Here is a 57671-nt window from a genome sequence, read left to right as displayed (position 1 = left end):
TCGCTCGTAGAAACTGGCGTGGTAAACAGAGGAACATTCCTGAAAAAACGAATCAGATCAAAATAGAAATAAGCCCTCAGGAATTTAGCTTCCGCCGCGTAACGATTCTTCAGCGATTCGTCCATGGGCACACTGGGTAATTTCTGAAGCAGCGTATTCGCTCTGAATATTCCGGAAAATCCTTTTCGCCATAACTCATCCTGTGGGCCGACGGCCGGAGTCAGGGTGTAGTTGGAAATTACCTGATAATCCGTTACGTCACTGGGACCACCGCCACCCGCGTAATGGTCGTCAGAGGCGGCGTTCAGGGTTCCCACTTTAGTTACGTAGCCTCCACCCTGCCAGCCAACCACGTCGTAGATAGCCACCAGTCCATTGAACGCTTCCTGTTGATTGCGGTAATAGTTCGTTTCCAAATCCGTTCCCTTGGGTTTCACTTCCAGGAAATCGGAGGAACAGGCATTGAAGAGGAGCATTCCACCCATGAGCAGAGCTCCCCATTGTAAGGTATTTTTTTTCATTGTAAGCTTCTTTTATCAGTTTAGAATCCCAGGTTCAGGCCTAGCATAAAGGAACGAGCTTGGGGATAGATGCCTCGGTCAATGCTGGTGACGCCGCCGCCAATCTCAGGATCGTACCCTGAATAGTTCGTAAGCGTAAGTAAATTCTGACTCATGACATAAATTCGAGCCCGTTGCATACCGATTTTGGTCGTTACCGTTTTAGGAATGGTATACCCTAACTGTAAGGTTTTGATGCGGAAGTAACCACCGTCTTCCAGATAGAAATTGGAAGGATTCAGGAAGTTTTTGTTGGGGTCGCCCTCCACAATTCGGGGATAATCGTTGGTGGACCCTTCACCCGTCCAGCGGCCCAGAACCGAGGTCTGGTAGTTGGCAGGCTGAATATCCAGACGACGCAAGCCCTGGAAGATTTTATTACCTGTCGCTCCCTGACCAAACAATACGAAGTCGAAGTTTTTATACCCCAGGTTCAGCGTAAATCCGTAGCCTACCGTCGGCGTGGGGTTACCCAGGAAAGTTCGGTCGTCTTCGTTAATCTGACCGTCACCATTGAGATCCGCCCAGCGGAAATCTCCGGGTTTTGCATTCGGCTGAATGACCTTTCCATCCGCATTGGTATAACTCTCTACTTCCCCCTGATTCTGGAAAATGCCCATCGTCTGAAATCCATAGAATGCGTTAATAGGCTGCCCAACGGCTGTGCGGGTAATGGGGTAACTACTAGCCTGGAAGCTTTGCCCGCCCGACAGGTATTCAATGCCACGGCCCAGGTTGGTTACCTTATTTTTGATGTAGGAAACGTTGCCATTCAGAGAGAAATTAAAGTCTCCGAATTTTTTCTTATACCCCAGTTCCAGTTCAATCCCCTGATTCTGAATATCAGCTACGTTTGCAGCGGGATTAGAAATGGCCCCAACGTAACCCGGAATGCGAGGATTTTGTAGAACGTCGGTAGTTACCTTTTTGAACCATTCCAGGGTCATGCTAACGTTGTTAAACAGCGTTGCATCAAAGCCAATGTTGGTTTGGGTGGTCTGTTCCCAGCGAAGATCAGGGTTAGCCGGTGCGTTGGGACTGTAGCCAATCAGATAGGTTCCTGAGTTACCAAAGGCGTAGTTACGACCGCTACCAATGGTAGAAAGGTAAGCGAAATCGCCGATGGCATCATTTCCTACTACCCCGTAACCCCCGCGTAACTTGAAGAAATTAACGACCTTTTGTTCAGGAAAGAATGCTTCCCGCGAAAGTACCCAGCCGAGTGACAGCGAAGGAAAGACCCCGTATTTGTTATTGGCTCCAAAGCGGGACGAACCATCCCGGCGGATCAGGGCCTGAACCAGGTATTTTTCATCATAACTGTAGTTAATCCTGGCAAAAAGAGAACTTACCCGGTGCAACGCTCCTTCGGAACCATCCGAAGACCGCTGATCGGTAGGGCGTTTGTAGTTGAGGGATGCATCATCAAAGTTATCAGCCGGGATGTTATAGAACGTCACGCTGTTCATGAACGTATTGTTATCCTGGTAAGCCCCCTGCCCTACCAGCACGGAAAAGTTATGACGATCAAAATCACGGGTGTATGAAATCGTGTTTTCCAGGTTATAATCCAGACGACGGTTCATCACGCGGGAAAAAGACGTTTGCGACGTAATCGTCGTTGCATTCAGATACGCCAGTGGTGAAAAGCTTTCACTACCCCAGAAAGACAATTTAGCTCCCAGCGTAGAACGCAATTTCAGTCCTTTGATCGGTTCAGCTTCAAGGTAAGCATTGCCAACTATGTTATCCGACCAGCCATAGTTACCCAAACGGGTCTGCATATACGCCAACGGATTGGTGATTTCCTGAGCTACGTAACGCGAGATTCCATAAGGCCGTCCGTTCGCATCCCGGCGAATGCCAGTGTTGGTATAAGGAGCCGCCGCCGCTTCTGTCGGATCGGTAATGACCGTTGGCGTAAGGGGGTCCAGGTTAATGGCGGAGCTTAAAGGCCCACCAAACTCGCTGTTCGTGTTCCCTAAGCCTACGTTTTTCTCACGACCATACCCTAGATTCTGACCGAACGTCAGCCACTTGGCTAACTTGTGTGTAGAGTTCAGACGAATATTCAGACGATTGTACTTCGAGATAGGCGTAGCCACAATGCCTTCCTGATCGATGTAACCCAGCGAAAGATAGAACGTTGATTTTTCACTACCCCCACTGATGCTCAGCTCATGATTTTGACGACGGGCACTGTTATTGAAAATGACGGATTGCCAGTCGGTGCCTTGTCCCAGCGACTCAGGATTAGCAAAAAGAGGCTGACGACCCGCATTCACTAATGATTCGTTGCGAATGGTAGCGTACTGACTGGCATTCAATAAGTTCAGCTTCTTTGCTGGAGAAGAAACCCCATAAAAGCCATTGTAGCTTACCTGAATACTTCCAGCTTTTCCTTTTTTCGTCGTTACGAGAATAACCCCAGCAGCAGCTCGTGCTCCATAAATGGCCTGAGAAGCAGCATCTTTTAATACCTCAATCGATTCAATGTCTGATTGATTCAGGTAGCCAATGCCTCCGTTATCCACCACTACTCCATCAATTACCCAGAGAGGATCATTGTTATTAAGCGTCGTTAATCCCCGAACCCGCACAGAAGAGTTAGAACCGGGCTGACCCGAACTTTGCGTAATAGTCAACCCCGATGCCCGCCCCTGCAAGGCTTCATCCACCCGGGTAATGGGCATGGTAGCCAGATCCGATGCTTTTACACTGGAAATAGCTCCTGTTACAACACTCTTTTTCTGAGCACCGTATCCTACTACTACTACTTCATCCAGATTTCCGGCATCTTCTTCCAGCACTACATCAATCTGGGTACGGTTACCCACAGTAATGGTTTGCCGCTTCATCCCTACCTGCGAAAAAATCAGGACAGCTTCTGAACCCGGCACGGTAACCCGGTAATTACCGGCAGCGTCTGAAGTGGCACCCGTGGTAGTGCCCTGTACTAAAACGGAAACGCCAACCAGTGGAGCTCCCTCCCCTTTAGCAGTTACCTTTCCTGTGACGGTCAGGCCCTGGGCGGCAACTCCCAAGAAACCAGCCATCAGGCTTATTAGGCTTAGCAAGAGTGTAAATTTTCTCATCATTCGATGAACGTGTTTAAGAGAATGAGACAACTAATTATGGGGTCAAAATTAGAGTCGTCTTCCAGGATTCAGGTTATTTTCCCACCCCTACATAAACACTACTTTACGCTGGTTCAGAGCTATTTTACCGCCCTTTATCCCCTACTTCACCACTACAACTCTTTCTTAAAGTATTCATAATCAATCCCTTACAAAACGATAAAGTTATATAACTTTATTAATAATAAATAGAACTAAAAGTACTGGATTTACACCTGGATTTCAGGACTGGAATACTTATCAAATGAAAAAACGGACGAAATGATTGCCCGTTTTTTATCATTTGATAAAGGTGTATTATCCATTCATGCGAGGTTCTTTCGACAGATCTACCAGAAACTCGTACAAGTTAATTTCTGAGTTAAGGTTTAGTTTCTTACGCAGTCGGTACCTACCAATTTCAATGGCCTTCACCGTTACATTCATCAGACGAGCAATTTCTTTGGACGAAAGATTCATCTTCAGGTATGCACAAAGCTTCAGATCATTGGGCGTCAATTCAGGGTATTTCAGTTTAAGCAAATGAAAAAAGTCATCATTCACGGTATTGAAATGTAAGGTAAATTGCCCCCAGTCGGCATCTTTACTTTCTACGTCCCGAATGAGGCGTAGTACCTGCCGGAAGCTCAGGGCACTGTCTTTACTATCCTGTTTTTTAGCCAATGTCGTTACGACGTCTTTGACTTTCCCCAGTACTTCGCCCCGTTGTACGAGTTGCATCGTCATGGCTGCCAACTCTTTATTCTTAAACTCGACGTCGGCTTCCAGTTGCTGGTTTTGCAGTCTTACCAACTCTTTTTCGGTGCGGTCTAATTCCAGTTGATGCAGATAGGTAAGCTGCTTTTGTTCGGTCTGGTGCTTTCGGCGTTGCCAGGCAAACAATTGGTACAGAACTCCCAGCAGAATCAGCGTATAGGCTCCATAACTCCAGTAACTTTCATACCAGGCAGGTTCGATAAAGAACGCATACGTAAACACATCGGACTCCTGCCCCAGATTCGTGCGAGCTTTCACCTGAAAGGTATAATTCCCCCAGGGTAAATGGGTATAAGCTTTTTCCGTTTTTGTACTCCAGGTAGACCATTCCGAATCCACACCCTTGAGTTGATAGCTATATTCGGTGGTATTCTGTTGGGTGTAACTTGGAGAGGTAAATTCAAACACCAGAGAATTCATGCCCGGCTGTAGCGTTATCCCTTCCCCAACCATGGGATACCCGCCGAAAATAAGGCTATCGCGAGCCCCGGTTACCTTTACTCCACTCAACAAAATTGCAGGTTTTTGAATCTGCTTCTGGTACTGACGATAGTTAATGTGTACAAAACCGCGATTGCTTCCCACAAAAATATTGTCTGAATCAATGGGATAAATGGACTCAAAACCTCCTACCAGCTTACCCGTCAGCTCAGGGAAATAAAGAATCTGGGGTTGTGACCCCGTCTGAAAATCAATAAGTCCTAATCGTTTATGATTCACAAACCAGATATTTCCCTCCGGGTCTTCTTTTAAATACTGAATAGCCAGATTACCCAGAAGCTTTTGAAAAAAGGCAGAGGGAACAAACCAGTTCTCCTTAGCATTAAATTCGTAAATGCCTTTTTCAGTAGTAACCACCATTTTTCCCCGAGCCTGATAAACGTAGTTATACAGACTGGAAGGTAACCCGTTTTCCTTAGAGTACACCTGAACGGACGCCATCTGTGAGTCTTGGGGTTTCCATTTGATCTGGAATACCCCCCGACTGGGATGGGAAGACCAGATGGTATGTTGCGTAGAATCGACGTACAGAAACCGCAGAGATTCCCGTAAGCCCGCTATATCCGTAACCGAAGCGGAGGCCGTTAACTGACGTAGACCATCATACGTACCAATCACATAGTGCTGAGCAGAAAAAGACGCCCAGGTCCAGGTACCGGGCAAATTACCTTTTTCTTTTACCTGGCGGTCCTGAATATGAAACAGTCCGTTCTCATGACCCATATACAGTTCTTTACCCAGCAAATCCAGCCGCCATACCTGTCCTTTCCCTTCGGCTATTTCGCTGAAAACGCCCTGGGCCTTGCTTAAATCAGCGGGGGAATCCTCCAGTGGGGCGACGTACAGCCCATTGGAAGTACCCGCATACAAAAGATTTCCTACTTTAGCCATTGAGTAACCCGTCGTGGGTTTGGAACCATTCGGGTAAATGTATTGAATGGGACTATTCAGGGTAATACAAGCGATACCATCGTTCAATGCCAGCCAGAGGTTCTTGTTTTTATCCAGCCAGATTCCCCGAACGTTCGGGTTTGGCAGACCTTCGGCTGAGGTATATTTCTGGATGATTTTTCCCGACCGATCAACGATGTATAACCCAGAGGCGTTGGTCCCCAGAGCATATTGATTGTTCTCAAGAGCCCAGGCACAATAAATCCGATCTGTGATGAAGGTGGCATCAGCAGAGGTTTTTTGGGGACTGAGTGTACCGCCCTGCCATTGATAAATACCTTTTTGTAAGGTAGTGAACCAGAGAGTATGCCGCCCCGCTGGCTGAATGGAAGTCAGGCTGTGTTGTTTCAGCACTGGATCTTCAGAGACAAGCTTCCAGCGATTCCCCTGCCACTGATAAAGACCTTTGTCCGTTTGCTGAGCATAGAGGACACCCGTTGCCTTTCCCATAAAGATCCAGGCACTTTCAGAGGGATACACCGTCAGTTTCCCGGCATGGAAGTGCATGATCTGGGCTAGCGACTGAAAAAAGACGTCCTCTCCTACGATGCTGACATTCCAGACATCCCCAAAACTGCGGTCTTTGGAAGCAAGCAAAGGCAAAAGGGAATGATACGTCAGGATTCCATTGGCATTCGGTTCAAAGTAGCCGATTTCTCCCAGTCCACCCACGTAGATCCGTTGATTGGACGCTATTTCGAGCGAACGGACCGCCGTATGATTAGTCAGCGGATAGGTATTCCAGAAATGACCATTGAAGGTTAACAACCCTTCATTGTTCCCGAAATACATAATACCGCGAGCATCCTGAGCAATGTCCCAGTTTTGCATGCCTGCTTTGTAATCGTTACTGCTGTAATGAATAACCTGCGGAGTAGAAAGACGTTGCTGAGCTAGTGCCGTACCCTTTAGTACGATCATCGACCAGAGGCACAGGTAGAATAGATTGAACCACTTTGGAAAGATCCTGCCTAATACCTGAGTCTTTATATGGTCTATACTGTTTGGTGAAAAAACAGTTTTTTGTTGTTTCATAGCGTGGATAAACTAAAGAAAGGCGATCAATGACCGCCTTTCTAACTATCAAATTTAATACTATTCCTTTATAAATTCCAGTGTTCCGTCCGGATGATTATACCGAAAGTTAAACGCAGGCAGGAAAATCCGTTTCATCTCATGCCCAAACAGATAGGGATGACTCTCTTGCGATACTAATAAGTAGGGACAATTTTATTCAGCATCACGTACACTTAGACCAGCCCAAGCAACCTAACCCATACTCTTTACATCTATTTTTCTATGGAAAAGAGATGGGTTTTATTTTGGGTGGGAATCTTTCTGCAGGGGCTGACTGCTTCCAGCCAGGTATTGATTTCGGGGCGGATTATCGATGCGGAACGCCTCACACCCCTAGCCTGGGTACACGTCACCCATCATTCATCCCGGCTGATTACTCAGTCATTGGAGAATGGTCAGTTTACCCTCTCATTGCCATCCTCTTCTTCCAACGATACCTTGCTTTTTTCCCTGGTAGGTTACCGCGAACGGCGGCTTCCAGTTCAGGAGTTACTACGAACCCGTTCATCCACTATTATTACGTTGGAGGAACAATCCACTATTCTGAAGTCGGTTCATATTCGCCAATCGAAGCTAAAGGAACGCACATTTGGCATTCGCAAGCGGAGCCCTTTGATTCATTTTACCGACGGAATGTTTAAGGCTACAGATTCCGTGGAAATAGGTCAGGTTATTATGCTGGGTCAAGACCAATCGCCTATCACTTCCCTACAGCTTTACGTTACCGAATCCCGAAAAGATTCGGCTTCTTTTCGCATCCGTTTTTATCGGATTAAGCAAAATCAGCCTACGGATCTGCTTTGGGAATCCTCCGTTTTTCGACGGGGACCCATTCAGGAAGGCTGGTTACGCTTTGATCTCCAATCTGCCAATCTCACATTGAATGGGACCTTTTTGGCGGTTCTTGAATTGATTCCCGAGCCAGGCTCAGCGGCATTGAAACCCCTGTCGTACGAAATCAAGCTCGGGGGCCGTTCCAAAAGCTTTTATCGAAAAAAGAACAGTGATATCTGGCATACGCCCCCTCATCACTATTGCCTGTCGGTAACTGCCCTGGTTAATCCTTCCCTACAAGAAACCGAAGTACCCGAAACGATTCCCGTCTTTTCACTTTTCTCCAAAGCCGTCGCCGATACTTTTCATCTGTTTGTTCGCCTGCCCCCCTCCTACCCTCGGTCACCGAAACGATCTTATCCGGTGATTTACTTACTGGATGCCAACGCATACTTCGATCAGGTTAGTGAACTTAGTTCTTCTTCCATACCCGAGTCCATTCTGGTAGGCATTGGTTACAAAGATGCGTACCTCATGGATTCATTACGCATACGTGACTATACGTATCCGGCAGCCCCCGCTTCTGATTCTCTTATGCTCAGCGGTGGTGCAGAGCGTTTTTATACCTTTCTTACGACGGAATTGATTCCAGAAATAGATCGCCGGTATCGCAGCATTCCTACTAACCGAACCCTGATGGGGCATTCCTTTGGTGGGTATTTTACGCTTTATGCATTGCATAAAGAATCATTAGGTACCTTCGTTTTTCGAAATTTCATTGCGGCTAGCCCTTCATTAACTTACGCAGATGGCTACCTTCCCCAAGTCTTTCGGCTTTCCTCCCCCTCTACCAACCATTTCGTTTTCCTCACCCTGGGAGAAACGGAGGGATCATCTGCCACCTTCAAAGACTTTAGTGAAATCCTGCACAAACATTCTACTTTACAGATACAATCCAAAATTTACCCACGGCTGGATCATATGGGCACGGTCTTACCCTCGTTTCAGGAGGGACTTCAGTTAATAGAGAAATAGATCATTTCATTCTTTCTCCCAGATTTCTCTCCAACGGATATACTCGGAAGGCCTCACCCGATACCGGGCATAATTTCCCTCGTGCAACGCTAACAGTTCTGTATCGACTGTCTCAATAAACCTGGCCTGATCTGCTTCAGGAATTTTCCGGGCAGCTTCCTGAATTTTTTTTGCGGCTTCCTGCTGGCTCATTCCTCCCGTGATGATTTCAGAAATAAGCGAACGGACATCTTCGCGGTACTCAAGCCGGAAGGTATCGGGTTCTCCCAAAGACTGCCGCACGGCTGCATAACGTAAAGCCGAACGTTCATACGCCCATAGGAACACATCTTTGAAAAGTTCGATTTGGTTTAGTTCATAAATGCCCAACAAGCCCTGCACGTATAAGTGATTAGGTACGTCTACGAATGCCAAAGGAGCTAGGTTATGCCGATTCAACGGAATGTTAGCAGCGAGACGAGACACGCGTTTATTCACATCATCGAAAGGTTGCAGGTATGGTAACTGTACCATGATAAAGAAGGCCTGCTCGAAAGGGTCTTCAATAGCCTGAGCTTTTGAAAGCATTACCCGGAACAACTCATCGATGAGTTGCGGCATGGCCAGTGGGGTAAACACGGAATTGGTAATTCCTACACCAAATGTTCGCAATCGACCGGAAGCCGCAGGGTCGGGCAACAGGTTATTTGATAACATGGCATGTAGATTAGTGAGGGTGTAATAATTAAAATCGATCTCCTCGGTGGTCTGTACGATAAACTCAATGGCGTCTTTATGATTGAGGATCATCTGAGCTTCGGCAACGGATCTATGATCGGCCAGCTTCCCCTGCGAAATCAGACGCTGGGTATCCAACAAACTATAGGTGTTCCCTTCTAACCGACTGGAGTTCCAGGATAAATCAATGAGAAGCCTTTGCAGGATTTCTTTAGCGTAAGTACCTGCGGGCTGGTTCAGTCGATTGGTTTGTCCTAACTCAGCCAACTTATGTCTTTCCTTTAAGCTAAGGTAATAGTCTACATTAGGACGATAATCGGTTAAAAACGCGGCATTATAACCTACCGGGCGACGAAGATGCTGCGGTAACGAAAGCTTTTGCAGTAAACCCCTCCCCTCTTCTGACAAAGGAATATCAGCAGTTAGGTTTAGCTGAGCGTTAGGAACCTCGGAAGCAATAGAAGCGGCTACCTGATAGGTAATAGCCCTCCCCTTACCAGAAGCAACCACAAGCCCTTCCTCTTTTAGTTTTTCCAGGCGTCGTTGCAAAGTGCGTATTTCAATGTCCAGATCCAGAGCATGCTTCAAGGCTTCCAGAGAAACGCCCTGTTTGAATTGTCCAAGCGTTTGAACAATCTTCTCTAATTCATAGGAAACTCTATTCTGCTTCATTTTTAAATTGCGACACTTTCACGACAAAAATAATCATAAACTGTCGCAATTATGGCTTACGCGACAGTTTCGCGACAAAAGTTTATCCATCGCTTTCTTATGACTCTTTATTAAACTCCGTACTTTAACTATGAATGCATCAGTCTTTCAACATCAGCCTAACAATTAATCTATTCATAATTAAATCATTACCTGTGAATTAAGTTCTTATTTAAGTTCCTTTATTAGTTCTTATCTTAGTTCTAATTCTCATTATTGCCCTCGCTTGGTGCTAAAACGACAATTGCCATAAGGAGCTTACGCACTGGAAACTAGCAGGTTCTAAATATATTCCTAATAAAGAACTATTTTTAGAACCTAATTTACAACTATTCTCTAACTACAGATGGAGAGGCTTATAAGACTTGTTGAAAGAGCAAGAACTATACTAGGAACCTATTTTAGTTCTTGGTATAGAATCATTATAAGTTCTGACGATGGAACTGATTATAGTTGTAAAATACGATAATGAAGGTATTTAAGTTCATTCGCAGGATTGCGTCAGCTAATAGGCACGATTGTCAAACTTCACTACTTTCCTTAGTTGCGTTTTCCAGCAAGCTCCACTACCCTAGTCGCAACTATTACAAGACTTCTGGTTTGTCCCTTATCCTATAAACCCTATGTTTTATTAATGCCTGTTGCTAGTATCACTGACTGTCGGCAAATCCTTCATTCAGGTCGCTGCATAAAATCATCGGAAAATCAATAATTGAATCAAGAGAGTCAACCTTCTCAAAACTCAACAAAGCATGTATAGACGTATAATTCAATATTTTAGAATGAATACAGTTCTTAAATAAGAACTAAATATGATTCTTTTTTAAGAACCCGATTTAGTTTCATTTATAAAACCTAAACAGGATGTGGTATAAGTTCTAACCTGTGGTTTCTAAACTTGTATTAAATGGGTAGGATAGGAACAGTCAAAATTTGAGTCTAAATAAAGGTCCCTTATTGCCCCCGAGAAGCCCCTCATGGTGCGAGATTTCATCCCGTACTTACCTACCTTCAGGCAGGTCCACCTGCCGTTATCTCAAGCTTTTCATTTAGACTAAAGATATGCAAAATCATTTGAGTATTATATTTACACTTTAGGTTCTATATCAGGTTTTAAAATTGGTTCCTATTTTAGAACCTGAATTATCTAAATTTCACTGTGTAAGTGATGAATAGGTATGGTTAGACTCTTACTATCGTACTGATATCACATTTAATAGAGTCATCCGATCTGTCATCCAGAGCGAAGCGAAGGAACTTACTTGCCTTTGCGAACCACTTAGTTATGAGGTATCTCTTCATAACCTTAAAGTCGGCGGAATCCGCTTCCTTCGTTCTAGACGACAGGCTTAGGATGAGGGTGAGTGGAACCTCACATCAGTGGTAGTTAGGTTCTAAAATAAGAACTTAATTTGATTCCTATTTTAGGCCTTTGCTTGTGGAAACTGCACAAATTATTAACTATCAAGTACACACAACAGCTTTTACGAGCCTACTAATACATCCATTAAAACAATCTAGCTAACTACGCTAACCGTATGATCAGCTAAGCTGTATTACTTTAGGCATAACCTATCTCTGTAAAAGTGTGGTTCTTAATCAAGTTGTAAATTAAGAACCGTTTTTACTTCTTAACTTACAACTAGTTTAGTGGATATAACTTGAGTTATCTATACGCGTCATTTTACCAGCACATTTCTTTATAACATGATCTATCAATGAAAGGTCCTGATTAATATCCTAATTCAATTTCCAGGTTAGATCCAGTCCAATGGAAATTGCTTGAGTTAAGGACGGTCAGTATTCTCTATAATTGTTTTTACTCAAGCCATACATTCTAAGATCAGGCCACCACTGATTGATTAAGGTCTAAATTAGGTTCCTAATTTGATTCTTAATTTAGGCCCAGTCTCATAGCTAGCTTATAATGCCTATGTATGATAGATCATTATAAACTAGCTATGATGCTTATTAGAGATAAGCTGTTCTATAAAAGTTAAGGTTCTTAAATTAGAACTTAACCAAGAACCTTTCTGCATTTCATTCACACTTGGATTGACGTAAGTTATCTAAACAACCCAAAGTCAGATGTATCATTGCATCATTGACATTCTCTGCAACTTATAATATAGACAAGATTCCTGAATAGGAACCAAATTTGGTTCTTACACTAGATTCTGATCAATAAAATTAGATCAAGCTATTTGCGTTAATTAGGGTTCTTCATTACGTCGGGCATCATTCAATATAGTTGAAGGGAAGGTGAATAGTTCCAGTATAAGTTCTTAATCAGGAACCTGAATAGATACTTATTTTAGTTCTTTAGTAGTCTGTTCTATAATTCCTGATAAAATTTTCATAGGTTTGTAAAGTCAGGGAAAGGTTCTGTAATAAGAACTAAAACAGGAACTACTTTAGGAATCGATACAACAACCTATAACAGAACCAATGATTATCACAGTAGGAGGTACCAAAGGCGGAAGTGGAAAAACTACCGTAGCCACCAACATTGCTATTTTTCTTGCTGAACAGGGTCGGAAAGTGTTGCTGGTGGATGCGGATGAACAGGAAACCACAGCAGACTTCACGGAATTCAGACATGATACTTTTGAAGGACAAGTAGGCTATACGCTGGTCAAATTGAATGGCGATAAAATCTATACGTCTATCCGGGATTTGAGTGAAGTGTTTACCGATGTTATCATTGATACGGGTGGAAGGGATACCATTTCGCAACGGGCCGCCTTAACCGTATCAGATGTCTACCTCATTCCTTTTGTGCCTCGGAGTTTTGAGATGTGGACCCTGGCTAAAGTAGAGAAACTGGTGAGAGAGGTAAAAATGATCAATCCTAAACTAGTTTCGTTTTCCTTACTTAATCGGGTAGAAGCTCGTAGCCAATACGTAGAATCCTGGACGGATTATTTGAAGGCGTCGGAGGATATTCAGTTTCTGGAAGCTCAATTAGGGGATAGGGTAGTGTACAGCCACGCAGCGATTCGTGGAATGGGTATCAATGAATACAAGCCGAAGGACGCAGTGGCAATCCGGGAGTTTACGGATTTTCTGCAAAAGTTATTAGAACGAGTTCCTGTACCAACCCCGGCATAAAATGGCAAAGACAAAGTTACAGGTGAAAATGCCTACGAAGGAGGCACCTACATTCGACGAAAAAGCACTGGAATTTATTCATAAAGGGGGCAGTATATCATCCGAAGTACAGCCAAACCATGGTATAAGCAAACCGGAAAGTACCCCGGAGGAAGAAGCAGATCCACTCAAAAGTTTTACGCTGCAACTTCATAAAAGCGAACTGGATAACATCCAGAAGATTGTTAAATCCAAAAGTACCCGCCTTGAGAAGTTGTCCATCCGAAAGTATTTGTTGAAGGCTATCTACGCCCAACTGGAAAAGGACTTGAGTGAATTGCAATAAATAAGTGGGACTTGCAGATAGGTCCCACTTATCATTTCCTTTACTTTCCTTTCCTTGCTGCCTACTTCCTTTTTCTATTATCCAAAGTGAAGGAACTTACTTGCCTGTGCAAAAATCACTTGGTCGTGAGGTATATATCTTAATAATCTTAAAGCCCTCCCATTTTACAGAAGTTCTCTCACTTCATTTGAAATGACAGTCTCCCTAGTTTAAAAATCTCTAAGCCATTGGTAATCGCTCAGTTGTCGAGCTTCAGATACGATTACCCTCTTATTAGAGCAGCAACTGAACACCCGCTATTACCACAAATTGCATGAGATTTCAGGGCAGACAGGACTCCAGAAGCTAAATAGTTGATGCCGTTTCAGTTATAGTTTTCAAAAAACCACAAATTGCATGAGGTTTTGCAAAAGAGTGGCTACCATGTACAGGCCTAGATACCTGAATATCAATGAAAACTTATTAATACAGGTAATCGAAAAACCACAAATTGCATGAGATTTCGATATATAACGATAGGGATAGTACTGTTTTTATAAAGACAATCCCATTTATACTATTGATAACCAGAGATTTATGAATGATTCACTACGAAAAAACCACAAATTGCATAAGCTTATGCAAGTGTCTGATTGTTAGATAGTTAATGATGATCTATTACCACAGATTGCATGAGGTTTTTGACAAGTTGGAATGAGTGTGAAAACTGAATCAGCAATCAATTTTCACCAGGAACTTATTCTTTATAAACTTTTAAAGCAGTAATTAATTAAAACACTGATAATCAATTTTTTATAAATGGGACTACCAGAGCAATACCATTAAACTAAAAAATTAGTTCTCGCCTTCCTTCTTTTCTATTTGATATTCCCTTTTTCCTTTCAAAAATAAGCGTGCGGCGGAGCCGACGCAGGCCGAAAAAGAGCTTGGGCCAATCAATTGATAAAATGATATTATATTAATTGATTAATGCCGGACTGTGGATAACGTTTGTAAATTTCTGACAATCAGGATTTTAATATTTCATATTACCACAAAATGCATAAGGTATTACCACAGAATGCATGAGGTATTACCACAAATTGCATGAGATTGCATAGGTCGTATTACCACAGAATGCATGAGGTATTGCCACAAATTGCATGAGGTGTATGGAAAAGGGATAAACAAAAACCACATATATTTTATTATTGTGGTAATAGTTATTACTTTTACCAACTTCTAGAACCTCAGGGCCTGCGTATGAAAAGTTTAATCAATATTAGTAATAGTCTCAACCTTACCAAACAGGAATTCACTACGGTAGAAAAGCATATTTTACTAATTACGCTGTTGCACCTGAAAAATCGGCAGGGTTTTGGAGTGAATATTGAGGAAAAGCTAGTGGTTTCTTTCCCGGCCACTGATATTAAAGAAACGAACCTGGTTCGGATCAAGGAATCGCTGGATAAAATTACATCAAGAAAAATCTTTTTTGATGAGTCTACCAAAAGTAAAGACTACTTCGGATACATCGTTCCGTTTACCTACGCCAACTATGAGGGTAGGGTAGGGGCCAGTTCTACCATTACGGTTGAACTCAATAGTCGCTGTAACAAACTGTTTCTGGAACTCGCCAACGGGTATACTACTACTGATTTACAGACGATTCTTAGCCTCAAAAGCGTTCATGCGATCCGCATGTATGAGCTTTTGATGATGTATCGCAAGAAAAACGAATGGGTTATTGAGCTGGATCGGTTAAAGGGCTTATTAGGGCTTAACCTAACGGCTTATAAAAGCTTCACGGATTTTGAAACCCGGATTTTAAAGTACACCCAAAAAGAGCTTTCGGAACATTGCAATTTGTTTTTTAACTGGGAGATTGCCGCTAAGGAGCGTAAGAAGATAACGTCCCTGAAGTTTAAGATTCAGGATGTTGACGGTATGGATCGGGAGCTGCTGGCGGAAGAAACTAGTAAGACCATTGATTATGTAAGTTCGCTGGGGGATATTGAAGTAGCTGCTAAAGTTCGGGCGGCCTGTTTGAAATATACGTTTACCGAAAAACAGATTCAGTGGATTTTGGAAACGAAGGAACGTATCAGCGAGCTTATCCGAATTGATCTGATTGTAGAAGATAAAATCAGTAAAGGAAAACCACCGCGTAACAGAACTAAATATGTGGCCAAAAGTATGGGTTTTGATAAGTTGAAGTTGTAGTGAAGTAATAGAGGTTATGAATATAGGAGGAATAATCATTATATTTATTGGTATTAAAACGTTATTATTATGTTATAAATCTGAATTAGTTATATCATCTCAGTAAGATTTATCTTTCGTTCTTTATACACTGTACTTATTAATCATTTATAAAATGAAATAAAGTAACCCACCCTTATAAATTACCTAAGAGTAGATAATCATCACATCTTAACGCTAATCATGGTTTCTGAAACCTTCATTGATTAAGAAGATGGATACATGAACGAACACCTCCCAATTGCAGTCGCTCGGCTCTAGCCGAGTGACAATATAGTTTGGTAGGCCTCTGGCCGGTATTTGTAAGTATGTTTCGTTTAGGAAAATTGCTCTCTAACCAGCTAGGGGTTCGCATGCTACCGGCCAGAGGCCTAGAGTTAGGTAGTCACTCGGCTAGAGCCGAGCGACTGCAATTGCGAGGCAACATGACCAGATATGTTCGCAAACCTAATGAGATCCTTCGCTTCGCTCTGGATGACAGAGTTGGGTCATAACGATAGATTATCTTTTCGAAAATAAACACAGGGTCTTTCTAGGCTGAGTTTAGACAGTCTCTTCCAAATCAACACCCTAACAATCACACACAACCTATTGAGAGGATATGATTTAAAATTGATTCTATCAGATCATCCCAACGTCATTTAAAGTCTGACCTTCGTAGACCTTAATACAAATGGAAATTATTTCGCCTCTTCAATTCCAATGAACCACTCGAAGTTCTTTGTGCTGCTTTCTACTGCCCTGCTAGGTGCCGTAGTGAGTGCAAGCACTGCTTTTATTCATCCCTCTACCCCTTTAGTCAAAAGCTCTAACCCGCCGATAGACCGCCCCAGAGAAGCCTGGGTGTTACGATCGGTACTGGATAATCGACCTCGCATGTTGAGCGTTGCTCTGCACGATAAGCTCTGGCTGGCTTACAACACACAAACCGCTTCCCTTTACAAAGCCTGGTTAGGAACCATTGATTTCAGCGGCCCCGTTTATACCTCTGCTCACGGACCCCAACCCGTATCGGTGGGCGTGGCTTATATGCAGGAACCAGACACGAACCCCTGGCGTGTTCTCACCAATGGAACCGAAGTTACTCCGGGTATTACCTACAAAGGTCATTCGATAGTCAATAACCAGGTAACCCTCAAGTATGAGTTGGATTATCAGGGCAAGAAAATTCTTATCGAAGAAAGTCCTGATTTTTTTGAGGCCGCAGGAGATCGAACCGGATTCAAACGAACATTCGTAACCAAACATATTCCCGCTGGTGTACAGGTTACCCTAAACCTGCACCTCAATTCCCTGCAATCATCCAGCGATTATCAAACCGATGGAACATTTACGGTAACGCAGGAAGGTACGGAAGAAATCGGCACGAGTACCTTCAAGTCTATTACGGGTAAACTGCTGTTAAAGGCCAATGATGAAACTCATTTCCAAACCAGTTTTACCGCCAAGCCCGCTACAAAAAATGCCGATGAACAAAAAAGTCAGGCCCAACTGGTCAGTGATTTATTTGCCAAAAGCGATTGCAATACTTGCCATAACCGTGAGGTAAAAACCGTAGGCCCTTCGTACATGGCCATTGCCGAACGCTACGATAATACCGGCAAAAACAAGGAAGCTCTCATCACAAAAGTCATTAAGGGAGGGGCCGGGAATTGGGGATCTATTCCCATGACTCCACACCCGGACCTGAAGCGGGAGGACGCAGCAACGTTGGTTTCTTACATTCTGAATCTGGATGCAGACAAAGAAAGAAAGCGGGAAGAAGAGAAACTTATGCCTAAACCTGCTTATCCGGTAACGTTCAAGCCTCTGAACCCTGCGAAGGTGAGCCTTCAAACGGAACTGCCCGGCATGGCTATTAACGTTTACCAGTTTGGTAGCACCCTTTCTACCCTTCCTGAAATCAATGACGAAATGGCTCCGATTCAGTCCGGCTCTTTGAATGCCTTACACTGGGAGGATCAGGATTTTGGAACGCTCAAGACCAATTTTGTTATTCATGCCAGTGGACTGATGACCATCAAAAAAACAACCAATATCGTTTTTCGTCTTGTCTGCGATGATGGAGGACGCTTGTTTATTGACGACCAATTGGTGGTGGACAACGGCGTTAACCACGGGCTGAAACCCACCGATGGAGAGATTATTCTGAAACCCGGCAAACACGCTTTCCGAGTTGAATATTACCAGGGCGAGTACGGAAAAGGCGTTTCCCTGCAATGGAGACCTCACGGTTCGAAAGCCTTTGTGGTGGTTCCTCCCGCCGTTTTCACATTCAAGGGTAAAGACATCAAGAAAACCCAGCAAGGCATACTTGAAGTTAGCAAGGACGAAGTACCGGGAGATCAGTCTCCACTGACGGCTGTACATCCCAGTTTTACGCTGACGCAGGCCCGGCCCGAAACCTTTAAACCCAGAGTGGGTGGGATGGACTTTCTTCCCGATGGGCGAATGGTGGTAAGCACCTGGGATTCACTCGGCTCGGTTTATCTGATTGACTCCAGAAAAGCAACGAATCCCCAGCAGATTCAGGTGAAACGCATCGCTTATGGCTTAGCCGAACCGCTGGGCATCAAGGTAGTAGACAATGAAATCTACGTCATGCAGAAACAGGAGCTGACAAAACTCGTGGATTCCAACCACGACGACCTCATTGACGACTACCAAACCGTATGCAATGGCTGGAAAGTATCCGCTAATTTTCACGAATTTGCTTTCGGACTGGTTTACAAAGAGGGATATTTCTACGGTACGCTGGCTACGGCTATTAATCCTGGGGGAGCCAGTACGCAGCCTCAGATTCCAGACCGTGGCAAGGTGGTTAAAATAAATCGGAAGGATGGCTCTTTCTCGTTGATTGCATCGGGACTGAGAACGCCCAACGGGATTGGATTGGGCGTGGATAATGAAATATTCATCGCAGACAATCAGGGAGACTGGTTACCCGCCAACAAAATTGTGCATCTGCAACCCGGAGCCTGGTATGGTTCCCGATCCGTAGATTTCGCAGGTACGGCCCATCTGAAAGAAACCTTACCCGTGGTTTGGTTAACGCAGGACGAGATTGGTAACTCGCCTAGTCAGCCCGCCCCGCTGAACGTGGGCCCTTACCAAAATCAGATGGTTCACGGCGATGTTACGCACGGCGGTCTTAAACGGGTCTTTGCCGAAAAGGTAAACGGATCTTACCAGGGAGTTGTATTTCGCTTCACCCAGGGACTCGAAGCTGGCGTAAACCGACTGGCCTGGGGACCGGATGGATCGCTATACATAGGTGGGGTAGGTTCGACGGGTAACTGGGGGCAGACGGGTAAGTTAGGCTATGGTCTACAAAAGCTAACCTTCAACCAGACGCCTACGTTTGAGATGCTTGCGGTACGGGCCCAGGCGAAAGGTGTTGAAATTGAATTTACGGAGCCCTTACCGAAGGGCACGGGTGAAGCCTCAACGGACTACACCATCCGTCAATGGTGGTTTAAACCTACGGCTGATTACGGCGGTCCGAAACTGAATGATGAGCGTTTAACGATTAAAAACATTCAGGTTTCAGCAGATCGGAAAAGGGTATTTCTTGAATTACCGGGTATGCTCAGTAAGCACGTGGTGTATATTCGTTTGAACAGAAAAACCATCGTTAGCAGCACGGGTAAGAACTTGTGGACTACCGAAGCCTGGTATACAATGAATGCCATTCCTGGTCAGCCCGCTCAGTAGGACATCCTACGTTAACTAACTTCACTACTAGCGAAGCCGCTTATCCTTGGTCAGGGTATAAGCGGCTTCGCTTTTTAATCGTAAAAATCTGCGATAAAGTCAGGTTACTTTTTTTTAAGCTCACCCATGTACTGACTCGGTGTAATTCCAAACTGTTTCTGGAAGTCTCTGGAAAAATTAGTCGGTAAGCTATATCCTACCAAAGCTGCGGCTTCATTGACTTTATAATGACCGGTTGTAAGCAATTCGGCGGCCTTTTTAAGTCGGGCCAGATTGATTAACTCGTTCGGGCTTAAATCCGATAGCCCTTTGATTTTTCGATAAAGCGTCGGACGACTCATGTTCATCAACCTTGATAACTGATCAACGTTAAGTTCCATATCCAGAATATGATCGTAAATGACCTGATGCAGTTGCTCCAGAAAAACCTTATCCGCGGGTGTGTGGGCCATGCCTTTAAAAGGCGTTAGCGGAGAACGGGCGAAATATTCTTTGACCCGATTACGGTTGGATAACAAGCTTTCAATCTGGGCTTCCAAATGCATCACTGAAAAAGGTTTTTCCAGATAAGCGTCCGCCCCGACCTCCAGTCCTTGAACTTTCGACTGAATGGAGGTTTTAGCCGTCAACAGAATCACGGGAACGTGGCTATACTCCAAATCTGATTTAATGGCCCGGCATAGCTCAATGCCATCCATCACGGGCATCATGATGTCACTAATGACCAGATGAATCGTTTCCTGCTGTAAAATCTCCAGAGCCTGCTGACCCTCATAGGCCGTCAGAACGTTGTAACGTTCGCTGAATTCCTGCTGAATGTATACACTGATTTCCCGCTGGTCTTCCACCAGTAAAAGCGTCGATTTTAACGGGTCCAGCTGCGGAGCTTTTGGTTCGTCTTCCGTCACAATGCTTTCCGCCATAAAATGCTGAAAGTCCATACTATGTTCCTGATGGATGGGAAGACTCAGGCGAAAGCAATTCACGTCGGGTCGATCCATTTGTAACGTTAATTCGCCCTTATGAAGCTGGGTAAGCGTCCGCGAAAGAGACAGGCCTACCCCCGTTCCCGGTTCATGATCGGTTTCCTGAATACGGTAAAAAGGTTCGAATATCTTGTCCTTTAAGGCGGCGGGAATCCGATACCCATCATTGCTGACCTCAATGCGAAACTGCTCGTCTTCACTGCCGAAGGGCAGTAACTTCATCAGAATCGAGGAATCTGCGTATTTAATGGCATTACTCAGCAAATTGCTCAGAATTTTTCGCAGAGCTTCTTCATCAACATAGGCATGAAGTGTAATGCGGGGTAATTCGAGTCGGAAGGTAAACTTGCGTTCGTCCGCGGCGGGCTTAAACCAAATCCACAGTTCGTTTAACAACGCATTGATGTCAGTATTGGCAAAATGAAGCTGAATATTCTGGGCCTCCGCTTTCCGGAAATCCAGTAATTGATTGGTCAAGTCAATAAGGCGATGGGTATGTTTTTTCATCATTTGCAGGCTTTCGTGTAGAAAAGGGTCTTGTACAGGCCGGGATAACAATTTATCCAGAGGTAATTTGATTAGGGTTAAAGGGGTACGAATTTCGTGGGCTACATTGGTGAAAAATTCAATTTTACTGGTGTAAATAGCCCGCTCGGTTTCTATCTCAAGCGACTTCATCTGCCGTTTATTTTTCTCCGTAATAGCCAGATAATAGTACCTGAAAATGACCAGTATAATGGCGAGTATCAGACTGGCATACAGCAGATAAGCCCAGGGAGTAGCCCAGAAAGGCGGCAGAATGGTCAGGGCTAGTACCGTTTCGCGGGGGTTCCAGATCCCATCATTATTCGATCCTTGTACCCGAAAACGATACGAACCAGCGGGCAGATTGGTATAATAGATTTTGCGGTTATTCGTCAGATGAATCCAGCTCTGATCTACCCCTTCCAGCATGTAACGATACTGATTGATCTGAGGGTTGGTATAACTCAAGGCCGCTACATCCAGACTAACGTTGGAATGACCGTGCGATAAAACAATTTTCGAGGTAGAGGTAATCGACTGTTGCAGGATCGAATCTTTCGCCCCAATGCCTACTTCCTGATTATTTACCTGTAAACCCGTTATGTAAACAGGTGGCGTAAAGCGATTGGTCTTAAAGAAAGAGGCCGGGTTCCAATGAACCAATCCCTTCACCGTACCGAAATAAAGGCTACCGTCGGTGTCTTTAAACGACGAGTTATAGTTAAACTGTTCCGTGGGTAAGCCGTGAGCCGTAAAGTAATGCTGCCATTGATTTCGCTGAGGGTCAAAGCGGGCCAGGCCCCGCCCCGTCGAGATCCACAACCCATCAAAGCGGTCTTCTTCGATGCGGAAGATCTGGTTATCGGGCAGTCCGTTTTCGATGGTGTAATGCGTAAACTGGTGCCGGACAGGATTATAGCAGGTTAGTCCTCCTTCGCAGCAAATCCAAAGCTGATGATGCCTATCTTCATAAATGTTGGTAATGTAATTGGATCGCAGGCCCGACTGCGTGCTGAAATGACCTTGCTTTCCGGTTCGTTCGTTTACGTAATACACACCGTTGCCGTAACTCCCAACCCATAGCGTCCCATCACCCGATTCGTGAATGGTTTGGGTTTGGGCATTGAAAAAGGGAACCGGGATGAAATCATCCTGTGGGGGACGGTATTGAAAGAGCCCATTCCAGGTACCTACAAGAATGGTTCCGTTGCGGCGTTTGTAAAGCGTAACGATAAAGTCGCTGGTAAAGTGGCCGGGTTGGATGGACGAGCGATAACGTCGAATGATTTTCTCGGTTTTCAAATCCATTACGTCCAGGCCGTGTTCTAGGGTTCCAATCCATAACCGGGAACCATCCACCAGCAGACCATGAATGTTAGGATAGCTAAGGCCGGCGGGACCTTTCCCCGGCAGGAAGGACCGAATCTGCCCGGTTTTCAAGTTCATTTTGTTTAGCCCCGCATCTTCGGTACCAATCCACAAATTCCCCTGATTATCTTTCTGAATGGCATGAACTACGTTACCACTAAGGCTATTCTGACCCGGTAAAGGCTGGTACTTGGTAAAACGGGTTAGGTGATCGGAATAGTAATTAACACCCCCAAACGAAGTACCTAGCCAAATGCCTTTTTCACGATCCTGATAGAGACAGGAAATGACATTATCGGTCAGCGAGTAAGGGTTTCCAAACTGTTTTTGCTCCTGCGTTAACTGCCCCGTCTGACTGTGGTAAATAAAAAGACCAGATTCAGTGCCAATCCAATACTCACCGGGGGACTTTTCCATCATGGAATTAATCCGTATTTCTAACGATTCATTCGTACTAAGGGGATGAGTGGTTTGACGATTGGGTTGATAAACAGAGACCCGACTGCCTCGACGCATGATTAGGGTCGTGTCGCCAATGGCAAACATGAAATCAATACGGGAAAGCGTGGCCAGAGGTATATTCCGAAAGCGATTTTCGCGGGCATTGTACCGAAGCAGACGACCTCTTTCCGTAGATACCCAGACGGTTCCCTGCTTGGAAATGTGTAAAGCAGTGGCCTGATCCTCCGCGAAGGGATATGCGTGCAGCTTTGCCCCATCGTAACAGTACAGCTTGTACCCGGCAATAATCCAGATCCGATGCTGTGCATCCATCCCCAGATAGCGAACTTCCTGGGCAGGAATGGCGGTAAAACGCGTAAAGGTTTCTTTCTGAGGATCGTATCGATAAATCCCTTTGAACGTTCCGACCCAGAGTTGTTTCTTTCTATCCTCACAAAGGCTCAGGATGGAGTTACTGCCCAGGCTCTGCGAGTCACTACGGGAATGACGAAAGACTTTCACGGCATGGCCGTCAAAACGGTTGAGTCCGTTGCGACTGCCAAACCACATGAATCCCCGATGATCCTGAAGAATGCAGGTAATGGTATTACTTGACAAACCATCGGCCACCTGATAAGATTTGAAATCAGAAACCATCGACTGACCCGAACCAACCGTGTCCCACAGCAGGAAAATACTTAAAAAAAAGAAACGCCTCATATACGCACGATGCAACGAATAACTAAAGCTACAACTCCGATTTTATTTAATAGAAGCAGTGAGACGATTTGAATCAAAATTGAGACGCATAGATTCAGGGTACTGGAAAGCAAAAGGTTACTTTGCAGAATACTATTTATTGTATAAATGATGCAATACAACTTTACTACTTCTACGCCGGAAGGTCCCTGAATAAGTTATTACCCGTTAAAAGATGGGCTTGCTGCTTGTCCTGCTTAACCTCTACACTTAACATTTCACACTACATGCTCTTGCAATTACCTTGCTTAAGCCTGGGCCGCCGATGGGGCGGCCTATGGCTACTACTGCCCGCACTATTGGTAAGTTTTTCACTCCTGGCCGCCGCCCCTATGGCCGTAACCGTTACGGGCAAAGTGCTCAGTAATACGGGCGGTGCCATGCCCGGCGTATCCATTCAGGAACAAGGAACCAGCAACGGTACCCTTACCGATGCCGAGGGTAACTATAGAATTACCGTAAAAGGGCCTGAAGCCGTACTAACGTATACGTATATAGGTTACACGAAGAAAGAGGTAACCGTCGGCAATCAACTGGTCATTAACGTGACCCTGGAAGAAACGGCCAGCTCTTTACAGGAAGTCGTTGTAGTAGGGTATGGTACGCTGGACAAGAAGGAAGTAACCAGTGCCATTACCCACGTATCGGGTAAAGATTTATTAACCGTTGGCGTAACCAACCCCATTGCTGCCTTGCAGGGAAAAGTTTCCGGACTCACCATTACCAATACGGGCGGTGGCGATCCTAACTCCATGCCCAGTATTCAGCTGCGGGGCGTATCCTCGCGGGATGCAGGTTTAGGGCCACTGGTGGTTGTAAACGGCGTACCCGGTGGTGTTCTGGAAAACATCAACCAAAATGACATTGAGTCCATTGACGTACTCAAAGGCGGAGCGGCTTCGGCTATTTATGGCACTCGCGGTAGTAACGGGGTAATCATCATTACCACTAAAAAAGGCTCGCAGGGTTCCCGCGTGGATTATAACGGTTACGGAGCTTTTGACTTTGCGGCCATGCCCCTGAAAACACTTTCGGCGTCGGAATTCCTGGCTCAAAACCGGGGCACTGACTTTGGAGCTCAAACCGACTGGCTTAAAGCCATTACCCGGCCTTCAGCGTTTTCGCACAAACACAGCTTATCCTTTTCCGGGGGCGATGCCCGCAATAACTACCGGGCTACGGCAGACTACCGCGATGCCCAGGGTCTGGATTTGCGGTCGGGTCGTCAGGAATACGGGGCTCGTCTGATGCTAAACCATACTTCTGCCAATAACTTATATACCCTGAGTCTGAACGTGGCCCCCCGTTACTTTAGAAGTAACAACGCCGATTATGACTCTTTTGACCAGGCCTTAACGCTCAATCCAACCCTACCCATTTTTGATCCCCAGAATCCCACCCGTTACAACCGGATTCAATCCGGTTTCTCCTCGCCTTTTAACCCTGTAGAACGGTTACGGACGGAAGAAAGCGGAACGGAAGGCAAGATTCTGGACTACAACGCCAGTGTGCTCGTCAATCTGTTACCAACCCTGACGACTCAACTGACGTACGGACAATTTACCCGCGATTACTTTGATTTCTTTTTCCGTCCTTCTACGTCTACCTACGCCGCTCAGTATCAGGGTAGCATGAACTCAGCAAGCCGGGCTTACAACAAGTACGATCAGCGAAGTCTGGAGTGGGTGGGTAACTATTCGTTAACGAAAGGAGTCCACGATGTGAAGGTGCTGGGTGGCTATTCCTACCAGTACTTCCAAAACTCTGGACTTTCGGCGGATAACCGACAGATGCCTTCCGATGCCCTCACCTACAACAACATCGGAACGGGCCTGTATCAGCAGGTGGCGGGACGCAATGGCATGGGTACATACAAGAATGATTCCCGTCTGATTGCCTTCTTTGGCCGGATTAACTACGCTCTTCAGGACAAATACCTGTTCTCGGCCAGTTTGCGGCGGGAGGGTTCTTCCAAGTTTGGGTATAATCACAAGTGGGGTAATTTCCCAGCCGCATCCCTAGGCTGGCGACTGAGTCAGGAAACGTTTATGAAATCATTGACGTGGATTGATGATCTGAAACTTCGGGCCGATTACGGTGTAACTGGTAACCAGGATTTCGGTAACTATTTATCCCTGGATACCTACAGTGGGTACGGGTATTACCCGCTTAACGGCAACCAGTACCAGGTATGGGGACCAAGCCAGAATACCAACTATGATTTACGCTGGGAAACGGCAGAGAACCTGAACTTCGGGATTGACTTCTCAATCTTTAAAGAAGTATTCTCGGGAAGTATTAACTATTACACCCGAAAAAATAAAGACTTGCTGGGTTCGTATTCCGTGCCTTTACCACCAAACATTCAGGGTTCTACCTATGCCAACGTAGGAAGCATGCAAAACTCAGGAATTGAGTTACAACTGAACGCCCGGATCGTCTCTACGCCTTCGTTTACCTACAACATCGCTTTCGCGGGAGCGACCAATAGTAACAAATTCGTTTCGTTCTCCAACAATGCCTATCAGGGACAAACCTTCCTTGACGTCGTAGGTTTACCCAGCCCCGGCTCGCCCGGAACGGCTCAGCGTTTACAGGAAGGCCAGCGGATTGGTACGTTTTACATGCTTCACGCAGCTGGTGTAGCGGAAGATGGCCGCTTGCTGGTGTACAACAAGAACAATGAAGTCATCCCGGCTAATCAGGCTAATAATGATGACAAACGCGTCGTTGGCAATGGCTTACCGAAAGCGACCTTAAGCCTTAACAACTCGTTTACGTACAAAAACTGGGATGCTTCGGTCTTTTTTAGAGCCATTTTAGGGTATAAAATTTTCAATACCCAGGCGTTTTATACCGGTACACCCAGTACGCAATCCAATGCAAACGTGTTAACCTCCGCGTACGGCGAGGGTAAGTACGCGAAGTTAACCAACCAGGCCACTACGGTCATTTTATCGGATTATTTCCTGGAAAACGGATCATTCCTCAAGCTCGATAATGTGACGCTGGGTTATTCCCCTAAAGTCAATCTGAAGGCGATCCGCTCCGTGCGTATCTACGCAGCAGCCCGCAACCTGTTGACGATTACTTCCTTCACCGGAGGAGATCCCGATCGTTATCCCGTGAATGGCCTGTATCCAGGTATCAACAGTTCGCGTTCCTATTATCCCACGACTACCCAGGTGCTGGCCGGAATCCAGTTGGGCTTATAACCTCTATTCTCTATGAAAAAGATATTTTCCTGTTTATTACTCACGAGTCTGCTCAGCAGTTGTACGGATCTGGACGAGACGCTGTATGACCGCATTACCTCCGAGAACTTTCTGCAAACGAAAGAAGACGTATACCGTACCTTTCTCCGAACGTTTGAACACGGCTACTGGACGGTTCAGGGCGATCAATTCATCATGCAGGAATTACCAGCCGATCAGTTCATGACTCCCAACCGGGAAGGCGACTGGTACGACGGCGGACAGTACATCCGGGCACACCAGCACACCTGGACTTCGCAGGATGGTTATTGCAGTAACGCCTGGAATAACCTGTACACGGGTATAGCCCTGGCCACCAACTCCCTACAGGATATTGAAGGAATTGATCCGGCGGCCTTTGGTCTGACTACTGCCGAACAAAAGCAGTTTATTGCCGAGCTGAGAACCATGCGGGCCTGGTATTACCTCCGCGTGTACGACTTCTACCGGAATGTTGAAATCATCACCCGAGTAAAAGGCGAAACCCAGGGTACTACACAATCCACGCCCTTGGAAACGTTCCGTTTCATCGAAACCGAACTCAAAGAAGCTTTACCTGATCTGGCGGCCAAGGGCGACGCGGGCACTGAACAATTTCAGGGCCGCTGGACGAAGGCGGGTGCCATGACCCTGCTGGCTCGTCTGTATCTCAATGCCAAAGTGTACATTAACGAAGATCGGTTTGCCGACTGTGCCACCATTTGCCAGGACATTATGGACGGCAAATACGGAAGTTACCGCATTGAAGATCGCTGGGATGCTCCCTTCGACTGGAATAACGATCAATCAGCCGAAACGATTTTCGCCTTTCCGGGTACGTTTGGTCGGTCGCACTGGCAGTATGAAGGCGGCATGTACTGGTGGATGATGCCTTACAATGCTCCTCAGACTTACCTCGGCTTTACTGACTGGGGTGGCAGTAACCCCCGTTTCTCCCTGCAACCCGGCCGTAACGTCGATAACGTAGAATATACCCATACGCTCGGTAAGCCCTTCATCAAATTTCAGAAATACAGCGATGACGTGCGATTGAAGAAATACCGAAATCTGGGGAATAACAGCCGGGAGGGTATGTTCCTGTACGGATACCTGACCTACAATAACAACCGGGATACTTTAGCCAGCACCCGGGGGTATAAACTTTACATTCGGGATCAGGTAGGCTGGTTTAAAAATACGCCTCCCAATCAGGTTCCTGCGGATAAAGAATCCAACATGAATCACGCCGATCAGAACTCAGGGGTTTATATGCTGAAGTATCCCTTTTATCGCACGGAAGACGAGCATAAAATTGAAGCTGATTACGCAGAGATTCGTTTAGCCGAGGTCTATTATACCCTAGCGGAATGTGAATTCAGAAAGGGTAACAAAGCCAAAGCAGCGGAAATCCTTAACCGCGTTCGCAAACGCTATTACCCAGCAGGCTCACCGAGTTTGTATCCCGCCAATGGCAGTACGCTCACCGAGCAGGAGTTACTCGATGAATGGGGCCGGGAGTTCCTGGGTGAAGGCCGCCGCCGTACGGATCTGATTCGCTTTAACCAATTTAATTCTGGAACCTGGTGGGATAAGCAGCCCGATGCCGACACGCACACGAATATTTTCCCCATCGGCTTTAACGTCCTAAACGTTTCGCCTCAGTTGAAGCAGAATCCAGGGTATTGATTTAACTCGTAACTTTTTCCAGGCATCCCGCGTGAAGGTTCATGCGGGATGCCTTTTTTGTTAAGGGCTGTTGGTTTAAAGTCAAAGGGAGTAGGCCTCTAGCCGAGGTTAGTAGGAATATTTTGTTGGGGGAAGGTACTCTCTGATCATCTACTGGTTCGAATCCTACCGGCCAGAGGCCTGGAACTAGGTGGTCACTCGGCAAAGCCGAGCGACTGCGGGTGGATTTCGACCACTGCAATTTATTAACAGCAAACGTCGTAGGTAGCAAAACGGAATCATTCATACGGCTACGCCCCCCTATGACTCCCCCGCAATAAATTTCTTAATAATCTTATGTTCAAGTATTTAACAAGAGTTCATGAAACTTTTGTATACAATATACCATACCCCAAATAGCTGAGATGCTTGAACTCAGTAAACCTATTGTCTTATATTTAGGATTGCCAATTTTCGATACAATCACCTATTTTTTTTATTCTGGCCAACCATATCTTATAATTTATATAAGCCTGAGTGGCGACGAGTAAAACCAAGCCAACAAGCATCCAGTTTTTCTTAATATCGAGCTCAACGGAGGAAACAAAGAAAATTAGGAGACAAATCAATGAGACCGTCCGTGTAAGCAAAGATATCATAGCGTATCCTTTAAGCTTTTTGTGATAGTTAGTCATCGACTGCAAAATACTTTCTCCTGATACAATGTTTTTTGCGGCCAGGTAGCCCATCAAGCTATGAATGATGACCATGAGAAAAGATCCGATCAGTAACCAATTGGCGTATAACGGTTTTTTGTCCCCATCAAACATCGTATAGTAAACAGCAAGAAATACGAGATACGACACCATTTCTATGACAAGCCGCAGTCTGATCGCATTTAACTGGTTATTCCCTTTTTTTATCATGGGCTGCTCTTTCATGCCAGCATTTTCTGGCTTAATACTTTTCCAATCGTTTTTCAGTTCATCGATATTCATTTTGCTGGATTTAATGTTTTTTTTAGCCTGGATCTAATTCTTCCCATCTTGACGGCAATGTGGTTCTCGCTCAATCCCGTTATTTCTGCCATCTCGCGATAGTCAAAGTCTTCGAAATACAAGGCGAGTAATGCCCTGTCTCCTTCATTTAGCGTTTTTAGTATGACAAACAGTTGCTGCTCTCGTTCCCGATTTTCACAATCAATGTTACTGTCTTCTTGGTCCGGTAATCGCTCGGTGAATGATAAAATTATACGCTTCTTTCGATAGCAGGCCATTGCGGTGTTAAGTGCGATTTTATATATCCAAGTACTTTGCTTGGACTTTCCCTCGAATTTTGGAAAAGACAGCCACAACTGTAAAACGATCTCTTGAAAAAGATCCTCTCTGTCCTCGGGGCTGTCCCGGTAAAGGCGTGACACCTTATGAATGGTGGCCTTATGCATGGTGATCATCTCCAAAAACTGTTTTTCCATCCTATCTGGTTTTAACAAAAAGAATTGATTGTCCCTTTAGGCTGGCTTTGAGGCTTTTAATGGTGCCATCTAAATCTTTTTCAAATGCAATCTGCACAGGCACCTTTTTCCCAAAAAAAACAGAGCTATCCGAGGGATACAATTCGAAAAATGGATTTTGACCCATTTTAGCATAGAGCTGCCCTCCTTTAAAAAAAATCGCTAGTTGGTGGCCATTGTCTGCGGTATAGGTTCCTTGGAATTTGCCAAGTTGCGATGCCTCCATTACTATAGGTGTATGTACAACCGGCATATCAAACCTATCTCCGAAAACGATGCTTTCAATGCTGGCCTGCATTTCCCCAACGGGCAACGTGGAAATATTACTCAGGATTACTACTGAAATATTTGCATTGGGATAGTAGCCCGAAATAGCAGAACATCCATAAGTCCCGCCACCAGTAAAATTGAAATCCCTTTCTCGGTTTGAAGATCGCCTAAGAAACCAGCCATAGCCATAAGGTTCGTTACGTCCATTAATCGGTTGTGAATTTTGAATGGTGAACAGCTGATCTGTAACTGTTTTATTGAAATGCCCGGTTCCATTTAGATTATTGTTCCATTTTAATAGATCGCTTGCGGTTGAATACAGGTTACCCGATCCTTTCATTAAAGCAAAGTCCCGATGTGGTGCTGCGATCAGTCGATCTGCCAGTTGATGATATGGAGAAACCATTCCATTGATGAGGGCCGTTGCCGTGTTTTCTCCTGTGTGATCCATATGTAATGGAGCGGTAATCTTCTCCCTTAGGATGGTACCATAGCTTTTATGGTAAATCTTTTCCAGAATACTTGCCAGAATAAAGTATCCAGGACTAGAATAGTGCGTCTTTGTCCCTGGAACAGACCGTAGTTTCAATTTAAATATCTCGTCCGTGGCCTGCCGGTCCGAGAGTGGAAGAAACGAAATTTTCTCCCAGTAATCTGCTATCCCTTCATTATGGGGAAGGCCGGAGGTGTGAGTCAGTAATTGCCTGATCGTTATTTTACCTCAATCCGATTGGCCTAGTTGGGGGTAATATTTACTGAGTTGATCGCCCAGTGCTAACTTGTGCTCTTCGGCAGCCAATACAACCAACATAGCAGTAAACTGCTTAGTAATGGATGCTATCCGAAAAACAGGATCCGAAGAAAGCGGTACGTCAAGTTCCAATGACGCTTTTCCTAGAGACTGTCGATAGATTATACTATCATTCCTAGCAATCATGACTGTACCGTTAAAGCCGATGGATTGCTGCTGCACGCTCAAATAACGGTCGATCAGGTCTGCCTGCTCTTTTTGCATCTGAGCTATGGATCTTATCGGAAAGCCTGATGCACCAATAAAAACGAGTATAAAAATTTGTAGTCTGAACATCTTTTCCTGGTTAATCAGCACCATTAGTAGCGATTTATTGAAAAAGATGACAGGTCTAAAGAACTAGTTGATTGCTGGAGACCAATAGTACTGGACTTATACGATCTAATGAAACTTGCATCATCTGATGCGGGATTTAACTTAAGTTGAAGCTTAGATATCGCCCAATCGGTCATTCAGAGCGAAGCGAAGAACCTTACTTAGATTCCCAACTCATTTCTCATACACCATTAGCAACTAGCTCGGTAGAAAGCTCACCACCTTCTCAGTAAGGTCTATTCCTTTCTTTAGGGAACTAGTCTATCATCGATCCGAACCAGAAGCCAACGGTCTCCTAAATAGTGGAGGTTAATCCAAAAGGAAACCAGGTTTGTTTTGTAAAGCATAGCCAGGCAAGCTTTTTCGAGCTTAATTTGAAAACAGAATCACTAGAAATACTGCAAAGGCAAAAAATATTAATTAACATAAACTTCTAATTATCAGTAAATTACGAATTATTAAAATTGAATAATAAGAGTAATAAATAAAATTATTTTTACACATTTAAGAAATAAGCCTACATTTGGTGTACGTACACTATTGAGGTGAAGCATTACCGCTTAGCTCAGGGTGTTTCCTAACGGGCGAATACTTATCCTCTTATACTCTAAACCTATGTTTCAAAGGTTAACGGCTAACCTAAATCAGTTTTCGGGAGTGAAACATCCGTGGCTATTGGCTGCAACGCTACTAGTCATGGCTTGTCAGCAGTCCAGTCGCCCTTCGCGTACGCCAGTTCAAGTCGACTGGGCGGTAACGGGGGGTGACGAAGGGGTTACCCGTTTCTCACAAGCAGAGGAAATTACGAAAGAGAATGTCTCGAAGCTGAAAGTCGCCTGGGAGTACCATTCGGGAAACACGAAGGGAAACATCCAGATGAATCCGCTGATTGTGGATGGCATCATGTACATCACCAGTCCGGCCCACGAGATCATCGCAGTCAATGCCCGCAATGGCCAGGAAATTTGGCGGCATAACCCCGCCCGCCAGGGGGAGCGACTGGGTGGGATCAACCGGGGGATTGCTTTCTGGAAAGACGGAGCCGACCAGCGAATTTTATGGACTGCCAATAACTACCTGCTGGCCATTGATGCCCGCACGGGTAAGGCCATTGAATCGTTTGGTAAAAACGGTCGGGTGGATCTTAATGAAGGGTTGGTTCGTCCAGCCTCCGAAATGAAAATTACCGCCCCGGCTTCGCCCGTGGTCTATAAGAATACGGTTATCGTGGGTTGCATGAGCTGGAGTGCTCCAGCCAACGTCAGCGGCTTTGATATCAAAACGGGCCGACGGGTCTGGCTTTTCAACACCATCCCTCAACCCGGTGAAGCGGGGTATGATACCTGGGGCGACACCAAATTCTGGCGGGATGGAGCGGGTGTTAACGTATGGGGTGGCTTATCAGTAGACACGCAACTTGGCATGGTCTATTTTGCAACGGGACAACCCAAAAATGACTTTTACCGTCCCGGCAAACCTGGCTCGCAATTGTACGGAAATAGCATCGTCGCTTTGGATGCCGCTACGGGTAAACATGCCTGGCATTATCAGGTCATTCACCGGGATTTATGGGATCTGGATTTACCCTGTGCCCCGATATTAGCTGATTTCGTGCACAAGGGAAAGAAAGTAGCGGGCGTTGCTCAGCTAACCAAAACGGGCAATATCTTTTTATTCAATCGGCAGACCGGAGAGCTACTCTCCAAAGTCGAAGAGCGGCCCGTTCCGCCTTCGCAGCTTCTCGGAGAAAATGCGTATCCTACGCAGCCTTATGTACAATGGCCGGAATCCTTTTCCCGGCAAGTAGTGACTGAAAAAGACCTGACAAATCGCACGCCGGAAGCTCATGCGGATGCCCTGGCTCGTTTTCGGTCGGCGGATACGGGCTGGTACGTGCCCCCCACGCAGAAAGGAGTCATTTATTATGGCATCCACGGCGGAGCCGAATGGAGCGGGGGAGCCTATGACCCCACCACGGGTAATTTATACGTGAATGCCAATGAGTTAGCCTGGCACATTACGATGATTGATATTAATGCCAAAGACAAGAACGCCAAGAGCATAGCCCAGCATCCGGGCCGACGGGTATATCTGGAAAAAGGGTGTGTGGGTTGTCACGGCTCGGAGCGGCAGGGCAACGGCGGGATTCCGGCCCTGACTCATTTATCGAAGAAATTCAAAAAACCGGATGTCGTTCAGATCGTCAAAAATGGTCGGGGAGCCATGCCCGCCTTTTCCCAAATTTCAGAAGACGAAGTGCAGGCATTAGCCGAATTTTTACTGGATATGGAAAGCCATACGGAGGTAAAAGACAAAAACTTGCCCCCCGTCTATCGGGCCATGAATTATACGAAATTCTTAGATCAGGAGAATTACCCGGCCACAAAAGCTCCCTGGGGAACACTGAATGCCATTAACCTGCATTCCGGAAAACTAGTCTGGAAAAAACCGTTGGGCGAATATCCAGAATTAACCGCTAAGGGCGTACCCGTAACTGGCCGGGAAAACTTCGGTGGCTGCATTGTCACCAAAGGAGGCTTAGTTTTCATTGCCGCCACGGGCGATGAAAAAATTCGGGCGTTTGATAAAAATACGGGCGAAAAACTCTGGGAAGCCGCTCTGCCTTTCGGAGGGTATGCCACCCCCAGTACCTATACCATTCAGGGCAAACAGTACCTGGTTATTGCGGCCACTGGTGGTGGAAAACTAGGGACAAAAACCGGGGACTCATACGTAGCTTTTGCTCTGGAATAGGGCCAAGACATAAGTATAACTTTTTAAATAAATAACTGTAAAAAAGTTTGTTAAAGTCCAGCAATTAGGTTACATTTGAATACAGATAGTTAACGTACACTATTTTAATTATCTCGTTCAACCTTTTGCTATTTGTCCCTTTTAAGGGCAGGTACCTTCCAAGTCCTGTATTGCTTTTGTATCGATGCATCCGTTTGATGCAAGCCTATTGTATTAAAAAGCACTTTACGTATATCATGTAGAGTTAGTTGCCTATTGTTACGCATGTATGTTGGTATGAAGAAACGCTTTACCGCCGTTTCCCTGGGAATCCTATGGCTATTTTCGCCGAGCCTGTACGCTCAGAAACTACCTTTCGGGATTAATCTGGCCGGAGCCGATTTTGGTTCGAGCATGCCCGGTGTCTATGAAAAGGATTATGCTTATCCGGAAAAAAAAGAGCTGGATTATTACCATCAGCATCAGCTGAAGCTGATTCGTTTGCCTTTCCGCTGGGAGCGAATTCAACCGCAACTCTACGGGGAACTGGATGCCGCAGAGTTGACCCGTATGAAGAACGTGGTGCGTGAGGCTGAAAAAATGGGCATGCCCGTCATTCTGGATATGCATAATTACTGCCGACGATACGATCAGCATACCGAGCATTTGCTGGGGTCAGAAGAGCTACCGGTAAAAGCTCTTGGCGATGCCTGGGGGCGATTAGCCAAAGCCATGAAAGGATTTACTAACCTGTATGGCTACGGACTCATGAACGAACCTCATGATTTATTACCCGAAACTAGTTGGTTTACCATGGCTCAGCAGGCGATTCAGGCCATTAGAAAAGTAGACTCCCAAACGAGTATTCTGGTGGCAGGTAATAGCTGGAGTTCGGCGGAACGCTGGCCTTCCGCCAGTGATTCGCTGAAGTATCTGAAAGACCCCTCGCGTAAACTCATTTTTGAAGCTCACCTCTACTTCGATAAAGATGGTTCAGGAACGTATAAACATACTTACGAAGAAGAAAAAGCGACGGAAGATACGGGCATTAACCGGGTAAAACCTTTTGTAACCTGGCTGAAAAAGAATGACTTGAAAGGATTCATTGGCGAGTACGGCGTTCCCGACAACGACCCTCGCTGGCTGGTCGTGCTGGATCGATTTCTGAATTATATTCAAAAAGAAGGCATCAACGGAACCTACTGGGCGGGTGGCTCCCGCTGGGGAGATTATACCCTCGCCGTCAGTCCAGTACAGGGGACAGAACGGCCTCAGATGAAAGTGCTGCAAGCGTACCCTTCAACCGAGTAATTAAAAATATCCCTCTAAACCTTTTTACTATAAAATCTAATACAATGAAGCAACACTATCTATGGTTAGTGGCTGTACTCTTTCTATGTCCGGCGGTTTGGGCTCAGAACGTCACCGTCAAAGGAAAGGTAACGGCTAAAGAAAGCGGAGAACCGCTACCGGGCGTAAGCATTCTGGTGAAAGGAACGACTTCGGGCACCGTCACTAATAACGAGGGTAATTATACGTTATCCGTTCCTTCCTCCACTCCCGTGCTGATTTTTTCCTTTGTTGGCTATTCTCCTCAGGAAGTATTACTGGCGGGTCGAAGCGTGCTGGATGTTTCGCTGGAATCAAATGATAAAAAACTGGATGAGGTCGTGGTCATTGGATACGGAACGGTAGCCAAGCGGGACCTGACGGGATCCGTTACCACCGTGAAGGGAACGGATTTACTTCGTAACGTTCCCACCAGCATCAACCAGAGTTTACAGGGACAGATTGCCGGGGTTAACGTCAATAAAGGGGACGGAGCCCCCGGAGGTGGCATCAGCATGACGATTCGGGGAGCGAACTCTTTTACGGGAAGTGAGCCTCTGTACGTCATTGATGGGATTCCCTTTACCTCGGCAGCTACCCCCACCGGAGCCGAAGGCAGCATGCAGACCATTAACTTTCTGGCCAACATGAATCCGCAGGATATTGAGAGTATTGAGGTACTCAAAGATGCTTCGGCTACGGCCATTTATGGTTCGCGGGGAGCGAACGGCGTGGTGCTGATTACGACCAAGAAAGGAAAAGCGGGCAAAGACCGGGTGGAGTTTACCACCAACCTGAGTGTGGGTAAGGTATCCAAAACAATCCCCATGCTTAATGCCTATCAATACGCTCTATTTCAAAATGAAGCGTATGCCAATGCGGCTAAATACATCGGCACGACCCTGGAAGTTCCTTTTCCGGGCCGGGTGGGAGTTGATCCGGTGCTAGGCGGAAATACCTACCTGCCAGGACCTGAAGATTACCGCAATGGACTGCCCGAGGGCTCGCAGTATCCCGTCGGTTTTAAGGGTACTAACTGGCAAAATGAAATATTTAGACCCGCCGTTACGCAGGATTATACGCTGTCCGTCTCGGGTGGTAATGAGCGGGGAACCTATCTGATTTCAGGGAACTACCTGGATCAGCAGGGGATCATCCTTAACTCCGGCTTCAAACGTTACAGTTTACAATTTAACCTGGATCGGAAGATTGGTAAGCTGTTACAAATTGGCACCAACAATAACATCGCTTATACCACCTATCAGATGGGCAAAACGAATACCTCGGGTGCTCAGCCCAGTCTGATTAGCTCCACGATTTTCTTCCCGCCTACCTATCCGGTGGACGATCCGAATTCGGCCTTTCGGGAATCACTCATCAACACCTCAAATCTGGCTAACCCGTACAAAACCACGCAGTCGGCTCGCGACATGACGTACGCAACCCGCGTGTACACAACCGCGTACGCTCAACTGAACTTTACTCCTGCTCTGAATTTTCGTCAGCGGATGGGTTATAACTTCAACCTCAACTCACGGGAGATTTATTACGGTCGTGACCTGAATGAAGGCAGAACTCCTACGAACGGGTATGGGATGGTAGCTGATAACAGCAATGGTCAGTTGACGATGGAATCCATTCTTTCCTACAACCAGACCTTTGCTAAAAGACACACGATTAATGCCGTGGCGGCTTATACGTTTGAAAGAGGCATTTCGGAATATCAAACCATGTCGGCAACGGGATTTCCAACGGACATTACTCGCAATTTTAACCTGAGAGCGGGTTTGAGACCTTCCCCTCTGCAAAATGGCCGCAGCGATAACTCTCTGATGTCCATGCTGGGCCGGGTGAATTATAGCTACGATGGTAAATACTTATTCACAGCCTCCTTCCGTCGTGATGGGTCGAGTAAGTTCGCGACCCGGAATAAGTGGGCCAATTTTGCCTCGGTCGCTCTGGCCTGGAATGCGGGCGAAGAAGAATTCATCAAAAACCTGAATGCTTTCTCTACCCTGAAAATCAGAAGTAGTCTGGGACAAACGGGTAACCAGGGCATTGCTCCCTACGGTAGTCTGTATACAACCACCATCGCAAACGTGCCCATTAACGGCGTGGAACAAAGCGGTTATGCCGTAGACAATGGCAGGGGATTGGTAGATCCTAACATTCGTTGGGAAACGACGACACAGGTGGATTTGGGAGCGGATTTTGGATTCATGAATAATCGACTCAACGTTACGGTTGACTTGTATAAAAAACGCACCCGCGATTTATTACAAACGATTCAGATCGCTCCGAGTAATGGCTTTAATACCATGTTGACTAACTACGGCAGCGTGGAAAACAAAGGGCTCGAAATCAGTGCTACGGGTACGCTCTTACAAAAGGGGACCTTCAAATGGGATCTTAATGCCAATATTTCCTTCAACCGTAATAAAATTATGGACTTACCCGCCGATCAGTTTGCTCAGCGGTTGTATTACTCCTACGATAACATTTTTATTCAGCGAAACGGATATGCCATCGGTACGATTTATGGATTGGTGGAAGACGGTTATTATGACGACATAGCCGAAGTAAAAGCTGACCCGCAGTTCGCCAACTGGAATGAAACCCAGCTTCGCTCCAAACTGGGTGAAATCAAGTATAAAAACATGGATAACAATCCGGCTAGTATCAGTGAAAGTACGGATCGAACCATCATTGGCAGCACGAACCCCAACTATACGTACGGGTTTACCAATAACTTTTTCTATAAAGGGTTCAGCCTGAGTATTTTCTTCCAGGGTGTGCAGGGAGGAAGCATTGTAAATACGAACCTGCTAAAAGTTCGGATGAACCAGTTGGGCAATACGCCGCAATGGGCCTACGATACCCGTTGGACGGAAGATAACAAAGCGAACGCCAAATGGCCCCGGGCCGATGCTTCGCAGGTGCGGGTCATGTTGTTCTCGGATCGTTACCTGGAAGACGCTTCGTACTTACGTCTGAAAACGGTGAACCTGGGTTATACCTTCCGCACGCCCGTAAAATCGGTAGAATCCATTAACGTCTACGCCAGTCTGGGTAACGTGTGGACGCTTTCGAAGTATAGCTGGTACGATCCCGACGTGAATTCCTTCGGTGGAGATGCCTCTCGTCGCGGCGTTGATATGAATTCCTATCCCAACAATCGAACCATTACGCTGGGCTTTAAAGCGGCCTTCTAAACAAGCAATCATGAAAAAGACCTTGATATACGCAAGCGTGCTGGCGATGACTCTGCTAGCGACTTCCTGCAAAAATGCCCTCGAAGAAAAACCTTATGATTTCGTAAGTCCCGATCAGGTAGGAACAACCACCGAAGCCGATGCCAAACTTTGGGTCAATGGTGTATTAAATACCTTAAACAGCGGTTCCTTTTTTCAATATGCCGTATATAATAGACCGTTAGAGGTGGATGCGGATGATATTACTGGAAAAGATTACGCTTTTCAGGCCATGGGGGCGGGTAACTTTCAGTCTACCTCAGACATTAATACCTTCTGGGCTGGCCCTTACACGCTGATTGAACGCAGCAACTACGCCATCACCAAAGTCAGCTCCATGACTATTGATGAGAAAGTGAAAAACAACGCATTGGGTCAATTATACTTTCTGCGGGGCTGGGCTTATTACATGCTCGTCCGGGCTTTTGGTCCGGTACCCATTTTCAAAAAATCAGTAACCGAAGGCGAAAGCACCAATCAACCCCGGGCTTCGGTGCCGGATGTGTACGCTCACATCATCGAAAATTTAAAAACGGCTGAAGAAAAGCTCTATACTCGCACCACGTCGGGTTACGAAACGGGCCGTTTGAGTCAGGAGGCGGCTAAAACTTTACTGGCCAAAGTCTATCTGACCATGGCCTCAGGTGCCCTGAAAGGAGCTCAGGTAACGGTGATGGGCGGAAAGCAGACGGAACGAGTAGGGAACATTGTCCGCCGAATTCCGCCTACGGCTTCCACTTACACGAAAAGTGTAGTAGCAGGGCATGAAAACTTTGATGCTGCTCAATACTTCAAACTGGCCCGTGATAAGGCCAAAGAAGTAATCGACATGCAGAAGGCCGGATCGCCGATTGACTTATTCTCGACATACATGCAAACCTGGACCATCGGTAATCGGGGTAAGGGCGAGCATTTGTGGCAAATGAGTGCCATTTCGGGTTCAGAAATATTCGGTAATTTCCTTTCTTATCATTACGTCGGCTATACCTTACCGAGCGGGTCTATTGATGGGAACCTCTACGCGATGTCCGATCACTGGTATGAGTTGTTCGAAGAAAAAGACCAGCGAATCACCGAGGGGGTGCAGCACCGCTGGCGGATGTTCAGCTCGGCAGCCTGGCATTATTACCCGGCTAAGGACAGTTTGAAAGTGAAAAACAGTGCCACGGTTCCAACGGTAGAAGGCTATCAGCCTACCGACTTGTATTCACCCGATCAGTTTCATACGGCTAAACTGTCGAAGTTCTTACAGGTAACGGATCGAAACGTCCAGCGTTCGGATTTTCCCTTTCCTTTCTTACGTTACGCAGAGACCTTACTGATTTTCGCGGAAGCGGATAATGAAGTGAATGGGCCCACCGCCGAAGGATACGAAGCTCTCAATAAAGTTCGCAAACGCAGCGGAGCCAGTGAAGCCAAGGGAATGAACCAGCAGCAGTTGCGTTCGTTTATTCTTCAGGAACGTCAGCGGGAACTGGCTCTGGAAGGGCACCGGGCCTGGGACCTGCGTCGCTGGGGCATTTACCTGCAAGCCATGAATGCCATTGATATTGATGCCAATAACATCATCAAACGTCGGCAGGAGAAGCACCTGTTATTACCCATTCCTTTGAATGAAATCAATGGAAATACCAGTATCAATGAGAACAATCCGGGCTGGTAACTGAGGGTTGAATGGATTGATATTTTGTTTGAGTTGGTTTGATTCCGTTGGAGCGAAAGGGGCATTCGGGCCGCAGGAATGTCCCCTTTACCTACCTCAAATTAGCAACCTAGAGCGTGTGTAGATGGTATTTTTTCAGCTATTTGCGGAAAACAATCCTAAACCAGTGATTAAGACCTATGAAAATTGGCATTGATAGTTATTGTTACCATCGACTTTTCGGAGAAGTGTACGCCGGGCAAAACCCGCCGGCTCAGCAGCTTACGTTTGAAGATTTTTTAACGAAAACGCAAACACTGAGCATCGACGGCGTTTCGCTGGAATCCTGTTTCATTCCTCAGTTTGACGCGGCTTATCTGCAAGGCATCAAACGCCATCTGGATCAAAACGGACTGGATCGGGTCTATGCCTGGGGGCATCCCGACGGACTGGAAGGCGGCAAAAACGAACAGGCTTTCGAGGAAATGATCGAACACATTGCGTATGCCAGTCAGATTGGGGCTCCGGTGATGCGGGTAGTAGGCAGCAGTTTGATGTTCCGATTCGAGCCGCACGAGCCGCAGTTGGAAAAGCTTACCCGGATGTTCAGTGAAGCAACGAAAGTGGCTGAACAATACGGGGTAAAGCTGGCCGTTGAAAACCACATTGATTACAATTCTGACGAAATTCTTCAGTTAATCAAAGGCGTTAACTCTCCGTATTTCGGAGTCAACTTTGATTCTGGAAATTTCCTGCGAGTGCTGGACGATCCCATTCAGGCCATGGAGAAGCTGGCTCCGTACGTGCTGGCTACCCACATTAAAGACCTGAAACCAGTAAAAGGAGTGCCCGTCAATGCGTGGTATTTTTTCTCCTGTGTGCCTACGGGCGAGGGGTTAATTCCCAATGAGAAATTAGCCGAAATCTTACATCGTCATGATTACCAGGGTTTTTTAGCCGTAGAGGTTGATTTTCTGCATCCCGACTACACCGATCAGGAAGAGGAAGTAGTCAAGCAAAGTATTCAGGCCTTACGTAACTTAACCCAAAATTTGTAACTCATGACAAAAGAACTCAACGTAGGCATTGTAGGTACCAAGTTCATGGGAAAAGCCCATAGCAATGCCTGGAAAAAAGCTCCTTTATTTTTTGATACCCCCGCCAAACCCGTCCTGAAAGTGGCCTGTGGTCGGCAGGAAGCCTCCCTGAAAAGCTTTGCCGAACAATGGGGCTGGCAGGAAACCGAAACCGACTGGAAAAAACTCGTCAGCCGCCCGGATATTGATATCATTGACATTGCCCTGCCGCAGCAATTGCATTACGAAGTAGCTCTGGCCGCCGCCCGGGAAGGCAAACATATCTTTTGTGAGAAACCGCTGGCGATGACCAGTCGACAGGCGGAAGAAATGCTGAAAGTCTGTGAGGAAAACAAGGTCGTTCATTACCTCAATCATAATTACCGCCGTACGCCAGCCGTGGCCTTGGCCAAACGCATGATTGAAGACGGAAAAATCGGTCGCATTTTTCACTGGCGGTGTGCGTATCAGCAGGACTGGATTGTCGATCCTGCGTTCCCTCTGACCTGGCAACTACGTCAGGAAACGGCTCAGGCGGGACCCCAGTGGGATTTAAACTCACACGCCGTTGATCTGGCTCATTTTCTCATTGGCGAGGTGGCGACGGTATCAGCCCTGACCAGTCATTTCATTACCGAACGACCGCTGGCCGATGAAACCACATCCGGGAACCTGAAGGCCGAATCGAGCGGAACGGAAAAAGGAAAAGTAACCGTTGAAGACGCTGCCTTAATGATGGTTCAGTTTGAAAACGGTGCTATTGGCTCGTTTGAAGCCACTCGTTTTGCCACGGGTAAAAAGAACGGATTAACCTTCGAGATTTACGGCAGCAAAGGCAGCTTGCTGTTTGATCTGGAACGGATGAACGAGTTGAAATTTTATGATAATCAGGAGGCCGACGACTTGAAGGGTTTCCGCACGATTCTGGCTACCGAAAGTTCGCATCCCTACATGGAGCACTGGTGGCCTGCCGGTCACATCATTGGTTATGAGCACTCGTTCGTGCATGCGGTTGCTGATTTCGTTACGGCAATTACCGAACAGAAAAGCATCGAACCCAACTTTGCCGACGGTCTGAAAATCATCAAAGTGCTGGAAGCGGGCTTACAATCAGCGAATCAAAAGCAACAGGTTAGTTTATAAAAAGCAGCGTTTAGAACGGTCTGTTGATTAGTAACTCCCCTGAAAGAATAGAATTGTATTGAATCAAATGGATGCGTTTTCGGGTGACAGGCTCTGGCCTTCACCCGAAAAGGTTCAGGAACGCTTGTATCATCATCAAAAAGCATAATCAATAGTAACCATTTCTAAACCTATTTTTATGAACCTCAAAGAACAGTTTGAAAAAAATGGCTTCGTCATCGTCGACGTACTCACTCCCGAAGAAATTGATACGTTCCGGGAGTTAATGGACAGCCTGATTAGTCCCAAAATCCAGTCTACCGATACTGAAAAACGGAGTTCTTCCTTTCAGCATTTGGGCGATGAAATCAAGGACTTTGGGAAAGAAGCCCGGCAGTATTACTTCCACCTGCTAACCAAACCCGGCACGGAACCCATTCATCACGCCTTCCACCATCCTGTCATTCTCAAAACGGTAGAGGAGTTACTCGGGCCGAATCTGATCGTTAACAATGCCTCGATACTGGCGGCCAACGAAGGCACGGCCTATTCGCTGGGTTGGCATCGGGACATTATCCAGATACCGCAACCCGAAATTGAAGACTGGTTATTTTCGCCGGAACGTTTTCATAACAGCGTTCAGATTAACCTGCCGCTGGTGGATGAAAATTCATTGTGGGTCGTGCCGGGCAGCCACAACCGGGCGAATACCCCGGAAGAAAACGAGGCTTTTCGGGGATCCAAACATTATGCTCCCGTCGGCGTAGAAATGCCGGGCGGTATCCCCGTCCCTTTAAAGGCAGGGCAGGCCGTTTTGTACAACAATAACTTGATTCACAGAGGCTTTACCGAGAAAATGAAAGTACCTCGCCGAACGCTTCACATGGGCTATCACAGTGCGAGTTACCCTCCAACCTGGCATTTTTATCTGCTTAATTCTGATTTACTTACGCCCCAGTATCTGGAAACGCTGAGTCCAACCATGCGAAAAATGATGGAAGAATATCTGGAATGCCGCCGCGAGTATCCAGACATGAGCCAGACCTGGACGCGGGCGTATAACTTTCCCGAAGAATCCCGAGTTTAATTACCTGAAATCGTTATCCGTTCTCCAATGAATTTACCTCTGATCCGCACCTTCCTTCTTAGTTTTCTGGGGATTATGCTCAGTATTACGTCTTCGTATGCTCAGCGAAAACCAGCTTCTATTTACGCCAAAGACAATCTGGTCGCCTGGTGCATCGTCCCTTTTGACAGCAAAAACCGGGGGCCAGTCGAGCGGGCCGAAATGCTGAATAAACTAGGCATTACCCGACTGGCTTACGACTGGCGGGAAAAACACATTCCTACGTTTGACGAAGAGATAGAAGCCTGCCGCAGTCATCACATTAAGCTGGAAGCGTTCTGGATGTACTCTGGACCCAACCCAGAACAGGATCAGGGGTTACAGGCGGTACTGGATGTTTTGAAACGTAAAAAGGTCAAAACCCAGATCTGGTTAATGATTGGCGGCATTAAGAACATGAATGAAATGTCACAGGAGGAAAAAATTAAAGCTGTGGCTCGTCCGGTGCAATACGTAGTGGAACGAGCCGCTGCTTTGGGCTGTACCGTCGGTTTGTACAATCACGGAGGGTGGTTTGGAGAACCCGAAAATCAGTTGGCCGTGATTGATTACCTGAAGAAACCCAACCTCGGCATGGTCTATAACTTTCACCACGCCGAAGAGCACATCGAACGATTCCCACAGTTTTTCCCAAAAATCCTGCCGCACTTGCTAGCTCTAAACCTGGCGGGACTCAAAAAAGGAAATCCCGTGAAAGTCGTACCCATTGGTGACGGCGATGCCGAACAGGGAATGATGGAAGTAGTGAAGAAAAGCGGATACAAGGGGCCCATTGGCATCATCAACGAAGACACCGCCCCGGATGCAGAAGTAGGACTGACCCTAAACATGAAAGGCTTGCAGAAAGTGCTTCAGGCCATGGGCGACCAACAGGCTTTAAAATCTTATCAATAAAATGAAGTAATCGATTGTATTAAACTTCCCGGATCTTTCGGGAAGTTTCTTTTTTTAGCAGGAGTAGTATGGTAGTATTTTATCGTATTTACGTGCTAAGCGAATAGATTACTTACCGCTCTGCTTTGAATATTTATTTTTGCTCAAAAACACTCCCTTGCGTGTAAGCCTCAAACCTATGATCATACGTTTGTTTTTCTGCCTTGGATTATGGCTCCTCAGCTTGTTAAGTCAGGCTCAGACCGATTTGAAAGTAAGTAATAATCAACGTTTTTTAACCTATCAGGATGGTAAACCCTTCTTTTATCTGGGGGACACCGCCTGGGAATTATTCCACCGACTTAACCGGGAAGAGTCCCGGAAGTATCTGAAAAACAGGGCCGACAAAGGCTTTACTGTCATTCAGGCCGTTATCTTGGCTGAGCACGATGGCTTACGTACGCCTAATGCTTACGGCGAAATCCCGCTCAGGAATGAAGATCCGGCTCAGCCCAATGAAGCGTATTTCCAACACGTGGATGCCGTTATCAATCAGGCTCGCGACCTGGGCCTTCACATGGCCGTTTTGCCGACCTGGGGCGATAAAATCAACAAGGACAAATGGGGCATTGGGCCGGAAGTTTTCACGGAAGAAAAAGCCTATCAATACGGCAAGTATTTAGGCAATCGCTATAAAAAGTACACTAACCTTATCTGGGTAATCGGCGGTGATCGCAATCCGCGTAAAGATTCTAAAGACGTTGACATCTGGCGTGCCCTGGCGAAAGGGATCACCGAAGGCGTTGGCGGCAAAGACAAAGCCCTCATGACTTTTCATCCACAAACCCGTTCGTCGCAGTGGTTTCACCAGGACGACTGGCTGGATTTCAACATGTTCCAGACGGGCCACTGCATGGACATCAAGGTTTGGGAGCATATAGCCAAAGACTATGCCTTGCAGCCCGCCAAACCAACCATGGATGGCGAGCCGGTGTACGAAGAAATTCCCATTTGCTTTGACCTGAAAAATGGTTACGTCAAGTATTATGAAGTGCGTCGCCGGGCTTACCTAAGCTTGTTTGCGGGAGCCCATGGATTTACCTACGGTTGTAATAACATCTGGCAGATGTACGTACCCGGTCAGAAAGCTTATGTAGAACCCAGCAAACCCTGGTACGAATCGCTGGATTTACCCGGAGCGGGCGAGATGAAGTACGTGCGTAAATTGATGGAGTCAAGACCTTACCTGGACCGCATTCCTGACCAGTCGTTCATGGTTAGTACCAATTCAGACTATTATAAGCAACATATTCAGGCTACAAGAGGAAAAAATTATGCGTTTATTTACAGCGGTTCCGGGTTACCTTTTGAATTAAAATTAGGAATCCTTTCGGGCAAGAAAATAAAGGCTTCCTGGTATAACCCTCGCACGGGTAAAGCAGAAGTATTAGGAACCTTTGCCAATGAAAAAACAAGAACCTTTACTCCGCCAAGCACGGGCGAGGATCAGGACTGGATTCTGGTGATAGACGATGCTTCGGCAAAATTTAAAACCCTATAACTAATACATTACGGATGAGAAAGCGTTTATTACTGCTAATCTGCTTCATTAGCTTTGGTAGTCAGGCCCAGGTTAAGTTGGCTAAAATTTTTGCGGATCACGTTGTTTTACAACGCCAGAAACCCATTCCCGTATGGGGCTGGGCGAAGCCCGGAGAAAAAGTAAACGTTACGCTCGCCGGACAAACCCAGCAAACCAAAGCCAATACCCAGGGAAAATGGATGGTGCGATTTTTACCTCTGGAAGCGGGTGGTCCTTATGCACTACAGGCCTCGGCAAAATCTGGCAATCAGCATATTAATGATGTATTGATTGGCGAAGTCTGGCTGTGTTCGGGACAGTCGAACATGGAATGGCCGGTAGAAAGAGCCAATCAATTTGAGATAGAAAAGAAAGATGCCGATTATCCGCAGATTCGTCATTTCAAGGTAGAGTATGAATTCGCCCTGAGTCCGCAGGAAGATTTAAAGACGGGTGAGTGGCAGGTTTGCTCCCCTGCCACGGTAGGTGGTTTCACGGCGGTCGGATTTTTCTTTGCCCGTGAATTATACCAGAAACTAAAGGTGCCCATTGGCTTATTGCATTCATCCTGGGGCGGTTCGGATGTGGAAAGCTGGTTAAGTAAAGAAGCCATGCTCTCGGAGCCGGAATTGAATGCCTCCGCTCAGCGATTGCCCAAAACCTGGTCGGAAGCGGACACGTTAATGGAAAAAGAGTTTAGACAAAAGTTTTACGGGGATAAAAACCATCAGCCAACGCTGGCTGATGAGGCTAAGTATCTCAACGGAAAAGGCGACTTTTCCAAATGGATCAGCATTCAGGAGCCTTTTGGGCAATGGCTTTGGAAGGGTCTGACGGGTTTTCAGGGCTGGGGCTACATGAGCCGCTCCGTTGACGTTCCGGCTGATCTGGTTGCGAAACCCACCACGCTGGCCCTTGGAGACAACGATACCGAAATGGAAGTATATCTGAATGGCAAACGGATATCCGAAGGCATAAGCCAGGGTATTCGGACGATTCAACTTCCCGCCAACACCTGGAAAACGGGGCTGAATGAATTAGTGATTAAGTTGCAAAAACGCAAAAATCCCGACTGGTATGGCCTTGGTTTACTGGGAACTAATCAGGATTACTACCTGTCGGATGGCGTAACTAAACTAGAACTGATTCGGGACTGGAAAATTGCTCCTTCTTTGGTTGAATCGCACCGCTACGTGCCGATGGTTAACCGCGTCGCCACCAGTATTTACAATGCCAAACTGGCCCCGCTCATTCCCTTTGGTATCCGTGGAGCATTATGGTATCAGGGTGAAAGTAATGCAGGTCGCTCGTACCAATACCACAAAAGCTTTCCCTTAATGATCAATGACTGGCGGAAACGCTGGAACGAGGCGTTTCCGTTCTATTATGTGCAGCTATCGAGTTACGGGCCCGACCAAAGTAGTAACCAAGGAAGCGGCTGGGCTGAACTACGGGAAGCCCAAACCCTGACCCTGCAATTCCCACACACGGGAATGGCCGTAACGACAGACATTGGCAATGCCCAGGACATTCACCCCACCAATAAACAGGACGTAGGCCATCGTCTGGCCGTGATAGCTTTGCATAATGACTACGGCCAGAGCGGAACGTATAGCTCTCCGATGTTTGATCAACTCTCGGTTACGGGGAATAAAGCCATTGTCTCCTTCAAATTTGCGGAACAGGGCCTGATGGCGAAGGATAAATACGGATACGTAAAGGGTTTTGAACTAGCGGGTCCAGACAAGGTTTTTTACTATGCCCAGGCTTATATTACGGGTAATAAAATAGAAGTTTCGCACCCGAAAGTAACGCAACCCGTTGCAGTTCGTTATGCGTGGTCGGACGCTCCGGTGGAAGCTAACGTGTTCAGTACGGATGGCTTTCCGCTAAGTTCATTTAGAAGTGATGACTGGCCGGGAGTAACGATTACCCATAAGTACGAAAAGTAACCTGAATAAAAGCAAAAAGCCCGATCACTCGGGCTTTTTGCTTAAAATGAGTCTATTATTTGAGGTAATATTTGAGATTAGATTTCATGACAATATCAATCGGTAGATAATAATTACGCTCAAGATTTTGTTTGAGTATGATATTCTGATACAGAAGTTTGATGCCTTCGTATACCTGCGTTTTAGGTTGCTGGCTAATTAGAAAATGAATGTATTCTTTTTGTAAATAATGGACCGTGTCAGGAATAATATCGTAACCTAAAAGTTTGATCGTCTGGATGGAATGTTTCTCGAAAACCTGAGCTACGTGATGGATACCATTCGTTCCAAAAATGGCAGAAATACTGGTTTTGTCCTTCAATTCAGCCAGTAATAGATCTTCCACCTCAGTCGTCATGCCCCGGCGGGATTCGAATTTGTGCAAACAAACCTGCGGCTTATGCTGCTGAAAAAAGGTTCGAAATCCTTCTTCCCGTTTACTAAATTGCAAATGATTATCGTGTTCCTGAACGATAGAAACGATCAGAATGGAACCCTTCTCCGGCAAACAGTGGGAGAGTAACTCACCCGCCAGAAATCCGCTGTCGAAAGCATTTTGCCCGATAAAGCTAACTTCCTTAAGGTCAGGCAGGTTGGTATCAAAAAGTAGGCAGGGGATGTGACGACTTTGGCAGGAATTCAGTAAACGAAGAGCATCTTTGTAAAAGACCGGAACCATGAAAACCCCATCAATATTGTCGGCGATGATTTCATCAACCTTCTCCCGAAAAGAAGTTTCGCTGTTCTGATCGAAGAAAAAGAGTTTAGTTGACACATCAAACTGGCGGATTTCTTTTTCCGCCTGATCTACACCAACGATATGTTCGTGCCAGAACGGAATCTCATCCGTTGCCCGGGGAACCAGAATCGCCAGCGAATATTGCTTGGTCGACTTAAGCCTGCTAGCCAGGATATTAGGCTGATAATTTAGTTCTTCAATGGCTTTAAGAATACGCTCCCGTGTTTCTTTGGAAACGCCTCCGCGATTATGCAAAACGCGGTCTACAGGGCCAATGGAAACATTCGCATGCCGAGCGATATCCTTGATTCCGATATGTTTATTCTTGTGTTCGATGCCTTTTCTAATTGATGATCTAAAATAGATAAAAACCCGCTTAACCCATTTACTTTTCAATTAAATTAGTCGAAGTTAATGGATGGCGAGAATTACGAGTAATCATGAAAGGGTTAGTTCTTTGGTCATAGGCTATAAGTATTGGATTGGGTAGGGATTAGTTGAATGTACTTAACATAAGCAAAATTATATAACCCATTAATTACTGTCTTTTAAAACCTTCTCACAAAGTCGGATTCTGCAAACCAACATTCGACTTTTTAGATACGAGATGGAATCTCGCACCAGTAGGAATAGCTGGTTTTTGCATAAACTGTATCTTTACCAAGATTTATCTTTCTACCTTTCCTTTCTGCCCTATGCGTCTTCTTTTAACCTTCGTTATCCTTAGTTTCGCCTGCTGTGGGTATGCACAAAACTGGCAAAGCCAGATGGGAACCAATCTCGCTACTCTTCCAGGCAAATCAATTGAAATCACTAGTGAATTCAGCCCAAACCTGAATGCCTGGGCTTTAACCCTTCAAGGCGGATACACCTTTCAAAATTCATTCGGAGGCTTTGCTTCAGGCTATATGTGCGATTGTGGTGTTGACGACATCAAAACCTCAGGAGCCTTTTTAAAAGCGGGAGCTCGCATTGATGTCATTCGTAGTAGCAAGCCAACAGCTAAGGTGGGCCTAAAGTTAGGCAGTGCCTTCGTAGGCTCTTCTTACGATCAAAAAGGAATCATTAACTCTTTTTCCTCTGGAGAGAAAACGTATTACCCTACCTCTGAGCATGGCATTCGGATCGGATTAGCTTTATCCGCAGCAGCGGCTTTTCGTTTGTCATCACGCTGGGGACTAGACGTAGGTTTACAAAAATTTGTTCCTTTTTCCTCCCGAGACAATTACCTCATCTCAGGAAATTTTATGAGTCATCAGCCCGGTGTTGGCCTGCTTTCTCAAGAGGCAACCTGGTATACGGGTCTTCAGGGGATTATTACTATTCATTACCAATTGAATTAAAGAAGATCATATCGTCACTCATGGATTTTAAACTGGCCTGTATAGTTACAATCCAGAGAACACGCATTTAATTAGAATAGTAGTTATTGAACTGGTATTCGTAAAAGCAACTCATATGCTTCACTTGTCATTAAAGAATCAATCGTGGTTACATCTTGCCTGTCACCCAATAACTTATACGTAGTGAATTTTTATTTATACAGTAAATTTTGAGAATAATGACAACAACGCTATTCCGCCCCGTTAGCAAAAAGGAATTAGATCTGATTGCCCAATCAAATTGGACTAAGTTTCCACCCCGTTTACCTGAGCAACCCATCTTCTATCCTGTCACTAATCTAGAGTACGCTCGACAGATTACGGTTCAATGGAATGTACCCGCCTACGGCAATGGCTACGTAACTCAGTTTGAAGTCAATAGTGATTATTTAAAGAAGTACGCTATTGAAAATGTAGGTGGTCCTATTCATAATGAATTGTGGGTACCGGCTGAAGAGTTAGAGGAGTTCAATAGCCATATTGTAGGGGTTATTGAAGTTGTTGAGTCTTATGAGAAATAAAGCGTCGCGGAAGCTTCACATTACCAACGCTTTTTTCACGAATCGGAGTCTCGGGTATCTAATGGCAGGTGAGAACCTGCCTTTTTTATAGGTATGAGATGGAATCTCGCATTAGTAGTTTATTTTCAAACGTAGGGAGCGTACTTAGGATGGAGCGTTGCTTTAAAAATCGATTTATTACTTAATACCATGAACTAACTACCCTATCCCTAGGTTCTATAAGAGTACCAGGTATTTACGTATACCTAAGAACTTCACACTGCCTCGCTTTTGGGTTAGCCCCCTGATTCGGTTCGGTTATCACCAACGATCATGACTACCCCCAAACGATTACATGCCTTCGCCTCCTTGGTAAGCCTACTTTTCTTCGTTCAGACTAAGGATTCGCTATTTCTGCTCAGTACAATCTGATTTCTTTCTCATTTCTGGTTTTCAACGACCAGAGCTTTCTGCTTTGTTCATAAGCGTCTATTCGCTTACGGTTTACAGACAAAGTGCCAACCCTTTTTTCATGAAAAAACAACTCAAATTTACAAACGTATCTCAGTCGCAGTTCTTCGCAACCCTGCGTGAACGAACGGATACCTATTTTAAAAAACAGGGTCTTTCCCCGCATGCCAATGCAGCCATGTGGCTTAAAGCAAGTTTATTTCTGGGGGGCTTTCTGCTACTCTATGTGCTTTTGTTATCCAATCAGTTTGGCCCGTGGACGATGCTGAGTTTTTGCGTAGGACTCGGCTTATTCGCCGCTTTCATTGGTTTCAACGTTTCCCATGATGCCTTGCACGGAGCCTTTTCTTCCAAAGCCTGGGTTAATCGATGGTTAGGCAATAGTTTCTATCTCATGGGAGCCAATCCATACGTCTGGAAAATCACGCATAATGTCGTTCACCATACCTATACCAACATTCCCGGCCATGATGAAGACATTGAAATTGCTCCGGGTTTAATTCGCATTGATTCCGATGAACCCCTTAAACCCTGGCAACGCTACCAGCACTATTATGCTTTTGCTCTCTATTCTCTGGCCTCTCTTTCCTGGGTTTTCAGAAAAGACTATATGAAGTTTTTTAAAGCCAAGATTGGGCAACAGGTTAATACTGGCCACCCCAAAAAAGAATACATAAACCTTTTTGCTGGTAAATTTATCTATTACTTCTTTTTACTGGTATTACCGTACCTCATTCTTGATGTAAGTTGGTGGCAGGTAGGTATTGGCTTTTTAACCATGCACCTGACGGAAGGTCTTGTACTGGGACTGGTCTTTCAACTAGCCCACGTAGTAGAAGGTACTAGTTTTCCCACGCCTACTTCGCAGGGAGATATCGAGGAAGCCTGGGCCGTTCACCAGCTTCGAACGACGGCCAATTTTGCTCCGTATTCAAAAGTAGCGGCTTTCTTTCTGGGTGGACTGAATCGCCAGATTGAACACCACTTATTTCCGAAAGTGTGCCATATTCATTACCCGGCCCTGACGCCCATAATCAAACAAACAGCGGCTGATTTCAACCTACCCTATCTGGAAAACCGAAGTTTTTTATCGGCATTGCATTCCCACTATCGCCTCTTGAAGATCCAGGGTCGGCCTGCTCCTTTGGTGGGTTAATGGTTTCTAACTTGGTCTTACACTCTTTTCACTCTTTATTCCTTTGATTATGATGCATTTGCTGATTGCTCTGCTAAATCAAACCTTCTTCAACCTTGCCGATTGGACTGATCTTAAACAACGCAGTTTCAGGCCCGTAATCGTACCGGATCTAATTAGAGTTAGCTGGAACTAGAGAACGATACCGGACTCATCGAAGCTGATGCTATTCATTGGGTTAGTAGAAAACGGGGGCCCCTACGTAAACGTAAAACCAGACATTCCTTGCTTCGAACATCTGATCGAAGCAAGGAATGTCTGGTTTTACATAACCTTACCAGTTATACGTCAAAGTTAAATGTGCTATTTGCGTGACCAGCGAGCCTGCTCGTAAATCGAGTTCCTTTTCTTTAGCCCGAAGAATGTCGTCATCAAATCGATTTTGTTTTTTGATTCGCCCCAACCCCTGCCTTCTTACTTCAATGAGTTCAAGCATGACTTTCCGATAAAGATCCTGAACGGTTACCAAGCCAGAACCCTGATCCTTAGAAAGTAAGGTCTTTTGCGTTACAAAAAGATAAGAAACGAGCTGGGCCTGGATCCGCTCAATGGCCTCGTATTCTTCAATTTCGTAACTATAATGAGCTTCCAGATGCTCAAGTGATAGCTGGTTCAGCTCCAAGCGTAACGATTCGATTTGTTTTTGAGCCGGAATTTGCTCGGCGGTCTCCTGAATGCCCAGCCATTTAATTACTAAGGGCAGCGTCAGTCCCTGCAACACAAGCGTGATTAGAATGACTACAAACGTAAGAAATAGAATCAGATTTCGGTGCGGGAAGGCTGTTGTTTCATCCGCCAAAGTCAGAGGGATCGCCAGGGCCGAAGCCAGTGATACCACGCCCCGCATCCCAGCCCAGCCAATGAGAAAGGAAAATTTTAGTCCTGGGTGAGGTTCCAGAGATGATTTATTCGTAGAGAGAAATTGAGCTACAAAAAAGGATATGTAAACCAAAACGATACGAATACCGATAACTAAGGCACTGATTAGCAGGGAATAATAAATGACCTCTCCTACCGTATATTCTTCTAACCCCTGCACAATCAGGGGTAACTGAAGTCCAATGATGGTAAAGACGAATCCATTGAGCAGGAAACCGACCGTAGCCCATACTTCCCGGGTTTGCTGGCGGGTTTGGTAATTAAGAAAAGTACTGGAACGAGCCGATAATAACAAGCCCCCGCTAACTACCGCCATAACGCCTGACCAGTGGAACTGCTCTGCTACGAGATACATGAGATATGGAGCAATTAAGGTGATCGGGGTAATGATACGCGAAGTTCCGCCCCAATACCGCATGATTCCGTAGAGTACATAGGCAATGCTGACACCTACGAAAACGCCCATGACTGAAAGCACCACGAAATCGATAAGAGCCGCATGAAAGACAAAGTTTCCCGTTAACAGGGCTGCTAAAGCAAAGCGAAAGATAGTAAGCGAAGCCGCATCATTGACTAAGCTCTCGCCTTCCAGAATGGTTTGAGCTCGCTTGGGGACGTCCAGTCCCCGCAACACAGAAGTAGCAGCTATGGCATCGGGCGGCGAGATAATACCTCCCAGTAGAAAACCCAAAGACAGCGTGAATTCGGGAATCAGAGCCACTGAAAAATAGGCAATGGCCAGCGAAGTGACCAGAACCAGACCAAACCCTAAACTCAGGATGGATCTTTTCCACTTCCAAAGCTGCTGCCAGGAGGATTCCCAGGCGGCTTCGAAGAGCAGGGGAGGTAAAAATATTAAAAATACCAGGTCAGGATCAATAACAATCGCCGGAATTCCGGGAATAAAGCTGATGCCCAGACCTCCCATCACTAGAAAAATGGGATAAGCTATTTTTAAGCGTTGACTAATCAAATAGAGCAACGCCATGATAAAAAATAAGGTTATAATCAGTAATAGGTTTTCATGAATCATAAAGTAAGATTAAAGCCCTTGAAAAGTTCTGGTGGGGAATGCCCTCATCATGAAATTATCTTTTAGACCTGATACAGCACGGCATTGATATGCATGCCCGCTCCCACGGAGGCGAATAGAATAAGATCATTGGATTGCAGACGGTAATCCGCTAATTCTCCGCTCATGACCTGATGCAGTAGCGTAGGAATCGTAGCCACGGAGCTATTGCCCATCCAGCCAATATTCATGGGCATTATTAAGGCGGGAGGCGTTTGGCTATATAATTTGTAAAATTCGCGAAGAATGGCCTCATCCATTTTCTCGTTAGCCTGATGAATGAAGATCATTTTTAATTCATCAATGGATCTTCCACTCGCATCCAGGCATTTCTTCATCGCCTGAGGTACTTCCCGCAGAGCATATTCGTAGACTTTATGCCCTTGCATTTTAATAAAAACGGGAGATCCTTCTGATCCATCATTGGCTTTACCTGAATAGATGTAGGAAGCTTCGGTTTGAGTATCCGAGCGGGCAATGCTGTGCAAAAGGCCACGTTCAGGAGTCGTATCATTTTTAGTGAGTAAACAGGCTCCGGCCCCGTCGGCAAAAATCATAGAATCCCGATCACTGCCATCCAGTACCCGGGATAACGTTTCCGTCCCAATCACCAGAACCCTTGAAGCAGATCCACTTCGAATGGCCTGATCCGCCTGCATCAGAGCTAAAAGCCATCCCGGACAGCCGAAAACAAGATCGTAAGCAATGCAATAAGGGTTTTTAATACCTAAGCCCTGTTTAATACGGGAAGCTAGAGAAGGGACCTGATCCCGGGGAGCTCCTCGATAGGCCATATCTCCATAATTATGAGCTACTATAATTTGATCAATTAGTTCTGGGTTGACCTGAGCGTGATGAAGAGCCTGTCTTCCGGCCTCCAGACCCATGAGCGATGCGGTAATGCCAGGAGCGGCATAACGACGCTGATGAATACCCGTGATGGCCGAAAATTTCTTTAGCGTCGTTTGAATGGAATAAGCTAAAGGCGTTTGATCAGGATTGTAAAAATGAGAAGAAAGAAAGTCGTCGTTGGTAACCGTAAGTGTCGGGATATAGGCACCAGTGCCTGCAATAAGGGATCGAATCATAAAAAGCATTTCTTAGTCCCTAAAAGCAATGGGCAGGAGGAGCGTCAGAAAAGGTTAGCGATGAAATAACAGAAGTTCGATCCTGGAAAAGTCTCCACTGAAGTCGAACGCTGTATAGTAATATAGAAAAGAAGATAATCGGCCTATGCTCGATAGCTGTTCATCCGATTTAGATGAAAGGTAGGAAGAATAGAGGATAAATCCTAATTCCTTACGCGGAACATTGAATGTTTTTATTTAGGCAAAGACGTTAAACTTGCTATTCATCTTTGTTTGATCGAGTAGATGCGGTGCTTGTAACGTTAACAAATGGACGGATCACTACAGGTTCTAAAATTGGTGACAGATTATGCTATCTTGTAACTAAAGTTGCGTACGTTAGTTCGTCCGCTGCTGCATCATGGATGCCGGTGAAAAACGTCTGCGACGCTTAGGGTTACCAACGCTTTTCAGGTAGGGAGATTCCCCAAAGCTATCTCATAAAGCATTGTCACCTATGGTACTCAAAATCAACGACGAAGGTGTTAGTCCAATTGGCTTGCTACAAAAAATCTACGATAATTTTGACCATAGCGTAACCGACCCAATCCCTATCCTACCTTACTTAATCTTAAAATCAAAAATCATGGAAGCAATAAAATTTTGGTTACTGCTACTGCCTTTGGCTATGGTCTACCCTTGTTTTGGACAAAAAATGCCAGTACTCAAATCCTATACGTACAATATTTCGATACGCGATGGGGATGATTTCAGAAAAGGCCGCTGGAACATAGATGCAAAAGTAAACCCCGATATTTATGAAGTAGCAATCGCAGGAAATCAGAAATATAAGCTGGTCACTTTTATTACTGATGTTGATTCACTTCAACTGAAAGTGGAAAAAGACAAAACGTACCCTTTTGTTATTATTGTCAATGACAAAGACAGTGCCTTTACCCAAGTGAAGACAGTGACGCCAGCCGTTAATTTTACCAGAGAGTACATAAAATCGCACCAAGGAAAAACCTTTGTTGAAATACCAGCCGTGTATGAATTGGTTAATATAGTTATTGCCCTGACTGCTACAGCTAAAAACAAGAAGGAATTAGTAATTAAAGATACAGACTATTATCAACAAGTAATCAACTGGTTTAGCCCCTATGATCAAGAGCCTATTGTGAAGAAAGTAGATTCCATTTTGGCAAGGAGTTATCTCGAGTACTTCTCGGTGAAGATGAATGCTTACGCTTTTAAGTTTGACTCTAAGGGAAAAATAGTACCCAATGGTGTCTATGACAGGCTTACTGCCATTAATATCCTCGAGCCATTTCTTGACGAGTTACAGCACTTTTCTGAACAATCTAAATTTGAGACTTTTTTCAAGCAACATCAACCGCTTTACCATCAACTTATTCGTACTTACAGCGATTCAATAGGCCTAGCAGAAATGCAAAAATGGCTAGAAAGGAACTTCCAGAAAACTAAATACAATTCGTATGTAATTGTTTTTTCACCGCTGGTGGGGAATAATCAGTCGTCCAATTGGTTTGAGTGCAATGGATTTAAAGAGGTTCAATCTCATGTGAACTTTCCTTACAGAACTGAGCAGGACAAAAAGGAATTTTCTAATAAGGCCCTTCACATCAAAGACGGTAATATTATATTCACCGAATTGAACCATAATTTCATTGGCCCAGAGGGGCAAAAACTGGAGTATCAACATAAGATCAACGATGCTTTTATCCATTTAGCTACCTGGATAAAAGAAGGCTCCCCCGCTGAGAAGGCCTATAATAATGCACGGGCTTGTTTTGACGAATACATGAACTGGGCACTAGTCAGTTTACGATATATAGACTACGCTCCACCTCTTGAGCAGCATAAGCTCATATCAAAAATGGAGAAATACCAAGTAGAAGTCAGAGGTTTTAAAAAGTTTGCGGAGTTTGACCAGTTTCTAATTGAGTTGTATAAAAAACGGAGTAAGGGCCAAGTAGTAGCGGATTTATATCCTCAAATTGTGGAATGGTTTGTTAGAAATAAGTAAAAAGAATCCTATAAAACTCCTTCGCTACTGTATCATGGATGCCAGTGAAAAAGGTCTGTGACGCTTAGGGCTACCAACGCTTTTTGATTGCGAATACA

Annotated in this window: 31 protein-coding genes and 1 pseudogene (1 of these 32 only partly in view); 21 read left to right on the top strand and 11 right to left on the bottom strand. The window is 45.6% G+C overall.

What is annotated here, in order from left to right:
• The 3 genes from QE390_RS00345 to QE390_RS00335 form a co-directional block, all read right to left on the bottom strand.
• A protein-coding gene (locus QE390_RS00345; protein ID WP_307140607.1) for a RagB/SusD family nutrient uptake outer membrane protein crosses the window boundary here: on the bottom strand, nucleotides 1-521 show its beginning. Its footprint begins 1015 nt before the window's first position; the window shows 521 of its 1536 coding nt (coding positions 1-521); the start codon lies at nucleotides 519-521; its stop codon lies off the left edge, out of view.
• A 20-nt stretch (nucleotides 522-541) separates the two neighbouring features.
• Complete coding sequence (locus QE390_RS00340) at nucleotides 542-3616, bottom strand: TonB-dependent receptor (protein WP_307140606.1); 3075 nt, start codon at nucleotides 3614-3616, stop codon at nucleotides 542-544.
• A 378-nt stretch (nucleotides 3617-3994) separates the two neighbouring features.
• A complete protein-coding gene (locus QE390_RS00335) occupies nucleotides 3995-6826 on the bottom strand; it encodes a triple tyrosine motif-containing protein (protein WP_307140605.1) in 2832 nt (943 codons plus the stop codon).
• A gap of 378 nt (nucleotides 6827-7204) precedes the next feature.
• Between QE390_RS00335 and QE390_RS00330 the strand changes: the two genes are divergently transcribed.
• On the top strand, nucleotides 7205-8791 hold the full coding sequence (locus tag QE390_RS00330; RefSeq protein WP_307140604.1) for an alpha/beta hydrolase-fold protein: 1587 nt from the start codon (nucleotides 7205-7207) through the stop codon (nucleotides 8789-8791).
• Nucleotides 8792-8797: 6 nt separating this feature from the next.
• Here QE390_RS00330 and QE390_RS00325 read toward each other — a convergent pair whose 3' ends face one another.
• Complete coding sequence (locus QE390_RS00325; protein ID WP_307140603.1) at nucleotides 8798-10180, bottom strand: Fic family protein; 1383 nt, start codon at nucleotides 10178-10180, stop codon at nucleotides 8798-8800.
• A 2487-nt stretch (nucleotides 10181-12667) separates the two neighbouring features.
• Here QE390_RS00325 and QE390_RS00320 point away from each other — a divergent pair.
• The 4 genes from QE390_RS00320 to QE390_RS00305 all read left to right on the top strand — a co-directional run bounded on the left by QE390_RS00320 (nucleotide 12668) and on the right by QE390_RS00305 (nucleotide 19610).
• A complete protein-coding gene (locus QE390_RS00320; protein ID WP_307140602.1) occupies nucleotides 12668-13330 on the top strand; it encodes an AAA family ATPase in 663 nt (220 codons plus the stop codon).
• 1 nt (nucleotide 13331) lies between these two features.
• Nucleotides 13332-13655, top strand: coding sequence for a hypothetical protein (locus QE390_RS00315; RefSeq protein ID WP_307140601.1), 324 nt, complete (start codon nucleotides 13332-13334; stop codon nucleotides 13653-13655).
• A 1242-nt stretch (nucleotides 13656-14897) separates the two neighbouring features.
• Nucleotides 14898-15857 carry a replication initiation protein gene (locus QE390_RS00310; protein ID WP_307140600.1) on the top strand — a complete coding sequence of 320 codons (960 nt, stop codon included), beginning with the start codon at nucleotides 14898-14900 and terminating at the stop codon, nucleotides 15855-15857.
• Between the two features lie 741 nt (nucleotides 15858-16598).
• Nucleotides 16599-19610 (top strand): PA14 domain-containing protein, encoded by a 3012-nt coding sequence (locus QE390_RS00305; RefSeq protein WP_307140599.1) that lies wholly within the window; start codon nucleotides 16599-16601, stop codon nucleotides 19608-19610.
• Nucleotides 19611-19714: 104 nt separating this feature from the next.
• Here QE390_RS00305 and QE390_RS00300 read toward each other — a convergent pair whose 3' ends face one another.
• Nucleotides 19715-23650: a hybrid sensor histidine kinase/response regulator transcription factor gene (locus QE390_RS00300; RefSeq protein WP_307140598.1), complete on the bottom strand. Its 3936-nt coding sequence runs from the start codon at nucleotides 23648-23650 to the stop codon at nucleotides 19715-19717.
• A gap of 266 nt (nucleotides 23651-23916) precedes the next feature.
• Between QE390_RS00300 and QE390_RS00295 the strand changes: the two genes are divergently transcribed.
• Nucleotides 23917-26904, top strand: coding sequence for a SusC/RagA family TonB-linked outer membrane protein (locus tag QE390_RS00295; RefSeq protein ID WP_307140597.1), 2988 nt, complete (start codon nucleotides 23917-23919; stop codon nucleotides 26902-26904).
• Between the two features lie 12 nt (nucleotides 26905-26916).
• On the top strand, nucleotides 26917-28608 hold the full coding sequence (locus QE390_RS00290) for a RagB/SusD family nutrient uptake outer membrane protein (RefSeq protein WP_307140596.1): 1692 nt from the start codon (nucleotides 26917-26919) through the stop codon (nucleotides 28606-28608).
• Between the two features lie 437 nt (nucleotides 28609-29045).
• Here the strand turns inward: QE390_RS00290 and QE390_RS00285 are convergent, their stop codons facing one another.
• The 3 genes and pseudogenes from QE390_RS00285 to QE390_RS00275 all read right to left on the bottom strand — a co-directional run bounded on the left by QE390_RS00285 (nucleotide 29046) and on the right by QE390_RS00275 (nucleotide 31307).
• Complete coding sequence (locus tag QE390_RS00285) at nucleotides 29046-29585, bottom strand: hypothetical protein (protein ID WP_307140595.1); 540 nt, start codon at nucleotides 29583-29585, stop codon at nucleotides 29046-29048.
• Nucleotides 29582-30061 (bottom strand): RNA polymerase sigma factor, encoded by a 480-nt coding sequence (locus QE390_RS00280; RefSeq protein WP_307140594.1) that lies wholly within the window; start codon nucleotides 30059-30061, stop codon nucleotides 29582-29584. Before QE390_RS00280 ends, QE390_RS00285 begins: the two co-directional genes overlap by 4 nt.
• A 1-nt stretch (nucleotide 30062) precedes the next feature.
• Nucleotides 30063-31307 (bottom strand): annotated as a pseudogene (locus QE390_RS00275) (serine hydrolase domain-containing protein).
• A gap of 804 nt (nucleotides 31308-32111) precedes the next feature.
• On the opposite strand from QE390_RS00275, the gene QE390_RS00270 reads away from it, so the two are divergent.
• The 10 genes from QE390_RS00270 (at nucleotide 32112) to QE390_RS00225 (ending at nucleotide 48182) form a co-directional block, all read left to right on the top strand.
• Entirely contained in the window at nucleotides 32112-34250 is a 2139-nt protein-coding gene (locus QE390_RS00270) for a PQQ-binding-like beta-propeller repeat protein (RefSeq protein ID WP_307140593.1), read from the top strand.
• A gap of 276 nt (nucleotides 34251-34526) precedes the next feature.
• Nucleotides 34527-35540 (top strand): glycoside hydrolase family 5 protein, encoded by a 1014-nt coding sequence (locus QE390_RS00265; RefSeq protein WP_307140592.1) that lies wholly within the window; start codon nucleotides 34527-34529, stop codon nucleotides 35538-35540.
• A 44-nt stretch (nucleotides 35541-35584) separates the two neighbouring features.
• Nucleotides 35585-38770, top strand: a complete 3186-nt coding sequence (locus QE390_RS00260) for a TonB-dependent receptor (protein ID WP_307140591.1) — start codon at nucleotides 35585-35587, stop codon at nucleotides 38768-38770.
• Between the two features lie 10 nt (nucleotides 38771-38780).
• Complete coding sequence (locus QE390_RS00255; RefSeq protein WP_307140590.1) at nucleotides 38781-40472, top strand: RagB/SusD family nutrient uptake outer membrane protein; 1692 nt, start codon at nucleotides 38781-38783, stop codon at nucleotides 40470-40472.
• A 179-nt stretch (nucleotides 40473-40651) separates the two neighbouring features.
• Nucleotides 40652-41509: a sugar phosphate isomerase/epimerase gene (locus tag QE390_RS00250; RefSeq protein WP_307140589.1), complete on the top strand. Its 858-nt coding sequence runs from the start codon at nucleotides 40652-40654 to the stop codon at nucleotides 41507-41509.
• 3 nt (nucleotides 41510-41512) lie between these two features.
• A complete protein-coding gene (locus tag QE390_RS00245; protein ID WP_307140588.1) occupies nucleotides 41513-42670 on the top strand; it encodes a Gfo/Idh/MocA family protein in 1158 nt (385 codons plus the stop codon).
• A 178-nt stretch (nucleotides 42671-42848) separates the two neighbouring features.
• Nucleotides 42849-43736, top strand: coding sequence for a phytanoyl-CoA dioxygenase family protein (locus tag QE390_RS00240; RefSeq protein WP_307140587.1), 888 nt, complete (start codon nucleotides 42849-42851; stop codon nucleotides 43734-43736).
• A gap of 27 nt (nucleotides 43737-43763) precedes the next feature.
• Nucleotides 43764-44669 carry a sugar phosphate isomerase/epimerase gene (locus QE390_RS00235; RefSeq protein WP_307140586.1) on the top strand — a complete coding sequence of 302 codons (906 nt, stop codon included), beginning with the start codon at nucleotides 43764-43766 and terminating at the stop codon, nucleotides 44667-44669.
• 178 nt (nucleotides 44670-44847) lie between these two features.
• Nucleotides 44848-46209: a glycoside hydrolase family 140 protein gene (locus tag QE390_RS00230; protein ID WP_307140585.1), complete on the top strand. Its 1362-nt coding sequence runs from the start codon at nucleotides 44848-44850 to the stop codon at nucleotides 46207-46209.
• A gap of 14 nt (nucleotides 46210-46223) precedes the next feature.
• The gene (locus tag QE390_RS00225; protein WP_307140584.1) at nucleotides 46224-48182 is read left to right on the top strand and encodes a sialate O-acetylesterase; all 1959 of its coding nucleotides are present in this window, start codon (nucleotides 46224-46226) and stop codon (nucleotides 48180-48182) included.
• Between the two features lie 55 nt (nucleotides 48183-48237).
• Here the strand turns inward: QE390_RS00225 and QE390_RS00220 are convergent, their stop codons facing one another.
• Nucleotides 48238-49356: a LacI family DNA-binding transcriptional regulator gene (locus QE390_RS00220; protein WP_307140583.1), complete on the bottom strand. Its 1119-nt coding sequence runs from the start codon at nucleotides 49354-49356 to the stop codon at nucleotides 48238-48240.
• A 299-nt stretch (nucleotides 49357-49655) separates the two neighbouring features.
• Here QE390_RS00220 and QE390_RS00215 point away from each other — a divergent pair, with 299 nt between their 5' ends.
• The 3 genes from QE390_RS00215 to QE390_RS00205 all read left to right on the top strand — a co-directional run bounded on the left by QE390_RS00215 (nucleotide 49656) and on the right by QE390_RS00205 (nucleotide 52469).
• Complete coding sequence (locus QE390_RS00215) at nucleotides 49656-50303, top strand: hypothetical protein (RefSeq protein ID WP_307140582.1); 648 nt, start codon at nucleotides 49656-49658, stop codon at nucleotides 50301-50303.
• 218 nt (nucleotides 50304-50521) lie between these two features.
• Complete coding sequence (locus QE390_RS00210; protein WP_307140581.1) at nucleotides 50522-50863, top strand: hypothetical protein; 342 nt, start codon at nucleotides 50522-50524, stop codon at nucleotides 50861-50863.
• A gap of 511 nt (nucleotides 50864-51374) precedes the next feature.
• Nucleotides 51375-52469, top strand: coding sequence for an acyl-CoA desaturase (locus QE390_RS00205; protein ID WP_307140580.1), 1095 nt, complete (start codon nucleotides 51375-51377; stop codon nucleotides 52467-52469).
• Between the two features lie 313 nt (nucleotides 52470-52782).
• Here QE390_RS00205 and QE390_RS00200 read toward each other — a convergent pair whose 3' ends face one another.
• Together QE390_RS00200 and QE390_RS00195 are read right to left on the bottom strand one after the other, a co-directional pair.
• On the bottom strand, nucleotides 52783-54420 hold the full coding sequence (locus tag QE390_RS00200; protein WP_307140579.1) for a Na+/H+ antiporter: 1638 nt from the start codon (nucleotides 54418-54420) through the stop codon (nucleotides 52783-52785).
• A 62-nt stretch (nucleotides 54421-54482) separates the two neighbouring features.
• Nucleotides 54483-55547, bottom strand: a complete 1065-nt coding sequence (locus QE390_RS00195) for a 3-oxoacyl-ACP synthase III family protein (RefSeq protein ID WP_307140578.1) — start codon at nucleotides 55545-55547, stop codon at nucleotides 54483-54485.
• Between the two features lie 496 nt (nucleotides 55548-56043).
• Between QE390_RS00195 and QE390_RS00190 the strand changes: the two genes are divergently transcribed.
• A complete protein-coding gene (locus tag QE390_RS00190) occupies nucleotides 56044-57573 on the top strand; it encodes a DUF4932 domain-containing protein (protein ID WP_307140577.1) in 1530 nt (509 codons plus the stop codon).
• The last annotated feature ends 98 nt before the right edge of the window (nucleotides 57574-57671 follow it).

This window comes from Siphonobacter sp. SORGH_AS_1065 (assembly GCF_030818595.1).
Taxonomy (GTDB): Bacteria; Bacteroidota; Bacteroidia; order Cytophagales; family Spirosomataceae; genus Siphonobacter.
Note: the sequence above shows the minus strand (reverse complement) of the source record. Positions and strands in the feature narration are given on the sequence as shown.

Excerpts from the sequence above, each read along its gene's own strand:
- QE390_RS00340 (WP_307140606.1), bottom strand. The coding sequence starts at position 3,616 with ATGGCTGGTTTCTTGGGAGTTGCCGCCCAGGGCCTGACCGTCACAGGA.
- QE390_RS00215 (WP_307140582.1), top strand. The coding sequence starts at position 49,656 with ATGCGTCTTCTTTTAACCTTCGTTATCCTTAGTTTCGCCTGCTGTGGG.
- QE390_RS00335 (WP_307140605.1), bottom strand. The coding sequence starts at position 6,826 with ATGATCGTACTAAAGGGTACGGCACTAGCTCAGCAACGTCTTTCTACT.
- QE390_RS00315 (WP_307140601.1), top strand. The coding sequence starts at position 13,332 with ATGGCAAAGACAAAGTTACAGGTGAAAATGCCTACGAAGGAGGCACCT.
- QE390_RS00320 (WP_307140602.1), top strand. The coding sequence starts at position 12,668 with ATGATTATCACAGTAGGAGGTACCAAAGGCGGAAGTGGAAAAACTACC.
- QE390_RS00300 (WP_307140598.1), bottom strand. The coding sequence starts at position 23,650 with ATGAGGCGTTTCTTTTTTTTAAGTATTTTCCTGCTGTGGGACACGGTT.
- QE390_RS00280 (WP_307140594.1), bottom strand. The coding sequence starts at position 30,061 with ATGGAAAAACAGTTTTTGGAGATGATCACCATGCATAAGGCCACCATT.
- QE390_RS00310 (WP_307140600.1), top strand. The coding sequence starts at position 14,898 with ATGAAAAGTTTAATCAATATTAGTAATAGTCTCAACCTTACCAAACAG.
- QE390_RS00325 (WP_307140603.1), bottom strand. The coding sequence starts at position 10,180 with ATGAAGCAGAATAGAGTTTCCTATGAATTAGAGAAGATTGTTCAAACG.
- QE390_RS00205 (WP_307140580.1), top strand. The coding sequence starts at position 51,375 with ATGAAAAAACAACTCAAATTTACAAACGTATCTCAGTCGCAGTTCTTC.
- QE390_RS00250 (WP_307140589.1), top strand. The coding sequence starts at position 40,652 with ATGAAAATTGGCATTGATAGTTATTGTTACCATCGACTTTTCGGAGAA.
- QE390_RS00195 (WP_307140578.1), bottom strand. The coding sequence starts at position 55,547 with ATGATTCGATCCCTTATTGCAGGCACTGGTGCCTATATCCCGACACTT.
- QE390_RS00240 (WP_307140587.1), top strand. The coding sequence starts at position 42,849 with ATGAACCTCAAAGAACAGTTTGAAAAAAATGGCTTCGTCATCGTCGAC.
- QE390_RS00290 (WP_307140596.1), top strand. The coding sequence starts at position 26,917 with ATGAAAAAGATATTTTCCTGTTTATTACTCACGAGTCTGCTCAGCAGT.
- QE390_RS00295 (WP_307140597.1), top strand. The coding sequence starts at position 23,917 with ATGCTCTTGCAATTACCTTGCTTAAGCCTGGGCCGCCGATGGGGCGGC.
- QE390_RS00285 (WP_307140595.1), bottom strand. The coding sequence starts at position 29,585 with ATGAATATCGATGAACTGAAAAACGATTGGAAAAGTATTAAGCCAGAA.
- QE390_RS00190 (WP_307140577.1), top strand. The coding sequence starts at position 56,044 with ATGGTACTCAAAATCAACGACGAAGGTGTTAGTCCAATTGGCTTGCTA.
- QE390_RS00225 (WP_307140584.1), top strand. The coding sequence starts at position 46,224 with ATGAGAAAGCGTTTATTACTGCTAATCTGCTTCATTAGCTTTGGTAGT.
- QE390_RS00210 (WP_307140581.1), top strand. The coding sequence starts at position 50,522 with ATGACAACAACGCTATTCCGCCCCGTTAGCAAAAAGGAATTAGATCTG.
- QE390_RS00245 (WP_307140588.1), top strand. The coding sequence starts at position 41,513 with ATGACAAAAGAACTCAACGTAGGCATTGTAGGTACCAAGTTCATGGGA.
- QE390_RS00255 (WP_307140590.1), top strand. The coding sequence starts at position 38,781 with ATGAAAAAGACCTTGATATACGCAAGCGTGCTGGCGATGACTCTGCTA.
- QE390_RS00330 (WP_307140604.1), top strand. The coding sequence starts at position 7,205 with ATGGAAAAGAGATGGGTTTTATTTTGGGTGGGAATCTTTCTGCAGGGG.
- QE390_RS00230 (WP_307140585.1), top strand. The coding sequence starts at position 44,848 with ATGATCATACGTTTGTTTTTCTGCCTTGGATTATGGCTCCTCAGCTTG.
- QE390_RS00200 (WP_307140579.1), bottom strand. The coding sequence starts at position 54,420 with ATGATTCATGAAAACCTATTACTGATTATAACCTTATTTTTTATCATG.
- QE390_RS00265 (WP_307140592.1), top strand. The coding sequence starts at position 34,527 with ATGAAGAAACGCTTTACCGCCGTTTCCCTGGGAATCCTATGGCTATTT.
- QE390_RS00260 (WP_307140591.1), top strand. The coding sequence starts at position 35,585 with ATGAAGCAACACTATCTATGGTTAGTGGCTGTACTCTTTCTATGTCCG.
- QE390_RS00305 (WP_307140599.1), top strand. The coding sequence starts at position 16,599 with ATGAACCACTCGAAGTTCTTTGTGCTGCTTTCTACTGCCCTGCTAGGT.
- QE390_RS00270 (WP_307140593.1), top strand. The coding sequence starts at position 32,112 with ATGTTTCAAAGGTTAACGGCTAACCTAAATCAGTTTTCGGGAGTGAAA.
- QE390_RS00235 (WP_307140586.1), top strand. The coding sequence starts at position 43,764 with ATGAATTTACCTCTGATCCGCACCTTCCTTCTTAGTTTTCTGGGGATT.